Source organism: Streptomyces jeddahensis, assembly GCF_001642995.1.
Classification (GTDB): domain Bacteria; phylum Actinomycetota; class Actinomycetes; order Streptomycetales; family Streptomycetaceae; genus Streptomyces; species Streptomyces jeddahensis.
In genome coordinates, this window is sequence record NZ_LOHS01000092.1 from 56406 (window position 1) to 103817 (window position 47412).

42 protein-coding genes are annotated in these 47412 nt (G+C 70.8%); 19 read left to right on the plus strand and 23 right to left on the minus strand.

Translation table 11 applies throughout. The annotated features are described in order from the left end of the window. Position 1 precedes the first annotated feature (1 nt). Positions 2–364 (minus strand): winged helix-turn-helix transcriptional regulator, encoded by a 363-nt coding sequence (locus STSP_RS21320; protein WP_067280440.1) that lies wholly within the window; start codon positions 362–364, stop codon positions 2–4. 132 nt (positions 365–496) lie between these two features. Between STSP_RS21320 and STSP_RS21325 the strand changes: the two genes are divergently transcribed. Next, the gene (locus tag STSP_RS21325) at positions 497–1150 is read left to right on the plus strand and encodes an FMN-dependent NADH-azoreductase (RefSeq protein ID WP_067280441.1); all 654 of its coding nucleotides are present in this window, start codon (positions 497–499) and stop codon (positions 1148–1150) included. 185 nt (positions 1151–1335) lie between these two features. On the opposite strand, the gene STSP_RS21330 is transcribed toward STSP_RS21325, so the two are convergent. The 3 genes from STSP_RS21330 to STSP_RS21340 form a co-directional block, all read right to left on the minus strand. Beyond that, entirely contained in the window at positions 1336–2580 is a 1245-nt protein-coding gene (locus STSP_RS21330) for a PP2C family protein-serine/threonine phosphatase (RefSeq protein ID WP_067280443.1), read from the minus strand. 120 nt (positions 2581–2700) lie between these two features. Continuing rightward, positions 2701–2958, minus strand: coding sequence for a hypothetical protein (locus STSP_RS21335; RefSeq protein ID WP_067280444.1), 258 nt, complete (start codon positions 2956–2958; stop codon positions 2701–2703). Further along, complete coding sequence (locus tag STSP_RS21340; protein WP_198547400.1) at positions 2955–3773, minus strand: phytanoyl-CoA dioxygenase family protein; 819 nt, start codon at positions 3771–3773, stop codon at positions 2955–2957. The genes STSP_RS21335 and STSP_RS21340 overlap by 4 nt, the downstream gene beginning before the upstream one ends. A 73-nt stretch (positions 3774–3846) precedes the next feature. Here STSP_RS21340 and STSP_RS21345 point away from each other — a divergent pair, with 73 nt between their 5' ends. Then, complete coding sequence (locus STSP_RS21345; RefSeq protein WP_067280446.1) at positions 3847–4632, plus strand: AraC family transcriptional regulator; 786 nt, start codon at positions 3847–3849, stop codon at positions 4630–4632. 59 nt (positions 4633–4691) lie between these two features. Here STSP_RS21345 and STSP_RS21350 read toward each other — a convergent pair whose 3' ends face one another. The 10 genes from STSP_RS21350 to STSP_RS21395 all read right to left on the minus strand — a co-directional run bounded on the left by STSP_RS21350 (position 4692) and on the right by STSP_RS21395 (position 17133). Then, a complete protein-coding gene (locus STSP_RS21350) occupies positions 4692–6737 on the minus strand; it encodes a hypothetical protein (RefSeq protein ID WP_198547401.1) in 2046 nt (681 codons plus the stop codon). 100 nt (positions 6738–6837) lie between these two features. Then, positions 6838–7500: a hypothetical protein gene (locus tag STSP_RS21355; protein WP_157902877.1), complete on the minus strand. Its 663-nt coding sequence runs from the start codon at positions 7498–7500 to the stop codon at positions 6838–6840. Positions 7501–7506: 6 nt separating this feature from the next. Beyond that, the gene (locus STSP_RS21360) at positions 7507–8652 is read right to left on the minus strand and encodes an ABC transporter ATP-binding protein (protein ID WP_067280450.1); all 1146 of its coding nucleotides are present in this window, start codon (positions 8650–8652) and stop codon (positions 7507–7509) included. Between the two features lie 62 nt (positions 8653–8714). Beyond that, positions 8715–9821, minus strand: coding sequence for an ABC transporter ATP-binding protein (locus tag STSP_RS21365; RefSeq protein WP_067280452.1), 1107 nt, complete (start codon positions 9819–9821; stop codon positions 8715–8717). A 16-nt stretch (positions 9822–9837) separates the two neighbouring features. Beyond that, the gene (locus STSP_RS21370) at positions 9838–10851 is read right to left on the minus strand and encodes a carbohydrate ABC transporter permease (RefSeq protein WP_067280454.1); all 1014 of its coding nucleotides are present in this window, start codon (positions 10849–10851) and stop codon (positions 9838–9840) included. Positions 10852–10871: 20 nt separating this feature from the next. Further along, the gene (locus STSP_RS21375; protein WP_067280457.1) at positions 10872–11864 is read right to left on the minus strand and encodes a carbohydrate ABC transporter permease; all 993 of its coding nucleotides are present in this window, start codon (positions 11862–11864) and stop codon (positions 10872–10874) included. Between the two features lie 45 nt (positions 11865–11909). Next, positions 11910–13541 carry an ABC transporter substrate-binding protein gene (locus tag STSP_RS21380; protein WP_067280460.1) on the minus strand — a complete coding sequence of 544 codons (1632 nt, stop codon included), beginning with the start codon at positions 13539–13541 and terminating at the stop codon, positions 11910–11912. Beyond that, positions 13538–14497, minus strand: coding sequence for a WD40/YVTN/BNR-like repeat-containing protein (locus STSP_RS39240; protein ID WP_067280463.1), 960 nt, complete (start codon positions 14495–14497; stop codon positions 13538–13540). The genes STSP_RS21380 and STSP_RS39240 overlap by 4 nt, the downstream gene beginning before the upstream one ends. Continuing rightward, positions 14490–16043 (minus strand): TCP-1/cpn60 chaperonin family protein, encoded by a 1554-nt coding sequence (locus tag STSP_RS21390; RefSeq protein WP_078067373.1) that lies wholly within the window; start codon positions 16041–16043, stop codon positions 14490–14492. The genes STSP_RS39240 and STSP_RS21390 overlap by 8 nt, the downstream gene beginning before the upstream one ends. Continuing rightward, on the minus strand, positions 16036–17133 hold the full coding sequence (locus tag STSP_RS21395; protein WP_067280467.1) for an ABC transporter ATP-binding protein: 1098 nt from the start codon (positions 17131–17133) through the stop codon (positions 16036–16038). The genes STSP_RS21390 and STSP_RS21395 overlap by 8 nt, the downstream gene beginning before the upstream one ends. A 448-nt stretch (positions 17134–17581) precedes the next feature. Between STSP_RS21395 and STSP_RS21400 the strand changes: the two genes are divergently transcribed. From STSP_RS21400 to STSP_RS21410, 3 genes are all read left to right on the plus strand, one after another. After that, positions 17582–18631 (plus strand): LacI family DNA-binding transcriptional regulator, encoded by a 1050-nt coding sequence (locus STSP_RS21400; protein WP_067280470.1) that lies wholly within the window; start codon positions 17582–17584, stop codon positions 18629–18631. A gap of 92 nt (positions 18632–18723) precedes the next feature. Further along, positions 18724–19242, plus strand: coding sequence for a TOBE domain-containing protein (locus tag STSP_RS21405; protein ID WP_232789740.1), 519 nt, complete (start codon positions 18724–18726; stop codon positions 19240–19242). Positions 19243–19503: 261 nt separating this feature from the next. After that, complete coding sequence (locus STSP_RS21410; RefSeq protein WP_157902878.1) at positions 19504–19842, plus strand: hypothetical protein; 339 nt, start codon at positions 19504–19506, stop codon at positions 19840–19842. A gap of 171 nt (positions 19843–20013) precedes the next feature. On the opposite strand, the gene STSP_RS21415 is transcribed toward STSP_RS21410, so the two are convergent. Beyond that, the gene (locus STSP_RS21415; RefSeq protein WP_067280476.1) at positions 20014–20520 is read right to left on the minus strand and encodes a universal stress protein; all 507 of its coding nucleotides are present in this window, start codon (positions 20518–20520) and stop codon (positions 20014–20016) included. Between the two features lie 4 nt (positions 20521–20524). Further along, positions 20525–21784 carry an SLC13 family permease gene (locus STSP_RS21420; RefSeq protein ID WP_067280479.1) on the minus strand — a complete coding sequence of 420 codons (1260 nt, stop codon included), beginning with the start codon at positions 21782–21784 and terminating at the stop codon, positions 20525–20527. Between the two features lie 308 nt (positions 21785–22092). On the opposite strand from STSP_RS21420, the gene STSP_RS21425 reads away from it, so the two are divergent. The 3 genes from STSP_RS21425 to STSP_RS21435 are packed head-to-tail and all read left to right on the plus strand — an operon-like array spanning position 22093 to position 27159. Next, complete coding sequence (locus tag STSP_RS21425) at positions 22093–23034, plus strand: ABC transporter ATP-binding protein (protein ID WP_067280481.1); 942 nt, start codon at positions 22093–22095, stop codon at positions 23032–23034. Further along, positions 23031–24398, plus strand: coding sequence for an ABC transporter permease (locus tag STSP_RS21430; RefSeq protein WP_067280484.1), 1368 nt, complete (start codon positions 23031–23033; stop codon positions 24396–24398). Before STSP_RS21425 ends, STSP_RS21430 begins: the two co-directional genes overlap by 4 nt. Before the next feature lie 4 nt (positions 24399–24402). Next, positions 24403–27159, plus strand: a complete 2757-nt coding sequence (locus tag STSP_RS21435) for a bifunctional YncE family protein/alkaline phosphatase family protein (RefSeq protein ID WP_067280487.1) — start codon at positions 24403–24405, stop codon at positions 27157–27159. 84 nt (positions 27160–27243) lie between these two features. Here the strand turns inward: STSP_RS21435 and STSP_RS21440 are convergent, their stop codons facing one another. Next, positions 27244–28368, minus strand: a complete 1125-nt coding sequence (locus STSP_RS21440) for a DUF2278 family protein (RefSeq protein ID WP_067280489.1) — start codon at positions 28366–28368, stop codon at positions 27244–27246. Positions 28369–28563: 195 nt separating this feature from the next. Continuing rightward, positions 28564–29529 (minus strand): pirin family protein, encoded by a 966-nt coding sequence (locus STSP_RS21445; RefSeq protein ID WP_067280492.1) that lies wholly within the window; start codon positions 29527–29529, stop codon positions 28564–28566. Positions 29530–29781: 252 nt separating this feature from the next. On the opposite strand from STSP_RS21445, the gene STSP_RS21450 reads away from it, so the two are divergent. Further along, the gene (locus STSP_RS21450; protein WP_067280544.1) at positions 29782–30078 is read left to right on the plus strand and encodes a tetratricopeptide repeat protein; all 297 of its coding nucleotides are present in this window, start codon (positions 29782–29784) and stop codon (positions 30076–30078) included. A gap of 73 nt (positions 30079–30151) precedes the next feature. On the opposite strand, the gene STSP_RS21455 is transcribed toward STSP_RS21450, so the two are convergent. After that, positions 30152–31579: a dihydrolipoyl dehydrogenase family protein gene (locus STSP_RS21455; protein WP_067280495.1), complete on the minus strand. Its 1428-nt coding sequence runs from the start codon at positions 31577–31579 to the stop codon at positions 30152–30154. Between the two features lie 131 nt (positions 31580–31710). Here STSP_RS21455 and trxA point away from each other — a divergent pair, with 131 nt between their 5' ends. Then, the gene (trxA, locus tag STSP_RS21460) at positions 31711–32097 is read left to right on the plus strand and encodes a thioredoxin (RefSeq protein ID WP_067280497.1); all 387 of its coding nucleotides are present in this window, start codon (positions 31711–31713) and stop codon (positions 32095–32097) included. Between the two features lie 48 nt (positions 32098–32145). On the opposite strand, the gene STSP_RS21465 is transcribed toward trxA, so the two are convergent. Together STSP_RS21465 and STSP_RS21470 are read right to left on the minus strand one after the other, a co-directional pair. Beyond that, a complete protein-coding gene (locus tag STSP_RS21465; RefSeq protein ID WP_067280500.1) occupies positions 32146–33582 on the minus strand; it encodes a benzaldehyde dehydrogenase in 1437 nt (478 codons plus the stop codon). A gap of 326 nt (positions 33583–33908) precedes the next feature. Continuing rightward, positions 33909–34952: a LacI family DNA-binding transcriptional regulator gene (locus STSP_RS21470; protein WP_408646340.1), complete on the minus strand. Its 1044-nt coding sequence runs from the start codon at positions 34950–34952 to the stop codon at positions 33909–33911. A 378-nt stretch (positions 34953–35330) separates the two neighbouring features. Here STSP_RS21470 and STSP_RS21475 point away from each other — a divergent pair, with 378 nt between their 5' ends. The 8 genes from STSP_RS21475 to STSP_RS21515 all read left to right on the plus strand — a co-directional run bounded on the left by STSP_RS21475 (position 35331) and on the right by STSP_RS21515 (position 43289). Next, the gene (locus tag STSP_RS21475; protein WP_078067383.1) at positions 35331–35534 is read left to right on the plus strand and encodes a hypothetical protein; all 204 of its coding nucleotides are present in this window, start codon (positions 35331–35333) and stop codon (positions 35532–35534) included. A gap of 180 nt (positions 35535–35714) precedes the next feature. After that, positions 35715–37274 carry an SPFH domain-containing protein gene (locus STSP_RS21480; RefSeq protein WP_107441365.1) on the plus strand — a complete coding sequence of 520 codons (1560 nt, stop codon included), beginning with the start codon at positions 35715–35717 and terminating at the stop codon, positions 37272–37274. 123 nt (positions 37275–37397) lie between these two features. Then, complete coding sequence (locus STSP_RS21485) at positions 37398–37865, plus strand: type II toxin-antitoxin system PemK/MazF family toxin (RefSeq protein WP_408646341.1); 468 nt, start codon at positions 37398–37400, stop codon at positions 37863–37865. A 485-nt stretch (positions 37866–38350) separates the two neighbouring features. Further along, positions 38351–39736, plus strand: a complete 1386-nt coding sequence (gene egtA / locus STSP_RS21495) for an ergothioneine biosynthesis glutamate--cysteine ligase EgtA (protein ID WP_078067374.1) — start codon at positions 38351–38353, stop codon at positions 39734–39736. Next, positions 39733–41151, plus strand: coding sequence for an ergothioneine biosynthesis protein EgtB (gene egtB, locus STSP_RS21500; protein ID WP_078067375.1), 1419 nt, complete (start codon positions 39733–39735; stop codon positions 41149–41151). The genes egtA and egtB overlap by 4 nt, the downstream gene beginning before the upstream one ends. After that, positions 41151–41996, plus strand: a complete 846-nt coding sequence (gene egtC / locus STSP_RS21505) for an ergothioneine biosynthesis protein EgtC (RefSeq protein ID WP_078067376.1) — start codon at positions 41151–41153, stop codon at positions 41994–41996. Before egtB ends, egtC begins: the two co-directional genes overlap by 1 nt. Continuing rightward, on the plus strand, positions 41993–42955 hold the full coding sequence (egtD, locus tag STSP_RS21510; protein WP_067280509.1) for an L-histidine N(alpha)-methyltransferase: 963 nt from the start codon (positions 41993–41995) through the stop codon (positions 42953–42955). Before egtC ends, egtD begins: the two co-directional genes overlap by 4 nt. Positions 42956–43073: 118 nt before the next feature. Continuing rightward, a complete protein-coding gene (locus STSP_RS21515) occupies positions 43074–43289 on the plus strand; it encodes a dodecin (RefSeq protein ID WP_067280512.1) in 216 nt (71 codons plus the stop codon). 49 nt (positions 43290–43338) lie between these two features. Here STSP_RS21515 and STSP_RS21520 read toward each other — a convergent pair whose 3' ends face one another. Together STSP_RS21520 and STSP_RS21525 are read right to left on the minus strand one after the other, a co-directional pair. Continuing rightward, positions 43339–43827, minus strand: coding sequence for a phosphatase domain-containing protein (locus STSP_RS21520; protein ID WP_067280514.1), 489 nt, complete (start codon positions 43825–43827; stop codon positions 43339–43341). A 96-nt stretch (positions 43828–43923) separates the two neighbouring features. After that, on the minus strand, positions 43924–46740 hold the full coding sequence (locus STSP_RS21525; RefSeq protein ID WP_078067377.1) for a glycoside hydrolase family 3 protein: 2817 nt from the start codon (positions 46738–46740) through the stop codon (positions 43924–43926). A gap of 334 nt (positions 46741–47074) precedes the next feature. Between STSP_RS21525 and STSP_RS41280 the strand changes: the two genes are divergently transcribed. Next, complete coding sequence (locus STSP_RS41280; RefSeq protein ID WP_078067378.1) at positions 47075–47317, plus strand: LacI family DNA-binding transcriptional regulator; 243 nt, start codon at positions 47075–47077, stop codon at positions 47315–47317. The last annotated feature ends 95 nt before the right edge of the window (positions 47318–47412 follow it).

Sequence of the window (47412 nt, forward strand, 5' to 3'; positions counted from 1 at the left end):
CTCAGCGGGGGCACGCCCCTGTGCCGCCCTCAGCCTCTGGCAGGTGCTTCTCAGCCCAGACGGCCAGTTCCTTCAGCGCCGGCTCGAGTGCCGTGCCGGCCTCGGTCAACCGGTACGCGACCCGCAGGGGCGGCCCCTCGTCCACCTCGCGCACGACGAGTCCCGCTGCGCCCAGTTCGGTCAGCCGGTCCGAGAGCATGCGCTCGCTGATGCCCGGGATGGCGCGGCGCAGGTCGGCGAAGTGCACCGGGCGCTCCATCAGTACGGCCACGATGAGGCCGGTCCAGCGCTTTCCGAGCAGCGCGAAGACGCGCGTCATGCCGCTGTCGACGGTCTTGCAGGGGTCTGTGACCGGTTCCCTCATGCACGTCAGTGTACTGCGACCGCCATCGTAGGTGAAAAAAAGTAAGCCCCTGTGTTATGAATAGTTCCGAACGGAATGGCAGCCCTGCCCGTGCTGCCGCTCATTTCGCATACGCATCTTTGGAGACCTCTCATGGCAACGCTGCTGCACCTGGACTCATCCCTCTGGCCCGAGTCCGCTTCCGCCTCCCGTTCCGTCACGGCCGCCTTCCGCAAGGCATGGGAGGACCAGCACCCCGACGGCACCGTGATCTACCGCGATCTCAACGCCGACCCGGTGCCACACCTGGACACCCTCACCGCGTCCGCCGGTTTCACGGATCCCGCCGACCGCAGCCCGGAGCAGGCCGCTGCCTTCGCCGCGCGCCTCAAGCTGATCGAGGAGCTGGAGAACGCGGACGCCGTGCTCATCGGCGCCCCGATGTACAACTTCACGATCCCGTCCACGCTGAAGGCATGGCTCGACCAGGTGGTGCTCATGGGCCGCACCGCTGGCGTCGAGGAGTCCCCGGTCAAGGGCACCCCGGCGTACATCGTGGCCAGCCGCGGCGGTTCCTACGCCCCCGGCACCCCGCGTGAGGGCTACGAGTACGTCCAGAACTTCCTGAAGGCGATCTTGGCCGACATGCTGGGCATGGAGGTCGACTTCATCGTTCCCGAGCTCACCATGGCGCACTCGAACCCCGCCATGGCCGAGCTGATCCCGCTTGCGGAGGCCTCCAAGGCCAAGGCCCACGAGGACGCCGTCACCAAGGGCAAGGCGGCTGCCCTGAGCGCTGCCGCCTGACAGGCGGTGCGCCCGGTCCCGGCGGACCCCGGGACCGGGCGAACGGCGCGAGGCGCGCGGAAGGGCCGCCTCTCAGATGTCCACGGGCAGCCTGCGTTCGGGCGGCGAGCGGCGGCAGCCGGGCTGGTCCATCCGGGAGGCCGGACAGGACGAAGCCGCGTCTGCCTATGCGACGAGCCTGCTCGTCACAGCCGGACGATGATCAAGGCGGTGTCGTCGCGGCCGCCGCCCGCCAGTCCGAGTCGGGTCAGCAGGGAGTCGGCCAGGTGCCCCGGGTCCAGTCGGCTGCCCTCGCCGAGGACGCCGGCCAGCCGCGCCAGGCCGGCGTCGATGTCTTCGCCACGGCGTTCGACCAGGCCGTCGGTGTAGAGGACGAGGGTGTCGCCGGGGCCGTAGGTCGCGGTGGCCTGGGGGCTCGGGACATGCTGGGGCCGGACCGCCAGGGGCGGATCGGTGGCCCGGTCCAGCAGCTCGCAGCCGCCGTCGGCGTGCACCAGGACCGGGGGCAGGTGGCCCGCGTTGCTGTAGATGATCAGACGGCTCTCGGGGTCCACCAGCGCCTGGACAGCGGTGGTGTTCAGCGCGCCCTCGACGGAGCGTGCGTACAGGCCCAGGACGTCGAGGGCCTGCGCGGGCCGCTCCAGGGCGCGGATGGCGGCGCTCAGCGCACTGCGGAGCATCCCCATGACGGCGGCGGCCTCCAGGCCGTGGCCGACGACGTCCCCGACGGCCACGGCGAAGCGGCCGCCGGGCAGATCGACCATGTCGTACCAGTCGCCGCAGACGTTCAGCGATCCGGTGGCGGGCAGGTAGCGCACGGCGACGTCCTGGTGCCGGGCCAGGTCGGGGGCCTGCAGCATGGCCTCCTGCAGGGTGACGGCCACCTCGCGCTCGCGGGTGTGGGCCTGCCGCAGTTCCTCGTTCAGCAGCTGCAGTTCCCGGGCCCGTGCGTACAGCTCGGCTTCCAGGGCCTCCCGCTCGGCGCGCAATGCGATCGGCGTCTGGGCGCGGGTGGCGCGGGCCTTGACGAACGCGGTCACGTCCTCCACCCGGTGGATGATCCACGCCACCGATCCGTCCGGTCCGAAGACCGGGGTGTTGATGGGCGACCACCACCGCTCCTCGAACGCGTCCGGCCGTCCCATGACGGGGATGTCGTATTTCTGCAGCGCCATCGTGTCGGGCACACGCGAGGCCAGAACCCGTTGCAGAGAGGTGTTCAGGTTCCGCACCCCGTCGGCCTCGGGGTCGGCCGGATTGTCGGGGAAGGCGTCGAAGATGTGCTGCCCGATCAGGTCTTCCCTGGTCCGCATGGTCGCGTCCAGGTACGCCTGGTTGACCTCCACGATCACCAGGTCCGGGCCCAGGACCAGATAGGGGCTCGGTGTGGCGGCGAACAGCGCCGCGTAGTCGATCCCCGACACGGCCACCGTCCTCCCCCTCCCTTCCGTCTCGCCCCCTTCGCGGGCCCGCCCCTCCTCTCACGCTAGAGTCCGCCCAGCTCACCCGCCCGTTACGGATGGAGCTTCTCGACCACAGCTTCTTCTCGACTACAGCTTCTCGAAGAAGAACTCGTGCTTGAGGAAGGAGGTGTCGTACTCGTGCCCAGGGTGGGGCGGGATCAGCTGAGAGGCCTGGAACAGGCGCCAGCCGTCCTGCAGCGCGGCGAGGCCCGTCTTGTACGGCGGCTCGTCGGCGTCCCCGGTCGTCGGGTGCGTACGGCCTGTGCCGTCGTAGCGGGACCAGCCCACCACGTCGGAGTCGAGTGCGGACGTGGCGAGGTAGAGCACCAGGACCTGCTGCTTCATGCGTGGCTCCTCAGGGCGGGTCGGTTGGTGACGCGGGTGACCCAGTAGTCGATGTCGAACGTGTCGTCTCCGGTGAGCGCGCGCCACAGCAGCACCCGGTTGTGGATCTCCAGCCGGGCGGTGGCCTGCTCGTACCACGGGAAGTACGTGTTGAGCTCCGCTGTGACGGCGGGGTCGTGCAGGTCGGAGGTGTCCCAGAGACGGACCTGGGGCACGGTCGGGTTGAGGCGGATCTTGTACATGTAGCGCCGTCGTCCGGTGTCGTTGCGGCGCCCGCCGTGCCAGATTCCGTGGTGCACCAGGACGACGGTGCCGGCCGGGCAGGTCAGCCGGGTCTGCCCGCGCAGGTTCTGCACGCGCCCGATGTCGGTCTCGTTGATCCGGCGCAGATGGCTGCCCGGAACGCTGAGGGTGCCGCCCATGTCGGCGGTCACTTCGTGGGGGTAGTACATGAGCTGGACGTCGAAGGCGTCCGGCCGTACGTCGATGATCGCGTCTCCGTGGAGATCCTGGGCGCTGCCCTCGTGCGGCTCGCGTACGTGCACCGCGTGGTGGTCGACCGTCGGCTCCGGGCCGACCAGGCTCTCCAGGGCCCCGGCGACGACAGGGAGGGCGAGCAGGCGGTGGATGAAGGTGTCCTCCTGGAACGCCTTGGCCAGCGGCGTGCCGTACGACACCGCGGGTATCCCCGCGGACAGGGCCGCGATGGCGTCTTCGTTCAGCTCCTGCGGCACGACCCCGTCCAGACGCAGGAAGCCCTGCGCCACGAAGCGCGCCACCTGGACCGATGTGAGCAGCTGTTTGGTGGTTGACATACGGCAAACGTAGAGCGCCGGCCCCTTGCGGTCGTGGGTTGCATTCGCCGACTACTGGTAAATTTCCGCTGTCATGGAGAGTGTGTCCCTGCGGCTGGACGAACCGCCCGAGGTGGTGAACGCCGGTGTCGGCGTCCACGGCGTCTCCACCGCGTACGAGGTCTTTCGGTTGCCCGACCTGTGGCAACTCCATCTGTACGGCTATGTGGGCGAACTGTCCGTGGGGGACGCCGTCCACGCCATCCGGCCGGGTCATGTCAGCCTGGTCCCGCCGGACACCGAGGTGGGTTTCCACTACCGCGGCAGGTCCGAGCACCTGTACGCCCATCTGCGCCTGCCCGGCGCCGGCGCGCCGCACACCGTCCCGCTGATGCAGGATGCCGCGACCGAGGGCGCGTTGCTGGCCGGCCTGCTCAAGCACGCGGTCGCCGCCATGCCGGTGTCCCCGACGCGCGCCTCCGCCGAGGTGTGGGCGGTGCTCTGGCACATCACCCAGCTGACCGTGACCGAACAACCTGGACGGCAGCACCCCGTCGTGGCCGCGGCGCAGGCGTACATCGAGGAGCATCTGGCCGAACCACTGTCCGTGCCCTGCATCGCTCGCGCCGCCCGGGTCTCGCATACGCATCTGACCCGCCTGTTCCGCGCCGAGACCGGCCTCACGGTCGTCGCCTATGTCCGCCGTCGGCGGCTGGAGCGCGCCCGCCATCTCCTGCAGGCCTCCACCCTCCCCATCCCCGCCGTCGCGGCCGCGGTGGGCATCGCCGATCTGCAGGCGTTCAACAAGGCCTGCCGGCGCGAGCTGGGCGCGGGACCGCGCGCCGTCCGCGCCGCCGGTGTCCCGGTGGCGCACGGATGAACGAACCGCCTGACCTACCCAGCGGTTTGCATGGGCACCCGCCGCCGGTCGGCGCGGGTCTATTCGGCTTGCTCCTGTGCCTGCAACCACAGCAGCAGGTGCCAGTCCTGGTCGTTGGCGAGCGGGTCGGCGGTGTGCGCGGCCCTGCCGTCGACCGTCGAGGGCATGACGAACGCGCAGGTCGCGGAGCCGTCCTCGCGGTAGTTGGCCATGTTGGCGCGCAGGATCGCCTCGGCGAGGCGGTCCGTGTGCGCGGTGCGCAGCGTGTCCGGCAGGCGCAGGAGGGTGGCGGCGGTCAGGGTGCTCCAGTAGTGGGGGAAGACGTCCCCCCACAGCCGGTCGGCGCCGAACCAGAAGCCGTCCCAGTGCCGTATGGCGACGCCGTGCAGCCGGGCGTGGGGCTGGGGACCGCCGAAGGCCAGCAGCCAGGGCAGCCGTTCGGCGATGGCGTCGTGGAAGACGGGATCGCCGGTGAGGGTATGGGCGTCGCAGAGGAGGTCCACCAGGGGGGCGACGATGGACTGCTCGTAGTTGACCTCGTGTGCGGGCAGCTGCTTGCCCATCCGCACGAACTGCCGGGCGCTGTCGACCAGTTGGACCCGTAGGGCTTGGGCGCGGTCGGACTGTCCGGTGGCGTCCAGGCTGCCGCAGATGGCCAGCGTCGTCGGGGAGAGGTGGATGGACAAGTGCATGGCGCCACCGAGTTCGAAGCTGCGCTCGATGATGCGGGCGGCGCGGTCCAGGTCCTCTGACCTGCCATGAGCCCGGTACCGGTCGTGGAAGAACTGGGCCAGCCAGGGAGTGTCGTACAGCCGGACGTGGTCGTCCTGCGAGCCGCGTCGCGGGGCGTTGCTCTCGTCGAGCAGATGGCGGCAGGCGAACCGGGACCAGCCGTCCAGCAGTGGGTCCATCTCGTCGGGGTCCGCGAGGCCGCGGGCGGCGGCGGCCTGGAGCAGCAGCGGCATGGCGATCCGCTCGGCTCCGTCCGTCCAGTCTGGCCAGCCGTTGGTCGACTGGGTCAGGCCGGTACGGGTATCCACCGGCACGAAGGCGTGCGCGAGCAGACCAGGACGCTCCCGGGCCCGCTGGTACTGCGTGATGTACGCGACCCGGCGCCGCACCATCTCCTGAAGCGGCAGATGGAACAACACCTCGGTACGGGCGCCGTCCCCGATGTCCAGCGGATAGCTGCCGTGACGGGAGGCCTGGACCCGGTACCGGCCATCGGCCTCACGTTCCACCTTCACGCCCGAGTCCGGGCTGCTCACCGAGGACGCCTCGACGACGATCGGCTCCCCGACCTCGGCGGCGTAGGAGGAGAAGACGGCCGGCGGCGTGGTCGCGGTGGTGAAGTCCTCGACCGACGCGTACCAGCCCAGCTCCCACGCCACCGTGGCCGACTCGCCCGGCCCCAGGCGGAGCACCGGCTGGCCGCCGAACGCCTGCGGATTCCGCGCCTGGTCGGTGACCAGCAGGACCAGGTGACCGCGGACATGGGAATTCGACCTCAGGTTGCGCGACTCCACCGAGTACGCCCGCACGGCCCCCTCCCGCACGATCAGTCCCAGGCACCGGCCGTCCCCGGACATCGGCTGCGCCAGCGCCCACGCCCACGTGCCCCCGGTGAACAGGTGCGCGTGCACCGCCTGGTCCAGGGACGTCTCGGCCGTGTCGTACAGGTCGGCGAAAGGTGTCTGCACGCCCAGGCCCGTGATCGTGAGCGGCTCCTGTGCGCTGTTCACGACCGTGTACCGCTCGCGCAGCAGGTCCCCCTGCACGGAGCGACGCACCTCCACGCGGACCCCCGGAAGCGGCGTGTGCACCGCCTCCATCACCCCGTCCGCCGCCACACGCAGCTCGGCGGGCGTGTGCCAGCGGGCGCCACCCCGGTCCGTGACCAGATGACCGGAACCCCACTGGTGCTCCACCGAATGCCACACGGTCACATCGGTGTCGAGCAGAAACCGGCGCGCCCGGTCCTGCTCGTCCACGAACTGCACAGGGGCGCCCGTGGCCGGGTCGAGCACCGCATGGCCGGAGCCGAAGGCGAGGACATCAGGAATCTGAACGGGGTCATCAGGAATCCGAACATCGACAGGAGGCAAGGGAGGAACCTTTCCATACGGCTTTTCCATACGGCTTTTCCAGGGGTTGGGTCGTACGTCGAGGGCGAACCCCCGGATGGACACGCGGTCGGTGCGTTGATCAGCGGTGCGTGTCCACGAGGTCGCGGTGGCGGTGTATGTGGAGCAGTGCGATCAGTACGGGCACGGCCAGTGCGATCCCTGCCAGCGAGATCACGCCGATGAGTGCGACGGCCCCGCATGCGAGCCAGGTCCGCAGGGTCGGTTCCGGGCGACTCAGGGCGAGGCGTGACGATTGGCGGGCCAGCACAAGGCAGTTCTGGCGAGGGTCGGCGAGAAACAGCGGGCCCCAGTACGTGGCCGACACCGACAGCAGCAGGGTGACGCTCAGCAGCAGCGGTGTGAGGAGCAGCGTCGCTGCGATCAGGGCGGTGAAGAGCAGGGACAGTGGGCTGAGGGTACGCAGGGCGGGCCGGGCCAGTTCCTGCGCCAGGTCCCGGGCCAGCGCCACGTCGATCTGCCTGCCCCGGCTCGCTTCGTCTGCGAGGCCGTAGAGGACGGCCGTGGCCGGGGCCAGGGCAACAGCGGTCGCCAGGATCAGCAATGCCCGTACCGCCGCCGGGAGTTCGGGAACAGCGAGGGCGACAAGAGCGGGCACGAGCACCACCGCACAGGCGACATTGGCCAGGACCAGGCGCTCGACCTGGGTGCCCAGCGTGGCGAACGCGGCCCACACCGGCGGTCGTTCCTCCGCGCGAGGCTCTGTGTCCCACAGGAACGGCACGCCTTCTCACCCCTTTCCCTGCGGACCGTGCAGCAGCGAGTCGCCGGTCTCCGCGTCGAAGAGGTGCACCTTCTCCAGGTCGATGCCGAGCGGAACCTCCTGGTCGAGATAGCTCGCGGGCATACGGACCTTGAAGGTGGCCGTGAAGTCCTGCGGCTCGGCTCCTGCTTCCTCGGGTGTCGACAGGTACACCGTGGAGCCGGTCGCACTGGGCTCGATGACGGTCACCACGCCATGGATGGTGTTGTCCTCGGTGACGTCGAAGGGTGCCATGCGCGGTACGTGCAGATGCTCCGGCCGCACGCCCAGCTCGATCTTCCGGCCCGCGTATGCGCGTATCCGGTGTGCGATGCTCTCGGGCAGCCGCAGGTCGAGTCCGCAGCCGGAGGCGACCATGTCCCCGTCGACGTTCTTGAGCTCCATGGTGAAGAGGTTGATGCTGGGTGTGCCGATGAAGAAGGCCACGAAGCGGTTCACCGGGCGTTCGTAGAGTTCCTCGCCCGTCCCGATCTGCTGGATGCGGCCTGCGTTCATCACCGCGATCCGGTCTCCGAGGGCCATCGCCTCCGACTGGTCGTGCGTGACGTAGATCGTCGGGCGCTTCTTGCGGCGGTGCAGGGTGAGGATGTCCTCGCGTGCGCTGTACCGCAGCTGGGCGTCGAGATTGGAGAGCGGCTCGTCGTAGAGGTAGAGGTCGGCGTCGCGCACCATGGACCGGGACAGTGCGACCCGTTGCCGCTCACCGCCCGACAGCTGGCGCGGCTTGCGGTCGAGGAGATGGTCGATACGGAAGGTGCGGGCCGCCTCCGGCACCTTGTCCTTCACCACGGCGCGTGGAGTGCGGCGGGAGCGCAGCCCGTAGGCGATGTTCTCGAAGACGGTGAGATGCGGAAGGATCGCGTAGTCCTGGAAGACCATGGCGATCGACCTGTCCCGGGGGCGTACGTCGGTCACCTCCCGGTCGCCGAAGCGGATGGTGCCGGAGGAGACCGGTTCCAGGCCCGCGAGCATCCGCAACGTCGTGGTCTTGCCGCAGCCGGACGGGCCCACCAGGACGAGGAGTTCCGACTCCCCGGTGGTGAAGCCGACTCCGTCCACGGCACGCTTGTCGCCGAACTCCTTCACCAGGTTGTCGACGGCTATCGCAGTCATCAGTGGGGCTCCGTCGTATGTCAGAAGTCGTGTAGGGGCAGCGGTGTGTCAGGAGTCGAACGTCAGAAGAGATCGAGTGGGCCGGGCGTGTGCAGGCACTGCTCGCCGTCGGCGGCGAAGACGTACACCCGCCCCATGTCCGGCATGATGCGCAGCTCGGCCGTGTCGGGCTGGTTGAGGGGGGCGGCGACCACGACCGGGACGCCGTCCACCTGACCGTGTACGAACGCGGCCCGCTCGGTGGGGATCCGCTCGATGTGGCTGACGGTCATCAGGGCCCCGTCGCCGCGGCCGGTGAACCAGCTCTCCGGGCGTATGCCGATCCGGACCGGGCCGTCCGGCACCGGGACCGGGGCCGGCCACTCGGCGCCCGCGACGGTCAGCAGGCCGCCGGAAGCGATCGCGGGCAGCACGGTCATGGGGGGCGAGCCGATGAACGTCGCGACGAAGAGGTTCGCCGGTGAGTAGTACAGCTCGTCGAAGGTGCCGATCTGCTCGATCCGTCCGCCGCGCATCACCGCGATGCGGTCACCCATGAAGACCGCTTCCTGCTGGTCATGGGTGACGTACAGGGTGGAGATCCCGAACTTCCGCAGCAGCTTGCGGATTTCGACGCGTGTCGACTCGCGCAGTTTGGCGTCGAGATTGCAGATGGGTTCGTCCATCAGGAACAGCCGCGGCTCGCGGACGATGCAGCGGGCGATGGCGACACGCTGCTGCTGCCCGCCGGAGAGCGTGTCGGTGGACTGGTCGAGGAGCTGCTCGAAACCGATCCCCATGCGGTCGGCGGTCTCCTGGGCGCGGGCCCTCGCCTCCTCCTCCGTGCGGCCGTGCACCTGGAAGTAGTACGCGAGATTGCCCTTACCCTTCATGGACGGGTACAGGGCGTAGTCCTGGAAGACCATGCCGACGCCCCGCGCCTGCGGCCGTACGGCGGTGACGTCCTCGCCGTCGAAGCGGACCACGCCCTCGTCGGGCTGCTCCAGACCGGCGACGATCTTCAGCAGGGTGGACTTGCCGCAGCCTGAGGAGCCGACGATGGCGATGGTCTCGCCGTCGGCGATGTCGAGGCTCACGGTGTCCAGGGCGGGGCGAGCGGAACGCGCCCCGCCCACCCCTTCCACGTCGGAATAGCGTTTGACGATCTTCTCGACCTCGATACGGGCCATGGGTGTGCCCCCTCCCCTACTTGAGACCGCGCAGCTTGATGCCGCGCAGCAGGTACTCGCGGCAGACGATGAAGGCGACGAAGACCGGGATGGACTGGAGGATGCCCAGCACCATCAGGCCGTTCCAGGACATGCCGGCGCCGAGGATCTCCTGCAGTTGCTGTGACTGGACGGCGGCCTCCGCGTCGCTCGCCGAACCCGCCTGGATGAACTTCTCCTGCAACTGGTAGATCATCACCGAGGCGGGCATCTTCGCATCGTCCTGCATCACCACCAGCGGCCACAGGAACTGGTCCCAGGCCCCGCTGAACGAGGTCCAGATGGTCACCGCGAACACCGGCACGCTCATCGGGAGCACGATCCGGCGGAAGATGTTGAACTCGCTGCCGCCGTCCACCCGTGCCGCCTGGATCACGGAGTCCGGGATGGTGTCGAAGAACCCCTTGAAGAGCAGGTAGTTGAAGGCGTTGAAGACCATCGGGAGCACCACGGCCCAGTGCGTGTTCCAGATCCCGAAGGTCGGCAGTTCGGTGCCGCCCACACTGGGCGCTTGAGGCAGCGCGAACGGCCAGTTGCGGGTCAGCAGATACGACGGGATCAGCGTGAGCGCCGCCGGCATCATCAGGGTGCCGATGAAGAACAGGAACGAATAGCGGGCCATCCGACCGCGCTGCAGCTTGCTGTTGGCGTACGCGGCGAAGGCGGTGATGGGAATGCCCAGGAGCAGGGTCCAGAAGGTGATCTGCACCGAGTTCCACATGTAGACCCACAGCGGCTCGGACATCAGCTGCCCGGCCGCGCTGTTGCCTTCGACGATGTCGAAGACCAGCTTCCAGCCGGCGACCGTCGGGTCGTGCGGCCACCAGGTCGGAGTCTGGCTCAGCACCTCGTTTCCGCTCTTGAACGAGGTGATCAGCATGAAGTAGAAGGGGAAGAGGTGGAGGGTGATGCCGAGGACCAGGAAGGCCACCGTCGCCCACCACGCGATGCGCAGCGCTGGGTGTGTGCGTCCCACCCGTGGGAACAGCATGGTTGTTCTCTCTTCCTCTCTCAGGTGTCCGGGTCTTCGCGGAAGAACCGCCGCTGGATGACGACGAGCGTCATCGTGATGACGAAGAGATAGACCCCGAGCGCTGTGGCGTCGGCGTACCGCAGCTGCTGGAGCAGCTGGAAGAGGTACATCACGACGGTGCGGGCGGCGCCACCTGGTGAGCCCTCGGCGCCGGTCATGATCGTCGGGAATTCGAAGGCCTGGGTGGAACCGATGATCGCGAAGATCAGCAGCATGGAGATGATGGGCCGCAGCCGGGGCAGCGAGATCGTCCACATCTTCCGCCAGAAGCCGGCGCCCTCGATCTCGGCGGCCTCGAAGTAGGAGGCGGGGATCGACTGCAGGGTCGCCATGTAGATCAGCCCCGGACCGAAGAACAGAATGCCGGGGACGACCAGCCAGAACAGCACCTGGTCGGCGGAGTTGAGAAAGGGTTGCGGTGGCAGCCCGAGGACCTTGGTGGCGACCCACTGGAACAGCCCGTACTGGGCGTTGAACATGTAGCGGAACAGCACGGTGGACGCCACACCGCTCAGCGGCAGGAACCACAGCAGCATCATCCAGCGGATGTGCCTGCGACTCATCTCCATCAGCAGGATCGCGACGAAGATGGGGATGAAGAAGGTCAGCGTGATGCTGAGCACGGTGTAGACGGCCGTGACCCGGAAGGACTGCGCGACCAGCGGGTCGTCCCAGATCCGCTGGTAGCTCTCCAGACCGGTGAACTGCACCGGGCGCCGCAGTGCGGCGTCGGTGAAGCTCAGCACGAAGGCCATGATCATCGGGTACCAGCCCCAGGAGAGCTGGAAGAGGAAGGCGGGCAGGGTGAACAGCGTGGTCTCCACGCGCCTGCGGCGACCGGGCTTCTGGGTGCCCGGCTTCGTCGAGGCGGGCGGGCCGCCCGCGGGCCCGGGGGCGGTCTCCCGCTCCCCGGGCCGCGCGGCCGCCGGTGCCTCCTCCTCGACGGGGGTGTGCTGCTGCGAGGCAGCCATGAGTAGTCTCCCTATGCTTGCGCTCGGCGTACGGCGCTCGGCGTTCTACGCTTCCAGCGACGGCTTGACGACGTCGGCCAGCCACGGCTCCAGGACCTCGGAGACGAAGTCGGGAGCCTTCTCCTGCCAGAACTCCGTGACGGCCGCGTAGTACTTCTCCGCGCCCGCGGCGAAGTCCGCCTTGTCGACGGAGGAGGTGAAGCCCTTCGCCTGCTGGTTGTGGGTGTCGGTGAGCTTCTTCAGATCAGCGCGGATGTCGACCTTGCCCTTCTCGAAGGCCCAGTGCGAATGCATGTCCTCGACCGGGGTGTTGGGCGGGCCGGCGTCCTTCTCGGCGGGGATGTACGCGCCTTCGTCCGGCAGGGTGGACAGCCCCGCGGATATCTCCGCCGCCTTGACGATCTCCGGGCCCCAGGCCTCCGCCATGTCTCCCTTGATGCCCTCGATCTGCGTCATGCCGTTGATCGGGGTGGGGTCCGTGTAGACCTTCTGCAGGTTCTTCGTCTCGTTCCAGAGGGCCTGCTTGCGGATCACATAGCCCTTGCCGTACGTCAGGAAGTTCTGGAGGCTGACCGCCTTGTCCAGAGCCTCTTCGGACAGGTCGGGGGAGAAGGAGGTCACGCCCATGAACGGCGAGGACGCACCGTAGTAGCCCGTCTTGCCGACCGGGTGCGGCACGAAGCCGACGAGTTCGCCGATCGGCTTGTCCATGCGCTTGGCCATGTTCGGCAGGGTGTTGTCGGTGTCCGGGTCGCCGAAGAAGAAACCGATGTTGTTGCCGAAGAGCGCCGCCCGGCCCTGGGTGAAGGCCGCCGTCACCTCCCCGTCCATCAGGGTCGAGTCCGAGAAGGCCGACTTGTCCTTGTAGATCATGCCGCGGTACAGCTCGATGAACTCGGTCCACAGAGCGGCGTGCGTGGTGTAGTCGTACTTCCAGTGCCACTTCTGCGACGGGGCGGGGACCCTGGTCAGCAGCCCCCAGCCCTGAGCGACGAGCGGCCAGTTCATGCCCCACTTCTGGAAGGCCGCACCCTTCATACGGTCCGTGGTCAGCCCGGCGACCAGGGTGCGCAGATCGTCCCAGGTCCAGCCGAGTCCGGGCTCCTTCAGGCCCTTCTTGGCAACCAGGTCGCGACGGTAGTAGATGCCGTTGCCCGCGTTGAACGAGTCCGGCATGCAGTACAGCTTGCCGTTGACGGGCCAGCCCTCCCACTGGGGCTTGGCGAAGTCCGCGATCTTGTCGTCGAACTTGTACTTCTTGACCAGATCGGTGATGTCGGCGGCCAGGCCCTGCTGGAAGGCGACCTTGGTGGCACCACCGTTCCAGTTGCCGACGACCAGCCCCGGGAACATGGCCGGTCCCGAGCCGCCGCTGATGGCGGTCACCAGATGCTTCTGCTCCCAGATCTTGACGGTGATCTTCTTGAGGCGGACGCCGGGATTGTCGTCCTGCCAGGCTCCCAGGGCTTCGGAGAGCGCCTTCACGTTGGGGTCGGCCTTGGCCTGCTTGGCGGTCGGGACCGCGAACGGCCAGTCACCCCCGATGTTCAGCACGATGTCGCTGCCGGAGCCGCTGTCCTCGTCGTCATTCGCGAAGGAGGAGTAGATGGTCCCGCCGGCGATCGCGGCGCCGCCTGCCCCGGCGAGGCCCAGCAGCACCTTTCTTCTGGTGGTCATGCATGCTCCCTTGACGTGATGTAGGGGGTGGCCGGTACGAGGGCTTGCCAGGGCAGTCCGGGGCCGGAGCTCACGGCAACGCCGCGGTCGGTGCCGACATGGACGGCCTGGGTGGTGACGGCGAGGCAGTGCACGGTGCGCAGGGCCCGATGAGGTGGGGTGGGCGCCCATGTGGCACCGGCGTCGCGAGAGTGGTGCACGCCCTCGCCCTCGGTCGCGAGCACCAGCCCGCCGTGCATCGCCAGCAGTGCGGTGGCCCCTTCGGGGACGTCGCCGCTTCTGGTCCAGTGGGTGCCGCCGTCGCGGGAGCGGAGGAGGCAGCCGTCCTCCGTCACGGCCACCAGTCCTTTCCCGTCCGGGAGGTGTGTGAGGGCCGCGACGGGAGCACCGTCGCTTCCGGGGCACAGTTGCCAGGCCCGGCCGCCGGCGCGCGCCCGGTGCAGGCCCTTTGCCGTACCGGCCAGAACCGCCCCGTCGGCCGTCACGAACAGGCAGTTGACCTCGTGCGAGGCCAGACCGAACCCGGAACGCTGCCAGCTGCGGCCTCCGTCGCTGCTCCGCACCACCCCGTCGCCGAGGGTGCCCGCGAGCAGCGTCCTGTCCGGCAGGGCCGCGAACGTGGACACGGGTCCGATGGCGGCGGGTACGCGGGCCGGTTCTGGCGTGGCGGGGGTGCCTGAGGGATCAGGCAGTCGAGGCGCTGGGACGCCTGCGTGACTCCACCGAGCGATCGTGTCTGCACCGCCGATGAGCAGGCATCCGTCCTCGGTGAGGCACAACGCGGATACCGCGGACGTCCAGCCGGTCGCTGTGGACGTCCAGCCGGTCGCTACCGGAGCACCGTCGTGCGCGTCGCCTGCACCGTACGCGATGTCGTACGGGAGGAAGGCGAGGCCGCCCGTCCCGCCCACCCAGAGCCCGGTCGCCGCGGCGGCCAGCGCGAGAACCTCAGCCATGGCCCACCGCCAGCTGCGCCGAGACCAGGAGCCCCGCCGTCTCGCCCGCGGCCACCAGTGCCCCGGCCGCAACAGCGGTGGTGTCCTGGATGCCCGCGCGGCGCATGTCGGTGAGCTCGCCGGTGGTGGCGTCCACACCGTGGCCGGGGCCCGTGGCGATGGCGTCGAGCAAGGCGAGTTCGGGGGCGGGTACGCGGGCGTTGGCAAGGATGCGCAGAAACGGTGCCTTCAGTGCCGCTGCCACGGCGTTCAGGCCGGCTGCCTCGTCCCGGTCGTCCGGGGCGACGGCCTGTACTGCGGTCAGGCAGTCCACATAGGCCACGCCGCCGCCCGGCACCACGCCTTCGCGCAGCGCATCACGCAGCTGCCGTGCCGTACGCCGGGCCACCCGGGCACGGTCCTCCGCCTCCTGCTCGCTGCGGGCACCCACGGTGAGCGTGGCCGTACGGCCGGCCAGCCGGGCCTGCCGTCGCCACAGACGGTCCGCCGCCTCCCGCTCGACCGGCCCGCTCGCCAGCTCCCAGGCCCGCGAGCGCAGCGCGGCGGCCCGCTGCAGCACCGCCGACCGGTCGCCATGGCCGCCCACCACCGTCAGATCGCCGCGCCGCACCAGCACCCGGCGGACCCCGCCAAGGTGCGCGGCGCGGACCGACGCCGCAGGCAGGCCCAGGACGGGCGAGATCACCGAGGCGCCGGTGAGCAGGCCCAGGTCGGCGAAATCCTCGCTGTGGCGGGTGCGATCGGTGGTCAGAACAACCGCAAGCGCCCGCTCCCGATGGACGCTCAGCAGGGTGCGCGCTGCGCCCGTGATGTCCGGGGCGACCAGGAGCAGTGTCCGCCGTCCGGCCGCCTCCAGCAGCGGGCGTACCTCGTCGGCGCTGCTCAGCTCGTGCTCGACGAGAGCGATCAGCGGTTCGATCAGGGTGAGTTCGGTGGCACGGTGCGCGAGGACGGCGGCCTCGGCAGGGCGGGCCCGCCAGCGGTGACCGTCGATGTAGTGGCGCGCGGTCTCATCGCCGTTCGCCTCCCTCACCCAGATCGCTCCGTCGGGCCCCAGGACGTCCGTCAACTCACCGAGAACCGTGGCCAGTTCGGGATCGGCGGTGGCCGCCAAGGCCAGACCTGTGATGTCGCGCTCACCGGCGACCGGCTCGGACATCGCCTTGAGGGCATCGCAGGCCGCAGCCACACCCCGGCCGATGCCGTCGCGCACCCGCACCGGGTGGGCCCCGGCCGCCACCGCCCGCCGGGCGCAGCGCGCCAGCGCCTGGGCGAGCACAGCCGTGGTGGCGCAGCCGTCACCGTGCCGGGCATCCACCCGCAGCACCGTCTCGCGCAGCAGGGCCGCGCCCGTGTTGCGGCGGTGCCCCGGCACCTGCGTGATACGGCGGGCCAGGACGGCCGAGGACGACACGACTTCGGCACCGTCCTCACCCCACGCGCACAACACCGTTCCCGAGCCGGGGCCCAGGGTTTCGCCCAGGGTCCGCGCCAAGTGGTCGAAGCCCGAAAGAAGCTGACTGTTCGTGTGCAGGCTGTCAGTCACGGGTCAGAGCCCGTTCTGTCGCCGGATCGAAAAGCCGGGCATCGTTCGACACTGCGGACACACTGAGGGTCTCTCCGACCCTGAGCTGCCCCTCCTCACCGTCACGGAACACCACCGACAGCTCTGCCCCACCAGGTGTCCGCAGCCGCACCACGGTCTCACCGATCAGCGCCTCGACATCGGCGATCTCGCCCTTGAGGCCGTTGCCGGCGCTGATCCGGAACGATCCCGGCGGCAGTCCGACCACCACCTGGCCACCCGCCAGCCCGGCGAGCGAGCCCCGCCAGTGTTCCGGCAACTCCATGAGGGTGTCCTCGACCTCCACCGACAAGGCCGAGCCGTTGTCGCGTATCCGCCCCGGCAGCAGGTTCATGGGAGGCGAGCCGATGAACGAGGCCACGAACATGTTCGCCGGATTCTCGGCGAGTTCGGTCGCGGGCCCGATCTGCTGCACCTTCCCGCGGGCGACGACCGCGACCCGGTCGCCCATCGCGAACGCCTCTGTCTGGTCATGCGTGACGTAGACGGTGGGTTTCCCCTTGTCCCGGTGCATCGCGAGGATGTCCCGGCGCACCCGGTGGCGCATCTTGGGGTCGAGGTTCGACAGCGGCTCGTCGTACAGATAGGCATCCGCGTCCTTCACCATCGCCCGGCCCAGCGCCACCCGCTGCTGCTCGCCACCGGACAAGTCCGTGACAGGCGAGGCCAGATGAGGGGTCAGGCCCAGCCGCTCGGCGGCCTCCTCGACCCGGCGCCTGATCTCGTCCTCGCTCAGCCCTCCCTGCGCCTGAAGGCCGTATGCCATGTTCCCGAAGACATCCATCGACGGATACAGGCCGTACTCCTGGAACACCATGCCCAGGTTGCGCTCCCGCGGCGGAAGGGCCGTCACATCGCGGCCCGCCACCACCACCCGGCCCGCGTCCGGCTGCTCCAGACCACACACGATCCGCAAGGTCGTCGACTTGCCGCAGCCCGACGGGCCCAGCAGCACGAAGAACTCGCCTTCCTCGACCTGGAAGCCGAGCCCGTCGACGGCTGTGTGGTCACCCAGCCGCTTGACCAGATCACGCACCTCAAGACCAGGCATCCGAAACCTCCGTCGTACCGGAACGGTGAGCTCTGGAGCGGCAAGTTACGCAGCGCCCGCCCATACCGGGAAGAGGCATGGCAAAAGCGAAACTTTCGATCGCTGTCCGGGTGTCCGGGTGGCAGCGGTGCCCGTGCACGCGGATTGCCGGTACGCCGTCGGCCGGGCGCGCGGTCGCCCACAGGGGCAAGTGGCGACAAGTGGACTCGGTGCCCCTGGTGGGGCTGCAGCGCTGAACAGAGTTGCTCTCGCTCCTGGGGTCGTCAATCCCTCGCGCGTGATTTTCTGTGCGAATGTGTGCGAGTCTCAGCCGCACGGGTTTGGATTTGACGTTTTCCGGGCGCTGCCCCGTCCGGCGAAGCGCGTGGTATCCCGCCCCATAGACTGATCGGCGACCGATCGGGACGGGCGTACCGATCGGGGCGGGCAGGGCGAGGGGGTTGCGCACATGAGGGAGATACCGTCGGCGCGCCCGCGAGCCGGAGGGAAACGCCCGACGATCCACGAGGTCGCCCGACTTGCCGGGGTGTCACACCAGACGGTGTCCCGCTTTTTGCGCAACGACCCGACGATGCGGCCGGACACCGCCCGCAAGGTCGCCAAAGCCGTCGCTGAACTCGGCTACCGGCCCAACCTCGCGGCCAGAACGATGCGGACCCGCCGCTCGAACCGGATCGCCGTCATCATCCCCACCTCCGCGGAACGCTTTCCGCTGGGTGTCCTCAGCGGCGCCGCGGCGGCGGCACACGAGGCGGGTTACCTGCTCGACATCGTCGGCCTAGAAGGCGACGCCGCCGCCCGCGCCGCCCGGCTGGAGGCGCTGCTGCAGCTGGAGAGCACCGACGGCATCCTGTCCTTCACGACGCTGGGAGAGAGCACCGACGGTCCGGCACTGGCGGACTTCCCCGTGCCGATCGTCGTCGACGGGGTGTACGACGACCACCTGCGCTCGCTCGGTGCGTTCGCCGACGCGTCGGTGGCCGCCGACCTCCTGCGGCATCTGGCCGACCGCGGCCACCGCCGCTTCGTGCACGTCGCCGGGCACCCCGAGTGGGCATCGGCGCGGGCCCGGCGGGCGGTGTACGAGGCGACGATCGCCGACCTCCGTCTCGAGTCCTGTGCGGTCGTCGAGGGCGACTGGACCCCACACTCCGGCTGGGAGGCGGCCACCGAGGTCATCGCGGGCTCCGGGGCGACGGCCGTGTTCGCAGCCTCCGACCAGGTGGCGTTCGGCGTCATCCTGGGGCTGCAGAGCCTGGGCATCGACGTACCGCGCGACATCAGCGTCTTCGGCTGGGACGACGATCAGCTGGGTCGCTGCTTCCGGCCGACCCTCACCACCGTCGCGGTGGACCGCGAACGCCAGGGGCGCGAGGCCGTGCGCCGGCTGCTGGCCCTGCTGCGCGGCGAGCCCCCCATCCGGCCGCCGGAGGCGGCCGAGCTGAACCGCATCATCCTGCGCGACTCCACGGGCCCGGCTCCCAGGCGCATCGCCTGACGACGGTGTGCGCATCGCCTGACCACGGCGTACCGAACCGGCGTGACGCATCACCGTCCTGGACCGCGAACGGCTCGAAAACGCGTCGGGACGTGCGCCAGGCCCTGCGCGCCGACGGCGCCACGGCTCTCCTCGTCACCCACGACCAGGCCGAGGCCCTGTCGATCGCGGACGAGGTCGCCGTCATGCACGACGGCCGGATCGTGCAGAGCGGACCACCGGATGTCGTTTACAGCGCCCCTGCCGACCCCTGGGTGGCCGGCTTCGTCGGCGAAGCCGTGTGGCTGCCCGCCGAGATGACCGGCGACCGGGCCCGTACGCCGCTGGGCCCCGTGCCGGTCGTCACCACGGGCAGCCGTCCACCGGCCACCGCAGCGCGGGTACTGCTGCGGCCCGAGCAGATCGAGGTCGTCTCGCCCACCGCCCCGGCGGCGGTCACAGCGACCGTCGTACGCCGCGACTTCCAGGGGCACGACGCCCTGCTGGCGCTGCGGCTGACGGACGGGACCCCGGTGGTCGCCCGGATCTTCGACCCGGCCTCGGTCCCCCACGCCGTCGGCGGCGAAGTCGGCCTGCGCGTGCGCGGAACCGCCCGGGCCTTCCCCGCCTGACCGAGGGCCGGAGAAGTGGCGCGGGTGGCGCCCACGAGCCGACAACCCCGGACCCGGAGGCAACGCTCACGGCCGCACCGGGTGCAGCACCGCGGACCCACGAGCCGACAACCCCGGACGCCAACACAACACGCAATGCGAAAGAGCCCCCAGCGTCGCGGCCGCCTCCTGAGGCACCACTGGCCGAAGAAGGCCCTCCGCCCGCGGGGGCTCCGCCGCGACCGCGGCACCGCTGGAGGGCCAGGATCCCTTCGGCATGGGTTGGCAGCCATCGCCGCTGTGCTGGTGCTTGTCGGCGGTGGCATATGGGCGGGGGCCACGCTGCTCAATCGTCCGGACGACAAGACCCCGAAGACGGGCGCGGTCCGGCCGTACGGGGACGAGGTCGGGCTGACCCGCGATGGGGACTCCTGCGCCACGATGAGCAAGATGGTCGATGTCCAGTCCTTCGCGCTGATACCCAGCGAGGCCGGCTGGGACACCAGCGTGCGGAACACCGCCTGCATCATTTTCGGCAACACCGTCGGCCTCTACGGCCCGGTGGGCGACTACCGGAAGTCTGCAACCCACCACACGAGCTGCAGGGCCTGGGCTACGTGAAGGCGCCCGGAGACCGCAAGTTCGGATCTGCTCGCGATGCCCGAAGAGGGCCAGAAACTCCCGCCCGGATCAGCCGTACCCACGTCGGACCGTTGACTGAGTCGGCTCCGAATCGCGCCCCGCCGGTGCAGCTCACGATCGTGCCCGGTCACGCCGGATGGAGCCCCCACCTCACGTGTCGTGCGGGGGATGGAGCGGCGGTGGCGGTGGCGGCATGGTGGACAGGCCGGGGGCTGGCTCAGGCCAGACCAGCAGGGCGGGGCAGGGGGCGTGGTCGACGACGAAGCGGGTGGTGGGGCCGAGGCTGTGCGGGCCGAGGTGGGTGCGGTCGCCGTCGCGGGCCAGGATGAGAAGGTCGGCGCCCTCCGTCGCGGCGACGACCTCGCGTTCGACGCGGCCGGTGCGCTCGGAGCGGGTGCAGGGGCGGTTCAGGCGGTCGGCGGCGGCTTGAAGGAGCTGTTCGGCGGAGGTGGCGGCGAGGTGTTCCAGGCGGGTGCCGGGGTCGCGTTCGGGGTGGCCGCGGCCGAGCAGGCCGGCGAACGCGCCGTGCGCGGCGCCCGGGATGTCGGCCGGGGTGACATGCAGCAGGACGATCTCGGCGTCCGCCGGGGCGTGGGCGCGGGCGGCGTCCACACACGCGGGCCAGGTGCCCTCGACGATCCAGACGACCACGGCCATGGGGTCAGCCTCCTCCGATGACGGTCAGTGAGGCCCACAGTGCCAGCACCGCGGCACCCAGACTGGCGGGAACGGCGTACAGGCCGAGCCTGGTGAACTCCGACAGTTCCACCTCGGCGTCGTGAGCGTGCACGATGCGCCGCCACAGCAGGGTGGCCAGCGAGCCGGCGTAGGTGAGGTTGGGGCCGATGTTCACCCCGAGGAGTACGGCGAGGACGGCGCCGGGCCCGGAGGGAGCGGTCAGCGGCAGCAGCACCAGCACCGCGGGCAGATTGTTGATCACGTTGGCCAGGACGGCGGCCAGGGCGGCGATGCCGAGCAGGGCGGGCAGGCCGGTGCCATCGGGGATCAGATGTCCAAGCGCCGAGTCGAGCCCGTTGTCCACCACCGCGCGCACCACGATCCCCAGGGCCAGCACGAAGGCGAGGAACGGCACCGAGGCGGAGCGCCACAGCGCCTTCGGGGTGGTACGGCGCTGGACCAGGGCCCGCGTGGCGAGGGCCAGGGCGCCCGCCAGGGCCGCCCAGGCCGGATCGATCCCGACGGCCGATGTCACGACGAACCCGGCCAGCGTGCAGGCCACGGTCGCCAGGGCGAACAGCGGCAGTTCGGGCAGGTCGGAGGTGGGCGGGGCCTGCGCCCCGGCGTCCAGGTCGGTGGCGAAGAAGCGCCGGAAGACCGCGTACTCGACGGCGATCGCGGCCAGCCAGGGCAGGGCCATCAGCGCGGCGAACCGGGTGAAGCTCAGCCCGCTGGCCGCGAACGCCAGCAGGTTCGTCAGGTTGGACACCGGCAGCAGCAGGGAGGCCGTGTTCGACAGGTGGGTGCAGGCGTAGACGTGCGGCTTGGGGCGGGCGCCGAGCCGGGCGGCGGTGGCGAACACCACCGGGGTGAGCAACACGACCGTGGCGTCCAGACTGAGTACGGCCGTGATCGCCGACGCGGCCAGGAACACCTGGGCCAGCAGACGCCGTGGCCTGCCCGCCGCCGTGCGCGCCATCCAGGCTCCGCACGCATGGAACAGCCCCTCGTCGTCGCAGAGTTGGGCGAGCACCAGCACCGCCGCCAAGAAGCCGATCACCGGGCCCAGCCGTTCGGCCTCGGCCAGTGCGTCGTCCAGGGAGATGGCCCCGGTGACGATCGCCAGCGCGGCAGCCGGAACGGCGACCACCGCCTCCGGCCAGCCGAAGGGGCGGACGATCGCGCAGGCCAGCACCAGTACGAGCAGGGCCGCCGACAGTGTCTCTGCGAGCGGGGTGTTCAGGGTCGGTTCCTTCCGGGCAGCGGCGGACGAGCCGCCGGTGGATCACGCGAAAGGTACCTCGCTGACGTAAGACGTCTCATACGTCCCTGACCTGACCGGGGGGCGCGGTCATCGCGGATTACGGGTCACGGTGTTCCGTGCGGACTCGGTGCCGCCAGGCGTCGTCCAAGTCCGGCTCGATGCCGGCTTTCTGTGCACGCGGACTTGCCCATGCCTTGACGATCCCTTCCATGGGCGTTCAACCAGCCGTCTCTGCCTGGGTTGTTCGCCGTCCCTAGGGTCCTTGAGCGTTGCGAAAGAAGGGACTCATGGACACACTCCTCGCAGTCCGGGCTCGCGGGATCACCAAGTGTTTCGGCGATGTCGTCGCACTCGACGGCATCGATCTGGATGTGGCGCAGGGGCAGATCCACGGCTTGGTCGGACCGAACGGCGCCGGAAAGACGACCTTGCTCGGCCTGCTGCTGGGCCTGGCCGTCGCCGACAGCGGCCGCCTCGAGATCCTGGGTACGCCGGTCGGGCGGGCGCTCGCCGCTCCCGACGGTGTCGCGGGCTTCGTGGACGGGCCTGGTCTCTACCCCTCGCTCACCGCACGGCAGAACCTCGCCGCGCTGGCCGCTCTGCGCGGCCACGACGCGCAGGCGGCGGGGGTCGACGACGTGCTCGGCCAGGTCGGGCTCACCGAGGTCGCCGACGACCGGGCCCGCGGCTTCTCCCTCGGCATGCGTCAGCGGCTCGGGCTTGCCGCCGCCCTGCTCACCAAGCCCCGGCTGCTCGTGCTCGACGAGCCTTCCAACGGCCTCGACCCGGCCGGCAAGAAGCACGTGCACGGTGTCCTCACCCGGCTCGCCGCGGACGGAACCAGCGTGGTGCTCTCAAGCCACCGCATGGACGACCTCGAGGCTCTGTGCTCCGAGGTCACCATCATCGCCACCGGACGGGTCGTCTTCTCCGGCCCGCTGACCAAGCTGGCCGCGGAGAACCGCGAACTCGACTACCGGCTGCGCACCTCCGACCCGGGGGCCGCCCGCCGGCTGGCTGCCGGCACGGCCGGAATCCAGGTCGTCGACCACGCCGGGGCGCGGCACGACGCGGACGTGCTGGTCGTGCGCGCGCTGGTGCCCGCCTGCGACGAACTGGTGGTGCGGCTCGTCCACGCGGGCATCGCGGTGCGCGAGCTCACCCCCGTGGTGTCACCGCTCGAGGCCGCGTTCCTCGCCCTCACCGAGCAGCAGGAGACCGACAGATGACCGCGACCATCGCCGCCGGACCTGCCGTCGGCCCCGCCGCCGCTGCCCGCCGCGTCTCGGTGACGCGCGGCTACCGCTTCGAGCTCGTCAAGCTGGTCTCGCAGTGGCGGATCCGCTTGCTGGTCCTCGCCTGCTGGATCGCGCCGGCGCTCTTCGTCGCCGCGGTGAGCCGGCAGAGTACGCTCCCCGTCGATACCCTGTTCGGCCGCTGGATGCACGCCACGGGGTGGGCCGGCCCGCTGGTGATGCTGGGTTTCGCGGGCACCTGGGCGCTCCCGCTGCTGACATCCCTGGTCGCCGGTGACGTGTTCGCCTCCGAGGACCGGCTCGGCACCTGGCGCCATCTGCTCGTGGCGGTCCGGTCGCCTCGGCGGATCTTCGCGGCGAAAGCACTGGGCAGCCTCACCGTCATTCTGCTGCTGGTGGCCGGGCTGGTCTGTTCCAGCGCGGTCGGCGGGGTTGTGGCGGTCGGCGACCAGCCGCTGGTCGGCCTCGACGGCCACCTGCTGACGCCCGGTGACGCCGCCGGCAAGGTCCTTCTCGCCTGGGCCTGCGCCCTCGCCCCGACACTGGCCCTCGCCGGGATCGGCCTGCTCGGGTCCGTCCTGCTGGGGCGGTCCCCGATGGGACTGCTGTTGCCCGCGCTCGTCGCGCTCGGGATGCAGGTCGCCCAGATGATGCCGCTCCCCGTGGCCGTGCGCCTCGCCCTGCCCGGCTACGCCTTCATCTCCTGGAACGGTCTGTTCACCGGCCCGGCACAGCTCGGCCCACTCCTGATCGGCATCGTGGGCAGCCTGGTGTGGGCCGTGACCGCGACAGCGCTGGCGTACGTGCTCTTCCTGCGGCGCGACTTCACCGACCTGAGCTACGAGGGATCGGCGCGCCGCGCGGTCACCGCCGGAGTCCTGCCGCTCATCGGGCTGATGGCCGCGGGCGTCGCGGTCGTCGCCGCGGCGACCGGGGCCACGGGCTCCGGGATCGAGCAGGACAAGGTACAGCGTTCACTCGCCACGGAGTTCGCGCACCTCTACCGCATGCAGACCGAGCAGCTGAACCGCCCCGCCGTCACCGAAGCGCAGCTGAAGTCCACGGCGACGTGCACGAAGGGCAGCGTCAGGGTCGCCGCCGAAGGGCCGGGCAACGACTGGCGCTGCGTCGTCTCCTGGCATCTCCCCGGCGTCGAGGCCGCAGGGACGGCCATCTACCAGCTCGACGTCACCGCGGACGGACGGTTCGTCGCCGATGGCGACGGACCGAAGGAAGTGAACGGCTACTTCCTGGTGCGGACCCCGGCCGGGGACGCACCGAACCCGCTCTGGCAGTTCGACGGCAACGTCGAACTGCTCCCCACCCCGAAGGGATGACTCCATGCAGGTAACACGCCGCCGTAGGCGTGTCGAGAAGGGCCACTTCCGCCTTCTCGGCAGACGCTTCGGCCGCCGGATACCCCTGGTGACGGCAGGCACCACCGCTTTCGCCGTCGTCGCCGCCGGTGTCGCTTTCGCCCAGACGCACCAATTCGGCACCGACCAGGTCGGCCAGACGACAGATCAGGGCCAGGTCATCTCCAGCGACCAGTACATCGCCCCGTACGGCGACCGCCTCGTCGTCAACAACGGCAAGATCATGTCGTCGTCGGTCAGCCCGGACGGCACCCACCTCGCGGCCTCGGTCACCGACGGTGGGATGGCGCTGTCCATCGTCGACTTGAAGAACTGGAAGGTGCAGCAGCTCGTCGGCAACTCCGCGTCGGCGGACCTGCGTGTCAGCGGCAACTCCGTGGGCCAGGAAGGCCCCACGTACTCGCCCGACGGTACGCAGCTGTGGCTGGGCCAGACCGACGGCTACACCAAGTTCACCGTGAACCCGGACGGCAGCGTCGCCAACCCGACGTTCATCAGGATCCCGGCGGACGGGGCCAAGCACGCGCTGGTCGGCGAGGCGGTGTTCTCGCCCGACGGCTCCACCGTCTACTCCGCGGTCAACGGCCAGAACCGGGTGGTCACCATCGACGCGGCGACCGGGGCCATCCAGCAGAGCTGGGCCGTGGGCAACGCGCCGCGTGACATGGTCGAGGTCGGCGACAAGCTCTACGTCAGCAACGAGGGCGGGCGTCCGGCGAAGCCCGGCGACACCACCATCAACTCGTACGGCACCCAGGTGCCGGCCGACCCGGTGACCGCTGCCACCACCACCGGCACGGTCAGCGTCATCGACCTGGCGCACCCGGATGCGGCCGTGTCGAGCATCGACGTCGGCCTGCACCCGACCGCCCTGTACGCCAAGAAGGGCGCGCTGTTCGTCACCAACACCGCCACCAACGACGTCTCGGTCATCGACACCGCCAGCGACAAGGTCGTACAGACCATCGCCACCCAGCCGTGGCCGGAGGCGTCGGTGGGCTACGAGCCCGACGCGGTGACGCTCACCGACGACGGTCACCTGCTGGTGACGCTCGGCCGCGCCAACGCGGTCGCCGTCTACCGGTACACGAGCGCGCAGGAGCCGGTCAGCTACGTCGGCCTGCTCCCGACGGACTACTTCCCCGCGGAGATCGCCACCGTCGGCAACCAGGTCGTCGTCTCCAACACCCGTGGTATCGACGCCCGCCGCGCCACCAACAGCGCCGGGCACGGCACCCACGACACGACGTCGAGCCTGACGCACTTCACCCTGCCGGACGACAGCGTCATCAGGTCCGAGACGGCCAAGGTCTTCCAGCAGAACGGCTGGAACGGCGGCTCCGTCTCGCTGACCGAGGGCAAGACCGACGCGAAGCCGGTGCCCGTCCCGGAGCGGCTCGGCGACCCCTCGACGATCAAGCACGTCTTCCTGATCGTCAAGGAGAACCGGACCTACGACCAGGTCCTCGGTGACGTCCCGCGGGGCAACGGCGACCCGTCGCTGGCGGAGTTCGGCGAGAACGTGACGCCGAACCAGCACGCGCTGGCCGAGCAGTTCGGGCTGTACGACAACACGTACGACATCGGCACGAACTCCGCCGAGGGTCACAACTGGCTGATGCAGGCCGATGACCCGGAGTACACCGAGTCCTCGGCCGGCGAGTACGCGCGCAGCTACGACACCGAGGACGACGCTCTCGGCCACCAGCGGACCGGTTTCCTCTGGACCGGTGCGCAGGCGGCGGGGAAGTCCGTACGGGACTTCGGCGAGTTCCAGCAGTTCCTGACCAAGCCGTCGGGCGCGAGCTGGCAGAACCTTTACTGCGACGCCAGGAACATGGCGGCGACCGGGCAGGACACCGCCTACACCCTGGACTCCTCCTCGCCGATCCCGTCGCTCAACGACGTGTCGGTGCACGGCTTCCCGAAGTTCGACACCAGCGTCCCGGACATCTACCGGGAGGAGATCTGGAAGCGTGACTTCGAGAAGAACGGGCCGGCGAACCTGAACATGTTCTGGCTCTCCAGCGACCACACCGGTGGCCCGGCGAACGCCGCCGCTCAAGTCGCCGACAACGACCTCGCCACCGGCAGGATCGTCGACGAGATCTCGCACAGCAGGTACTGGAAGGACTCCGCGATCTTCGTCGTCGAGGACGACTCCCAGGCCGGCCTCGACCATGTCGACGGCCACCGTGCCCCGATCCAGATCATCAGCCCCTGGGCGCAGCACGGCACCGTCGACAGCCACTACTACTCGCAGATCACGGTGATCCGGACCATCGAGCAGATCCTCGGGATCCACCCGATGAACCAGAAGGACAGCGCGGCCAGCCCGATGCGTCGGGCGTTCACCCAGCACGCGGACTACACGCCGTTCAAGGCGCTGCCCAACCGGACCTCGCTGACCGCGGGTCTGAAGACCCCGCCTGCCTGCGGCGAGGACACCCCGGCGCCGCAGGACCCCAGTGCGGCTGCCGTGCCGTCGGCGAAGGTGCCGGCGGACAAGCAGGACATCGCGGCGACGTGGGAGACCTGGAAGTCGAAGCAGCGGCTGACCGGGCCGGGGGCCGTGCCCGACTTCGCGAACCCCGCGCAGATGAACCACTTCACGTGGTATCAGACGCATGGCTGGACGAAGCCGTACCCCGGCGAGGACAAGATCTTCGCGCCGGAGGACGTGCCGGGCGCCTACATCCCGTCGTCGGAGTCCGACGGCTGACGGAGGCGGATCGCATCAAGGGCCCCTGGTCGGCGTCACCGCCGGCCAGGGGCCCCGCTGAACCCAGCGCGTAGGCCGCTCGCTCTACGCGTCGAAGACGACCGGGCTGCCTTCCCGGCGGGCCTGGCCCGCGGAGTAGGTCACGGTGTGGACCCTCTCCCCCGCGTCGTCGACGAGGGTGATGGTGCCACCGCGGTTGCCGAGCTGGAAGCCGTCGGCGGCGGTGACCGTGACGGTGGCGCCCGGTTCGAGGCGCTGCGCGGGCAGCGCCACGCGGTGCCCGTTGCGGTCGGCGAGGTACCAGCCACCGAGGTCGACCACGGACGGCGAGTCGTTGACCAGCGTGACGGTCTCGGTCTCGGGCGCCGGGCCCTCGGGGTTGACCATGGCCGAGCGGATGCGCACGGCGGGGGCGGGGCCTTCGCCCGAGTCGCCGGGCTGCCCCGGGTCGGCGGGCTGTCCCGGGTCGGCGGGCTGTCCCGGGTCGGCGGGCTGTCCCGGGTCGGCGGGGCCGCTGGGGTCCGCCGGGTCGCTCGGCTGGTCGCCCGGCTCCTCGGCGTGTCCCGTGGAGTCGTCGGTGGTCCAGGACTGCGACTGGAAGGCGAGGAAGACGGCGATCCACTGGTCGTCGCCGGGCAGGTGGATCAGCAGGCCGCCGTCCTGCCAGACCCCGTCCTGGTCCTCGAAGCGCTTGCTGTTGCCCTGGTTCATGTGGACGTCGTGGACGCCGTTGCCGGGCTCGAAGCCGAAGATCTTGTCCGGCGTGTCCTCCTCGGGGCCCCAGCGCTCGCCGAACACGTAGACGGCGGCGGAGTCGTCCTCGATGGCGCGCCTGACATGCTCCTCGAGCACATCGGCCAGATCGTTGTCCGCGCCGGGCCTGTCCGCCGGAAGCTTCCTCATGTGCTCGCGGTCGAGCAGTTCACCGCGTACGTAGTCGAGGGCGGCCCCGCCCTCACGCGAGGGCAGGTCCGTCCAGCCGCTGCCGGCGGCCGGGAGCTTCCCGGTCACGGCGTGGCTGAAGCTCTCGTCGACGAGATACAGCAGCTCCGAAGGGGCCTGTTGCGACTTGACGTTGACAGCGGCGCGGTAGTGGGTGCCCGCGTCGTCGACGAGGTGTATCTGGAAATGGGGGGTGTCGTCGGCGACGCCCTCGCGACGTCGGTCGACGGCACGGGCGGCGAGCACGCCGTAGCTCTTCAGCGGCATGTGGTGTTCTTCCTCCAGCGTTGGGGCAAAAGTTGCCCGTCTGGAGTACATCGGTGAGCGTGCCGCGCACCCCAGTTGACACGCTGTCGATCCGGTGAACACCACATGCACCTTTTGAGGACGGCCTGTCAGTGCGCGGCGGGGTGGCCTTCGGCTCGAACTACCCGTCCCCGTACGGCATCAGGACCGCCCAGGTCAGCGCACCCTTCCGCGCGGTTTCAGCGGCACCGTCGGCAGCGCGGGAGCGGGCAGCCGACCCCCGTCGTACCCCTTCACCTCGCCGAAGCGCATGCCGCTCATCCAGTCCTCGCGGGCCTGCTCGATCTCCTCCTGCGTGCGCCCGATGAAGTTCCACCACATGATGAGTTCTTCCTCGAACGGCTCGCCGCCCAGCAGCATCAGGCCCGCGTCCGACTCGGCGCGCAGCGGCAGTTCGGAGCGGCCGCAGCCGAGGTACAGCATCGAGCCGGGCAGGACGGGCACGCCGTCGACATGGGCCTCGCCGGACATGGACAGCACGGCGTACTCGAAGTCGGGCTCCAAGGGGAGGCGTACGTCGGTGCCGCTCGTGAGAGCGAGGTCGGCGCCGACGATCGGGGTGTAGGTGGAGCCCGGTGAGGTGGCGCCGTCGAGGGAGCCGAGGATGAGCGTGGCGGTGAGGCCGGGGGCCGTGACGGCGGGCAACTCCGGGTGGTACTCGAACCGCGGGGCGATGTGCCGGTGGGTGTCGGGGAGGGCCACCCACAGCTGGGCTCCATGCAGGAACCGCGGGTGCTGCCGGGGGCTCTCCTCGGAGTGGCTGATGGCCTGGCCGGAGGTCATCAGGCCCAGCTCGCGCGGGCGGATCGTCTGGAGGCTGCCGGTCGAGTCGCGGTGCAGGACCTCGCCCTCGTGCAGCCAGCTGACCGTCTGCAGGCCCATGTGCGGGTGCGGCGGGACCTGCATGCCCGGCTCGTCGGCGATGTCGTCGGGACCGTAGTGGTCGACGAAGGCCCAGGCGCCGACCATACGGCGGCCGAGGTTGGGCAGCAGGCGGCGGACCTCGGTGGATTCACCCAGCGTGACCCGCCGGGGGCTGAGGAGTTCGCGCACCGGCTCGGCGACGACGAACCCTCGGCCACCGCACAGGGCGGGAACTGCCTCGCGGTCGAGATTGCTCATGGGGCCCAACCTAGACCTGCAAGGCGTCCGCGTCAGCGCGTATCGGTCGGTATCAGTCCGCACCGGTAGTGGAATTTTTAACCATCAGGGGTGGTTACGGGCGGTCGAGGAGGTCAAGTCGACATGGAGTACATGCGCGGCACGGAGTACGTGGGCGGCATCGAGAGCGAGTACGTGGGCGGTATCGAGAGCGTGGGCCACAGGGAGTACTACGGGCACGGGACGGCTGCGGAGCGCTGGGAGCGCGCGCAGATGTTCTTCGACGCCAAGGAGTACGCGGCGGCCGCGCGGATTCTCGACGGCCTGGTCGCCGAGGTCCCGGAGCAGGTCGCGCCGCGACTGCTGCTGGCACGCGCGTACTACCACTCGGCCCAGCTGCGCCGCGCCGAGACGGAACTGCGCGCGGTCCTGGAGCGCGACCCGGTCGAGACCTACGCCCGGCTGATGCTCGGCCGCACCCTCCAGCGCCAGGGTCGCGACGCGGATGCGGCGCCGCACCTGCGGATGGCGGCGGCGCTGTCGGGGGACTTCGGGGCCGGCGAAGCGTAGCCACGGCCGGCAAAGGCGGTTGCCGACAACCGCCTTTGCCGGCAGCGCAGAGCCGCAGCCGTTGCAGCTACGGCTACGCGTCCCGGTACGCCTCCAGCAGCCGCAGCCATACCTCGCTGATCGTCGGATACGAGGGGACAGCGTGCCACAGACGGTCGATCGGGACCTCGCCGGCGACCGCGATGGTCGCCGAGTGGATGAGTTCGCCGACGCCCGGACCCACGAACGTGGCGCCGAGCAGCACCTCCCGCTCCAGGTCGACGACCATGCGGGCGCGGCCGCGGTAGCCGTCGACGTAGAGACCGGCGCCCGCCACGGCGGACAGGTCCTGGTCGACCGCGCGTACGCGGTGGCCCGCGCGTTCGGCCTCGGCGAGGCTGAGGCCGACCGCGGCGGCCTCCGGGTCGGTGAAGACGACCTGCGGTACGGCGGCGTGGTCGGCGGTGGCCGCGTGGGCGCCCCAGCGGTCCGTCTCGAGCAGCGGCACGCGCTGCGCCCGGGCGGCGATCGCTGCGCCCGCGATGCGCGCCTGGTACTTGCCCTGGTGGGTGAGCAGGGCACGGTGGTTGACGTCCCCGACCCCGTACAGCCAGGAGCTGTCCTCGACGCGGCAGCTGTCGTCGACGGTCAGCCACGATCCGGGCTCCAGGCCGACGGTCTCAAGGCCCAGGTCGTCGGTGCGCGGGGCACGGCCGGTGGCGAAGAGGATCTCGTCGGCCTCGATGCGGTCGCCGCCGGACACCTCGACGGTGAGCGTGGTCCCGTCACGGGACACCGAGGTCACGGATGTGCCGGTCCGTACGTCGGCGCCGGCTTCCTTGAGCGCCTCCGCGACGAGCTCACCGGCGAAGGGCTCCATGCGCGGCAGCAGTCCCCCGCCGCGTACGAGCACCGTGACCTGGGAGCCGAGCGCCTGCCAGGCCGTGGCCATCTCGGCGCCGACGACTCCGCCGCCGACCACGACGAGGCGGCCCGGCACATGGTCCGCGCTGGTGGCCTCGCGGCTCGTCCAGGGGCGGACCGTGTCGAGACCGGGCAGGTCGGGGAAGACCGCGCGGCTGCCGGTGCAGACCGCCACGGCATGCCGGGCGGTAAGCAGGTGCTCCGTGCCGTCGGGTGCGGTGACGGCGACGCGCCGGGGGCCGTCGAGGCGGCCTCGGCCGCGGTAGAGCCGGGCTCCGATGGAGTCCAGCCAGGCGACCTGTCCGTCGTCCTTCCAGTGGGAGGTGTAGTAGTCGCGGTGCGCGAGCACGGCGGGCGCGTCGAGGGGACCCTGCACGGCACCTCGCAGTCCCGGCGTGCGCCGGGCGTCCGCGCGGGCGATGACCGGCCGCAGCAGCGCCTTGCTGGGCATGCACGCCCAGTACGAGCACTCGCCGCCGACCAGCTCGCTCTCCACGACCGCGGTGCTGAGCCCCGCCGCGCGCGTTCTGTCCGCGACGTTCTCCCCCGTCGGTCCCGCGCCCAGCACGATGACGTCGTACGCGATGGCTTCGGTCATACGGGCCAGTCTGGTGCCAGGTGTGCCGTGGGGCCACACGGGTACGTGCGCGGAATACGCCCGGAATAGGCCGTGCACGCCTCCGGTTGTGCACAGCGGCTTCGCCACCGACCAGGAAGAGGGAACATCCCATGAGCAGCACCGTGGAGCTGACGAAGGACAACTTCGACCAGATGGTCACGGACAACGAGTTCGTCCTGATCGACTTCTGGGCGGAGTGGTGCGGGCCGTGCCGGCAGTTCGCGCCGGTCTACGAGAAGGCCGCGGAGACCAACCCCGACCTGGTGTTCGGCAAGGTCGACACGGAGGCGCAGCCCGAGCTGGCCGCCGCCTTCGGCATCCAGTCCATCCCGACGCTCATGATCGTCCGGGATCAGGTCGCGGTGTTCGCCCAGCCCGGGGCGCTGCCCGAGGCCGCCCTGGACGACGTCATCGGGCAGGCCCGCCGCCTTGACATGGATGCGGTCCGCAAGTCGATCACCGAGGCGGAGCAGCAGGCGGAAGGGCAGCAGGGCTGAGCGACCGCGCCCAGCCCCGCGCCTCCGTACGCCCCGCAGCGCCGGCCGTCAGAACGGGTAGCCCGCCACGTCCCCGCGCACCGTCGTCCAGCGCACCTCGGTGAAGGCCTCCAGGTTGGCCTCGCCGCCGAAGCGGGCACCGGTGCCGGAGGCCGCGATGCCGCCGAAGGGCGCCACCGCCTCGTCGTTGACGGTCTGGTCGTTGATGTGGGCGATACCGGTCGGGATGCGCTCGGCGAGGTCGAGGCCGCGCGCGGTGTCGCGGGTGACGATGCCGAGCGACAGGCCGTACGGGCCGGCGGAGGCGAGCGCCGCCGCCTCGTCGGCCGTGGTGAAGGACCGCACGGGCGCGACCGGGCCGAAGACCTCCTCCGCGTAGGCGGGCGTGTCGTCGTCGACTCCGGCGAGGACCGTGGGCCGGTAGAAGAGCTCCTGGTGCGTGCCGCCCGCGGCGACCTTGGCGCCGCGCGCGGCGCTGGCCTCCACCAGGCCGTGGATCTTGGCGAGCTGGTTCTGGTCGATGATCGGGCCGAGGTGGACCTGCTCGCGGTGGGGGTCGCCGACGGCGAGTGAGTCGGCCTTGGCGGCGAGCCGCTCCACGTACTCCTCGTACAGCGAGGCGTGCACGAGGTGGCGGCCCGTCGTCATGCAGATCTGGCCCTGGTGGAAGAAGGAGCCCCAGGCGGCGGTGGAGATCACCGCGTCGATGTCGGCGTCCTCGAGGACGACGAGCGCCGAGTTGCCGCCCAGCTCCAGGTGGACGCGCTTGAGGTGGCGTCCCGCGGCCTCGCCGACCGCGCGGCCGGCGGCGGTGGAGCCGGTGAAGGAGATGACGGGCACGTTCGGGTCGGCGACGAGCGCCTGACCCGCCTCGGGACCGCCGGGCAGGACGTGCAGCAGGTCCTCGGGCAGCCCGGCCTCGGCGAAGACCGCGGCGAGGGCGAGGCCGCCGCAGACGGCGGTGCGCGGGTCCGGCTTGAGCACGACGGCGTTGCCGAGCGCGAGAGCCGGGGCGACCGAGCGGATGGAGAGGATCAGCGGGGCGTTGAACGGCGAGATGACGCCGACGACGCCCGCCGGGACGCGGCGCGTGTACGACAGCCGGGGCGCCTCGGTGGGCAGCACCTGACCGGTCGGGCGCGAGGCCAGCGCGGCGGCCTCGTAGCACTCCTGGGCCGCGACGTGCAGTTCGAACTCGGCCTTGCCGGGGATCGAGCCGGACTCGCGCACGATCCACTCGCGCAGCTCGGCGGCGTGTGCGGCGAACAGGTCACCGGCGCGGCGCAGCACCGCGGCGCGTTCGAAGTGCGGGGTGCGGGCCCACGCGGTCTGGGCGGCACGCGCGTTCACCGCGGCCGCCGTGACGTCCTCGGCGGTGGCGAGCGTGACGGAGGCCAGGGTGTCGCCCGTCGCGGGCTCGGTGACGGCGTACTCACCTCCCGACAGTGCCCGGGACTGCCAGGTCTTCGGGTCGAGCAGGGGCATGACGGCTCTCCGATCGGTCAGTTCGTCGAGGGAGGTCCCGTTCGCACATCGAGGGGAAGTCCCGTGTGGCCAGGGGCCGGTTCGGCGGTTGCGGGGCGGGATGCCGCGATGCGCCGCAGGCGCGCACGGTACGCGGTGCTCTCAGGCATCCCCCCTGGTTGAGCACTCAACATGTTAGTCATCCCGTTCGAAAATGGTGTCGCCGGCGGCACTCTCCGCCGGCATAAGTTGCGGTGATGCTCGATGAGTTCCGGCGAACCGGACGATCATGCTCATACGTGCGGCGCACCACGGCCTCCGGCCGCATCATGGCGCCCGGTGCGCGCTCACGTCGATTCGCGAGGGACGGGGGTCACGCCGAGCACCTTGTGGACCTCGGGCGGCGCGCCGGGGTCGCGGACGGCGCGGTCGACGATCTCCGCCAGCTCTCGTCCGGAGGGCAGCTCGATCCGTACGGTGCTCAGCCGGGGCCGCAGCAGCCTGCCGAGCATGAGGTCGTCGGCGCCCATCACGGCGGTCTCGTCCGGTACGCCGATCCCCTCGTCCTGCAGGGCACGCATCAGCAGCATCGCGTACTCGTCGTTGTACGCGAACACGCCATCGAGGGCGAGCCGCCGCCAGCGCCCGGCGAGCCGGGCGGCCGATCCCTCGTCGTAGGCGAGCGGCACCTCGGTGATCTCGGCGCCCGTGCCCTGTGCGGCACGGCGTACGCCTTCCAGACGGGGCAGCGAGTAGGCCTCCAGGCCCGGTTCCTCGGGGACGACGACGCCGATGCGGCGACGGCCGCGTGCGAGGAGGTGGTCGCCCGCGCAGCGGCCCACCGCGCGCTGGTCCATGAGGACCGCGTGGGCACCCTCGGTGCGCTCCTGGCCCAGGGTGATGACGGCTCGCACACCGGAGCGCTTCAGGACGTCGACGCCCCGCGCGCCGAGGCGCGCGCTGAACGTGCTGTACGTCAGGACGGCGGCCGGCCGCAGCTCCGCCCAGGCCCGGGCGGCCTGGTCGCCGCTCTGACCGGCGCTGCCGAACTGCACGACGGTGTAGTCGAGACGGCTGAGCGCCCAGTGGAGTTCGTTGAACAACCCGCTGTACAGCGGGCTGGCGACCACCTCCGGGGCCGGCATCAGCACCATGCGGGTGTGCCCGGCCCGCAGACTGCGGGCCGCCGCGTGCGGCACGTAGCCGAGCTCCCTGGCCGCCTCGCGGACCCGGCGCCGGGTGGGTTCACTGATCCGCACCGAGCTGGTGTTGTTCAGTACGTAGGAGACGGTGGCCCGCGAGACTCCGGCGAGCCGCGCCACGTCGGCACTCGTGGGGACGGACCGCTCCACGGCCTTACGGGGAGTGGTTCGCCGCGGGGGCTGTGGCACTTCGGGGCCGTGTGGTGCTTCCTCGGGCTTCCGGCGCCCCACCGGGTACGGTGTCGCCTCCTCCGTCGGGCGCCGCCGCGCGGGCCTCCGTACGGAATCGGGTGATGCCGCGTGGTCATCCGGCGTCGCGCCGAATGACTGCTGTGGCATGGACTGCTGCTTCGGTATCTGCACGTTCCCGCCCGGAGTTCTCGGTCCAGGTCTGCCGATGACGGATGGCATCTTTGCATGCCGGAAGCCGGGTGGCGCGCCGAAGCCAGGCTCCGTCCGGGAAGCAACCGGGAACCGCTGTACTCCACGCCACCTCGCGGGAGTTCACGCCGCCCTGGGCACCTTAGGGCCCGGTCACCGTACGCTGTGACCGTGGACGAGGCGTCGATGGTCGGGCTGATGGGGCGGGTCACCGGCACGGTAGGGCCCGGGCTGGTCGGCGAGGTGATCGTCCGTGTCCGTGGTGGCGCCGAGCACTTCCTCGCCTATCCTGCCTCGGCCGAGGACCGGATCGAGACGGGCACGGTGGTGATGATCGTGGAGTACCTGCCTCCGCGCACCGTGTACGTGACGGCCGCCTACGACGGTTGACGACGGCCGGGTTCCTCGCGACGACCGCTCGTACCAAGGAGACCGCCCTTTGTGCCAAGGGCGTTGACGGCCTTCGTCAAGATTGCGACAAGGATCCGTCAGCGTCTTCTCCGCGGCTCTGAGCAGGAGCACACTCCCGTTCGTCCGGTACCGACCGGGTACTGGAGGCAAAGGGGGCGTATGCCGGTGTTCGTCGGCGTCGTTGCGGGGGCCGCAGTCGCTGCTCTCGCCGTTCTGATCGGTCTGTTCAAGCTCATGTGGCGGGTGGCGGAACCGAACGAGGCACTGATCATCTCGGGCTCCACGCACCGCACCGAGGGGCTCGGTGAGGGCATGGGGTTCCGCATCGTCACGGGTCGCGGCACGCTCGTCCTGCCGGGCGTGCAGGCAGTGCGCAAACTGTCCCTCGATCTCAACGAGACCGAGCTGTCCGTGGACTGCGTCACCCACCAGGGCATTCCGCTCAAGGTGCGGGGCGTGGTCATCTTCAAGGTGGGCGACGACTTCGTGTCGATCGCCAACGCGAGCCGCCGCTTCCTCGACCAGCAGAAGCTGATGGCGGAGCGGGTGCACAACGTGTTCGCGGGTCATCTGCGGTCCATCGTGGGCGGCTTGACGGTCGAGGACATGATCCGCGACCGCGAGAAGCTGACCGGCCAGACCCGTGCCGCATGCGGCACGGAGATGGAGAAACTCGGGCTCATCGTCGACTCGCTGCAGATCCACGAGATCGAGGACCCGACCGGATACATCCAGAACCTGGCCATGCCGCATGCCGCCGCCGTGCAGCGCGACGCGCGGATCGCGCAGGCCGAGGCCAACCGCCTCGCCACCGAGGCCGAGCAGCAGGCCGCCGCGCGGATGGCGGAGGCGACCCGGGACAGCGAGATCCTGCAGGCCGGATACCAGGCCGAGCGCGACAAGGCCGCCGCCAAGGCCCGGCAGGCCGGTCCGCTCGCCGATGCCGGGGCCCGCCAGGAGGTCGTCGTCCAGGAGACGCGGGTCGCCGAACTCGAGGCGCACCGGCGCGAGCAGCAGCTGCAGGCCGACGTACGCAAGCCCGCGGACGCCAAGGCGTACGAGAAGCGGACGCTGGCCGAGGCCGAGCGCGACGCCCGTATTTCCGCCGCGCAGGCGAAGGCCAAGGAGACGGAGCTGGCGGCGAGCGCTGAGGCGACCCGGGTCAAGACGGCTGCCGCGGCCGAGGCCGAGGCGACCAAGGCGCGGGGCGCCGCGGCGGCCACGGCGACCCGTGCGACCGGTGAGGCGGAGGCCGCTGCGGCACAGGCCAAGGGCCTGGCGGCGGCTGAGGCAACGCGCGCCAAGGGACTCGCAGAGGCCGAGGCGATCAAGGCCCGGGCGGCCGCGCTCGCCGAGAACCAGGAGGCGGTCGTCGCCCAGCAACTCGCCGAGAACTGGCCCGAGATCGTGGCGGCGGGCGCCGGCGCCTTCAACAGCGTCGACCACATGGTCCTGCTGAACGGTGCCGACGGTATGTCGGACATGTTCGCCAAGGCGCTCACCATGGGCGGCACGGGTCTCGGCCTCGCCCGTCAGCTGCTGTCGACCATGAACCAGAACGGCGGCGCGGCGAACGGAGCCGCCGCGCTCAACGGGCTCGACGGCGTCACGCCCGCGCCCCGATCCGCATCCGCATCCGCACCCGCACCCGCACCCGCACCCGCTGCACGTAAGGAGAAGGTTCCTGTGACGGACGACGAACCGTCCGACGGGAAGTAGGGACCTGGTGGGCCAGAGGAGTTGACGCAAGGCGGCGGGGTCGGCGTGCCAAGGGCGCCGGCCCCGTGCCACGTGTGCCGTCGGGAGGACCCGCCCTCCGGGCGCGGGGGCGCAGGTTCTACCGTGACCCGCGTGACTGACTCCACCGCAGACGCGCGCATCGACGACACCCCGGGCCGCTTCGGCCCGACCGCGACGACCGAGGCCGAGCCGCGCCGGGTGGGCCGGGTGCGCACCGAGTACGCGCCCGCCCACGACGGCGATCCCGATCCCGGTGAGATCGTCTGGACCTGGGTGCCGTTCGAGGAGAACGACGGGCGCGGCAAGGACCGCCCGGTGCTGGTCGTCGCCCGCGAGGCGGCCGGCACGCTGCTCGCCGTACAGCTGTCGAGCAAGCGCCACGACCACGACCGGGAGTGGGTGCCGATCGGCCAGGGGCCGTGGGACCGCGAGGGACGCGACTCGTGGGTGAACATCGACCGGGTGCTGCGCGTGCACGAGCGCGGGATGCGGCGGGAGGCGTGCGCGCTGGACCGGATGCGTTTCAACCTGGTGGTGCACCGCCTGCGGGAGCGCTACGGCTGGCGCTGACCCGGGGGCGGACGGTCCATCTTCTGGCCCGTCTTCTGGGCCATCTTGGGCCCGACTTCTGGCCCGACTTCGGGCCCGTCTCCGCAGGTCACGGGCCTCCGCCCCGCCTCCAGGCTGCTCGCCCCGGCCACCTCGATTACCGTGGTGGGAGCGGTGACCGTCGACATCTGCCGGGTCCACCCGTACCGGACCCGGTGCCCATACCGGTGGTGTGCTGCGCGCTGCCACGCAGCCGGGAACTCGTGCGCGTCGCCCGTCTCCCCCGTCTGGCCCGTCTCCCTCGTGAACGCCCCGTGAGCGCCTCATGACCTGTCGTGCAACAGACCTTCTCCGTACGAATCCGACCCTCGGGGCACTCTTGTGCGATCCGCTCACAGGGGTTTGGGTGGGACGAGCGCTGCCGTTCCGGTCCACCCACGGCCGGGGCGGCTGCATGGTTCCCGACCGGAGAACCAGGCCGACCTGAAGATCAGGAGGATCCCGGCATGTCCGAGGGAGACTGTACGGATCTCGCCCCGAAGGTCACCGAGGCCGACGTGGAGGCGCTGGTCCACGGCATCTGCTTCAAGACCGGCCCGCCCCGCTCGGTCGGTGTCGAACTGGAATGGCTCGTCCACGACGTCCACGGCTTCGACCATGCCGGTGACCGCCTGCCACGGCACCCCGTACCGCCCGTACCGCCCGCCCGCCTCGAAGCGGCGTACGCCGCAGTGCGGGCCCTGCCCCTGCACTCCGCACTCACCGTCGAACCCGGCGGCCAGCTGGAGCTCAGCTCGCTGCCCGCCGCATCGCTGATGGAGTGCGTCACGACCGTGTCGGCCGATCTGTCGGCGGTACGGACGGCGCTCGGCCCCCTCGGCCTCACCCTCACCGGGCTCGGCACCGACCCGTGGTGCCCGCCGTCCCGGCTGCTGCACCAGCCCCGCTACGACGCGATGGAGACGTATCTCGACCGGGCGGGGACCGCCGGCCGCCACATGATGTGCTCCTCGGCGTCCGTACAGGTGTGTCTGGACGCCGGGTACGAGGAGCCGGGGCCGCTCGGCCACGGCCGCCGCTGGCGGCTGGCGCATCTGCTGGGGCCCGTGCTGGTCGCGGCCTTCGCCAACTCGCCGCTGAGTGCGGGGCGTCTGACCGGGTGGCGGTCGACGCGGCAGGTGCTGTGGGCCGACATCGAGCCCGGCCGGTCGTCGGCGCCACCGCTGGACGGGGACCCGCGGACCACATGGACCAGACACGTGCTGGACGCGCCCGTGATGTGCATCCGGGCGGAGGACGGCCCGTGGGCCGTGCCGGAGGGGCTGAGCCTGCGCGCGTGGGCCCGCTCGGGCGAGCCACGTCCGCCGACCCGCGAGGACGTCGACTACCACCTGACGACGCTGTTCCCGCCCGTACGGCCGCGCGGCCATCTGGAGCTGCGCATGATCGACGCCCAGCCCGGCGAGAACGGCTGGATCGTTCCGCTCGCCGTGACGACCGCGCTGTTCGACGATCCCGAGGCGGCCGAGACCGCGTATCGCACCGTCAAACCCCTGTCCGAACGCGCGGGCCCGCTGCCCGCACCGCGTAACGAGCTGTGGCTCAGCGCCGCGCGACAGGCCCTGCACGATCCCGAACTGCACGAGGCCGCCGTCATCTGCTTCGCCGCCGCACAGGAGGCGCTGCCCCGCCTCGGTGCCGACGAGGCCGTGCGGGACGCGGTCGCGGCCTTCACCGACCGCTACGTCGCACGGGCACGCTGCCCCGCCGACGACCTGCTGGACCGGCTCGATCTGCCCGACCAGCCCGAACGGCTCGGTCAGCCCGCACTGCTCGACCGGCCCGAACTGCTCGACCGAGATCACGTGCACGGGAAGGACGCCCGCCCATGACCGAGACCGTCGCGACCGACGACCAGGATCCCGAGACCCTGCGGCAACGCGCCTTGTCGGCGCTGCTCACCGCGCGCGACCGCACCGCCCTGCTCACCGGCTGCGTCGAGGACCCCGATCTGACCGCCCAGCACTCGCCGCTGATGTCCCCGCTGGTGTGGGACCTCGCCCACATCGGCAACCAGGAGGAGCAATGGCTGCTGCGGGCCGTCGCGGGGCAGGAGGCGATACGGCCGGAGATCGACCCGCTGTACGACGCGTTCGAGCACCCTCGCGCCGAGCGCCCCTCGCTTCCACTGCTGCCGCCCTCCGAAGCCCGTCGGTACGCGGCTGAGGTGCGCGGCCGGGCGCTGGACGTCCTCGAGCGCACCCCCTTCGAGGGTTCGGCGCTGACCCAGGCGGGCTTCGCTTTCGGGATGATCGCCCAGCACGAGCAGCAGCACGACGAGACGATGCTGATCACGCATCAGCTGCGCAAGGGACCGGCCGCCCTGTCGGCGCCCGACCCGGAGCCCCTGTCATCGCCGTACACCGGACCGGCCGAAGTCCTCGTCCCTGGTGGCCCCTTCACCATGGGCACGTCCACCGAGCCCTGGGCGCTGGACAACGAGCGGCCCGCCCATGTCCGGCTCGTCCCGCCGTTCTTCATCGACACGACTCCCGTGACGAACGCCGCGTACCAGGCGTTCATCGAAGACGGCGGCTACGACGACCCGCGCTGGTGGGCGCCGGAGGGCTTCACGCACATCAAGGCCCACTCCATCACCGCTCCGCTGTTCTGGCGCCGCGAGGGCGGGCAGTGGCTGCGGCGCCGCTTCGGGGTGACCGAGGCCGTGCCGCCGGACGAGCCGGTGCTGCACGTCGGCTGGTACGAGGCGGATGCGTACGCGCGATGGGCGGGCCGGCGGCTGCCCACCGAGGCCGAATGGGAGAAGGCCGCCCGTCACGACCCCGGCTCGGGGCGTTCGATGCGCTACCCGTGGGGTGACGCCGATCCGACGCCGGAACGGGCCAACCTCGGCCAGCGCCATCTGCGTCCGGCGCCCGCGGGCAGCTATGCGCTCGGCGAGTCGCCGCTCGGCGTGCGGCAGTTGATCGGCGACGTGTGGGAGTGGACGGCGAGCGACTTCCTGCCGTATCCGGGGTTCGCGGTGTTCCCGTACCGGGAGTACTCGGAGGTGTTCTTCGGCTCCGAGTACAAGGTGCTGCGCGGCGGTTCGTTCGCCGTCGACGCGGTGGCCTGCCGCGGCACGTTCCGCAACTGGGACTATCCGATCCGGCGGCAGATCTTCTCGGGCTTCCGCACCGCCCGGGACGTCACGCCCGGGGACGGGGTCGCGGACGGCCTGGTGGACGGCGTCGCCGGCAGCAGGAGGACGGAGGGCGACGCGAACGGCCGGACGGGGGGCGCCTGATGTGCCGGCATCTGGCCTACCTGGGGCCGCCCGTGCCGTTCGGCGATCTCGTCGTGGCACCACCGCACGGCCTGTACCGCCAGTCGTGGGCGCCGCGGCACCAGCGGCACGGCACCGTCAACGCCGACGGATTCGGCGTCGGCTGGTACGCGGAAGGGGACCCGGTGCCCGCCCGGTACCGCCGGGCGGGGCCGGTCTGGGGCGACCAGCCGTTCGCGGACCTGGCGCGGGTCGTACGCACCGGGGCGCTGCTCGCCGCGGTACGGGACGCGACCGTGGCGAGCGCCGACGCAGAGGCCGCGGCGGCGCCGTTCGCTGCCGGTCCCTGGCTGTTCAGCCACAACGGCGCAGTGACCGGCTGGCCGCGCTCTCTCGCCGTACTCGCCGGGGAGCTGCCGCCCGCAGAGCTGCTCGCGCTGGAGGCACGCAACGACTCCGCGCTGGTGTGGGCGCTGGTCCTGCACAAGCTGCGTAACGGCGACGAGGAGGGGCAGGCGCTGGCGGACACGGTCCTGGAGGTGGCGGCCGCCGCCCCCGGCTCCCGCCTCAACCTCCTGCTGACCAACGGCGAGACCATCGCCGCGACCGCCTGGGGCGACACCCTCTGGTATCTCGCCGGGCCCGGCGGCCGCACCGTCGTGGCCTCCGAGCCGTACGACGACGATCCGCAGTGGCGCGAGGTGCCCGACCGGACGCTGCTCGCCGCAAGCCGCACCGACGTCCTGCTGACGCCGCTGAAGGACCCGGAGGAGCCGGAGGAGCCGGAATACCCACAGGTACATCCCCAAGGAGCCCCGGGGACCGATCTTCATCAACCCCTGAAGACCGAGGAGCCGACTGCGTGAGCCCGTTCCATCTGACCCGCACCCTGCCCGAGGACGCCACGGACGCGGCCCTCCGCGCCGACGTCCTGCACGGCCTCACCCGTAACCCCAAGACGCTGCCGCCCAAGTGGTTCTACGACGCGCGCGGCAGCGCACTGTTCGAGCAGATCACCGAGCTCCCGGAGTACTACCCGACACGCGCCGAGCGGCAGATCCTGATCGCCCGGGCCGCGGAGATCGCCGAGGTCACCGGTGCCCGGACGCTCGTCGAGCTCGGCTCCGGCTCGTCCGACAAGACGCGCCATCTGCTCGACGAGCTGCCGGACCTGCACACATACGTCCCGGTGGACGTGAGCGAGAGCGCTCTCACGCAGGCCGGGCAGGCGCTCCTCGCCGAACGCCCGGGGCTGAACGTGCACGCTCTGATCGCCGACTTCACGAACGGCCTCGCACTCCCCGACACGCCCGGACCGCGGCTCGTCGCGTTCCTCGGCGGCACCATCGGCAATCTGCTGCCCGCCGAACGCGCCGGGTTCCTCGCCTCCGTACGCTCGCTGCTGGCACCGGGCGACGCGCTGTTGCTGGGCACTGACCTGGTCAAGGACGAGTCCGTCCTCGTGGCCGCGTACGACGACGCGGCCGGGGTGACGGCCGAGTTCAACAAGAACGTGCTCGCCGTCGTCAACCGGGAGCTGGGCGCCGACTTCGACCCGGCCGACTTCGCCCACGTCGCCCTGTGGGACCGCGGCAGCGAGTGGATCGAGATGCGCCTGCGCGCCCTGCAGCCGCTCACCGTGAAGATCCCCGCGCTGGACCTGGCGGTCGATTTCGAACGGGGCGAGGAGATGCGCACGGAGGTCTCGGCGAAGTTCCGCAAGGACGGCGTGTCGGCCGAACTGGCCGCCGCTCGGCTGGAGCTGACCCGCTGGTGGACGGATACGGCGGGCCGGTTCGCGTTGTCGCTGAGTGTGGCGCGGTGAGCGTCCCTGCCCACCAGCCCGTCCCCCGGCGGGTCCCGGTGCCCGCCTCGCGCGCCGGGGCCTGGTGGGGCACGGTGGAGTAAACCGGCCCGGGAGCCGGTCGAGAGGAGCAAGCCAGATGACGAACCACACCTATCGGGTCACCGAGATCGTCGGCACCTCCCCGGAGGGTGTCGACCAGGCCATCCGCAACGGCATCGCCCGGGCCAACGAGACGCTGCGCCACCTCGACTGGTTCGAGGTGACGCAGGTCCGCGGTCAGATCGAGAACGGCGAGATCCAGCACTACCAGGTGGGGCTCAAGGTGGGGTTCCGCCTGGAGGACGGCGACTGAACCGAGACGCCGGGCAGGCTCTTTCAGTGCGTCACGTACACGTAGTACGTCACGTCCGTCCCTCCCGCTCCTGCGCGTCCTTCAGGTCCGCCGATGGTGTGGCCCAGCGCGCATGTACGACGGTGAAGCCCGCGCGCCGGGCCTCTTCGCAGACCAGTTCGTCGTCGTCCACGAGCACGCGGACCTCCCGGTCGCGGGCGATGCGCCGGAGGATCGCCATCTTGGTGAAGCGGGCGGGGCGGCGGTCGTCGTTGCGGCGCATCCAGATGCGGCCCTCGGGCAGTCCGTGTGCGGCCAGCCAGGCGACGGTGTCGCGACGGCACCGTTCCGGGCGGCCGGTCAGGTAGACGATCTCGCACTCCTCGGCGCTCGTCAGAGCCAGCGCCACGCCCTCCGCCAGCGGCGGGTCGTGCGGGGCCGCCGCGAAGAAGGCGTCCCAGTCCCGCGGCCTGCGCTCCAGGAACCGCTGGCGGTGCGCGGTGTCCGCGAGGGTGTTGTCCAGGTCGAACACGGCGAGTGGTCTGCTGTTGTCCGTCACGGGGTCAGCGTAGGGACTGCGGCGCGGGACATGTGGCTCGGCCCCGGCTGCGGGGTCTTGCAGCAAGGCACCGGCTGCAGGGTCCTGCCGGGGTGCTCATTCGGCACCCTCCTTGCTCCGCGGGGCGTGCGCGGTGAAACGGAAGGAGGCCAGCCGGAAGTCGCCGTGCAGGGTGAGGCACAGGTCGTGGTGGCCGTCGCCCACAGTCGCCGTCGCGGCGGTCACGGTCGTCCAGGTGTGGTGGTCGCCGGTGACCGGTACGGCGATCTCCGTGAGGAGGTGGTCTCCCGCCCGTATCTCCAGTCGTGCCTCGCCCTGGCCGGTGGCCGCGCGCGCGACGTCGGCCTCGAAGTGGGACGCACCGGACAGGTCAACGGAGCGGAAGAGCAGGGTGGCGGGGTGAGCGGGATCCGCAGGGGCGACGGCATCGCCCTTGACGCGGGTGGCGTCGACCAGGGTGATGTCGGTGTAGTCGTCGAAGTCGACGGCGAGGGTGTGCCGGCCCACCAGTGCGCGCGGTGGGGGTGAGACACCGGTCACGGTGAGCGGTGTGCTGAGGACGATGTCCTCGGCCGAGCGGGCGACGAGCACCTCGTAGCGGCCCGGATCGACGGTGAAGGCGCCTGTGGTGACGTCCCAGTGCGCCAGTCGTTCGGCGGGCAGACGGAAGGTCACCTCCCGGCTCTGCCCCGGGTCGAGCCGTACCTTGTGGAAGTCCGCGAGCCGGAGCCGGGGCGCCTCGTAGCGGGCGTCGACCGCCCGGACGTAGAGCTGGACCACCTCGCTCCCGGACCGCGTGCCCGTGTCGGCCAGGGTCACCGAGACGTCCACCACCCCGTCCTGAGCCATGACCGCCGAGGACAGCCGCAGGTCACGGTAGGCGAAGCCGGTGTAGGACAGGCCGTGTCCGAAGGGGTAGAGGGGTGCGGCCCGGTGGTACTGGTACGTCCAGCCCGCCTTGATGATGTCGTAGTCGAGCGGGTGCGGCAGTGCCTCGTCGCCCCGGTACCAGGTCTGCGGCAGCCTGCCGGCGGGGTCGGCCGCGCCGAGCAGAACGGCTGCCAAGGCTCGGCCCGTCTCCTGTCCGCCGTGGGCCGTCCACAGCACGGCCGGCAGGTGGGCGTCGGCCCAGTCGACGGCGTAGGGGTAACTGCTCATGACGACGAGTGCGGTCTCCGGGCGGACCGCGGCGACCGTGCGCAGCAGCGCTTCCTGGGTCTCGGGCAGGGCGATTCCGGTACGGTCCTCGGTCTCGCGGCCGTTGATCATCGGGTGGTTGCCGAGGACGACGATCGCCACGTCGGCCTGCTCGGCGGCGGCACGTGCCTCGGCCGCGCCGTCGCGCAGCAGTTCGCGATGCCAGCGCTCGGCCGTCTCGGGGGTGGCGGCGTTGACGCGCACCCGGCCGTCGGCGGGATCGAGGGCGGCGTAGCGGCCGGTGCGCACGTTGCGGAGCAGAAAGGTGTCGCCCTCGCCGTCCGGGGCGGGCTCCAGACGGAAAGTCTCGTTGACGAACCAGTTCTTGAGATGCGTCCGGTCGGCGGCGAGCGAGGCGTCGTCCTGGAGGCCGAGGTAGCGGCCGGTGCCGGCCTCGCACAGGGTGAGGACGCCGTCGCCCCACTCCTGGACGTCGAACGCGGTTCCGCCCAGCGGCTCGCCGGTGCTGCGGGAGAGCAGCTTGATGCGGTCGGCGCCCGGCACGCAGAGCACCTCGCCGCTGCCTTCGAGCGCGCCTTGCAGGCCGGCCGCGATGCCGACCTGGTACGGCAGGGTGCCGCTGTACCAGTCCTCGTACAGCGTGTCGGCGTGCGGCCCGATGACGGCGATCCGCGGTGCTCGCTCAGGGTTCAGGGGCAGCAGGCCGTCGTTCTTGAGCAGTACGACCGACTCCGTCGCGGCGCGCAGGGCCAGGGCGCGGTGTTCGGGGCAGTCGATCACCTCCGGGCCGATGCCGACGTACGGGTCGAGGTCGGGGTCGAACTCGCCGAGACGGAACCGGAGTTGCAGCTGGCGGCGCACCGCCCGGTTCACGTCCTCCTCCTCGATCAGCCCGCGCTCCAACGCCTCCCGCAATCGGCCGATCACGGTCGCGCTGTCCTCCCGGTGTTCGGTGAAACTGTCGATACCGGCCTTCAGCGCGGCGGCATGGGACGTGGCGTGGTCCTCGAAGTAGTGCTCCAGTTCCACCAGGTTCCAGGGCGCTTCCTCATCGCTGACCACGAACAGTTCATGGCCGGTCCGCCGGGCCCAGCGCCGCAGTTCGTCCTCGATGAGCGGACTCACATGGCAGGGGCGGCCGTTGACGAGGTTGTAGGCGGCCATCGCGCCGGTGGCCGCGCCGGAGGCGATGATCGGGCGGAAGGCGGCCAGGTCGTACTCGTGCAGTACGCGGGGGCGCAGGCCGGAGGAGGTGACGCAGCGGTCGTTCTCGTTGTTGTAGGCGAGGAAGTGCTTGAGCACCGGCGCGGCGCGCAGGTATTCCGGATGGTCGCCGGCCAGGCCCCGGCAGTAGGCGGTTCCGAGGCGCGCGGTGTGCAGCGGGTCCTCGGAGTAGCCCTCCTCGTTGCGGCCCCACCTCGGGTCGCGCAGCAGGTTCACCACGGGCGACCAGATCTGCAGGCCGTTGGTGCCGGACCCGGTCGGGGTCGGCCGGTGCCGGTGGAAAGCGCGCGCTTCGACCGAGACGGCCTCGGCGACGGCGCGCACCAGATCCTCGTCCCATGCGGCGCCCAGCCCCACGGCCTGGGGAAAGACGGTCGCCACCCCCAGCCCGGCCACGCCGTGCAGCGCCTCTGTTCCGGTGCGGAACGAGGCGATGCCGAGGCGCGGGACGGCCGGGACGTACTGGTGGAGCATGGCGAGCCGCTCCTCCAGGGTGAGCCGGTCCAGCAGGTCGTCGACGCGCTTGCTCATCGGAAGCGCGGGGTCGCGGAAGGGCGACGGGGCGGCGGATGGGGACAGAGAAGCCACGAAACGGATCCCTCGGCAAGCGGGTGCGGATGTCGGGTTGAGAGTGATTGTCGAAGCGCATCGACGCTGTCATTGCCGCTGCAAGGCTGTCAATGGACCATGGCTGAGAAACTTTCCTCGTATCCCGCCCCTTGTTTCGCATGAAAGATGTCCGTTACCTTCCCCATCGAGGTGAAGCGCTTCGACACTCCGGGGGAAGGGCCGCTACCATGACGCACGCGTTGAACCGCCAAAGCTTCGTAGGCGCAGCGGCGCAGAAGGACGTCGGCGCACCATCATGGTGACCATCGCCGACGCGGCGAGACGCGCGGGCATCTCGCCCAGCACGGTCAGCCACGTTCTCAACCACATGCGTTCCGTGACGGAACTCGGCCACCCCGATGCCGACACCAACGCGCCAGCCCGCCGCCTCTTCCGCAACATCACACCGGCATCAACCGCAGGCCCGCGGGATACGTCGAGCGCACCCTCACCGGCTTCCGCGAGCGCGCCACATCTCGCGCAGCGGTCGACCACATGATCGGCCGACTGACCGCCACCCTGCGCGGTGAGCGGCCGAAGGACGAACAGGCCCTGTTCACACATTTACTGACGATACGTCAGAGCACGGGACGA

Excerpts from the sequence above, each read along its gene's own strand:
- STSP_RS21320 (WP_067280440.1), bottom strand. The coding sequence starts at position 364 with ATGAGGGAACCGGTCACAGACCCCTGCAAGACCGTCGACAGCGGCATG.
- STSP_RS21325 (WP_067280441.1), top strand. The coding sequence starts at position 497 with ATGGCAACGCTGCTGCACCTGGACTCATCCCTCTGGCCCGAGTCCGCT.
- STSP_RS21335 (WP_067280444.1), bottom strand. The coding sequence starts at position 2,958 with ATGAAGCAGCAGGTCCTGGTGCTCTACCTCGCCACGTCCGCACTCGAC.
- STSP_RS21340 (WP_198547400.1), bottom strand. The coding sequence starts at position 3,773 with ATGTCAACCACCAAACAGCTGCTCACATCGGTCCAGGTGGCGCGCTTC.
- STSP_RS21345 (WP_067280446.1), top strand. The coding sequence starts at position 3,847 with ATGGAGAGTGTGTCCCTGCGGCTGGACGAACCGCCCGAGGTGGTGAAC.
- STSP_RS21360 (WP_067280450.1), bottom strand. The coding sequence starts at position 8,652 with ATGACTGCGATAGCCGTCGACAACCTGGTGAAGGAGTTCGGCGACAAG.
- STSP_RS21365 (WP_067280452.1), bottom strand. The coding sequence starts at position 9,821 with ATGGCCCGTATCGAGGTCGAGAAGATCGTCAAACGCTATTCCGACGTG.
- STSP_RS21370 (WP_067280454.1), bottom strand. The coding sequence starts at position 10,851 with ATGCTGTTCCCACGGGTGGGACGCACACACCCAGCGCTGCGCATCGCG.
- STSP_RS21375 (WP_067280457.1), bottom strand. The coding sequence starts at position 11,864 with ATGGCTGCCTCGCAGCAGCACACCCCCGTCGAGGAGGAGGCACCGGCG.
- STSP_RS21380 (WP_067280460.1), bottom strand. The coding sequence starts at position 13,541 with ATGACCACCAGAAGAAAGGTGCTGCTGGGCCTCGCCGGGGCAGGCGGC.
- STSP_RS39240 (WP_067280463.1), bottom strand. The coding sequence starts at position 14,497 with ATGGCTGAGGTTCTCGCGCTGGCCGCCGCGGCGACCGGGCTCTGGGTG.
- STSP_RS21395 (WP_067280467.1), bottom strand. The coding sequence starts at position 17,133 with ATGCCTGGTCTTGAGGTGCGTGATCTGGTCAAGCGGCTGGGTGACCAC.
- STSP_RS21400 (WP_067280470.1), top strand. The coding sequence starts at position 17,582 with ATGAGGGAGATACCGTCGGCGCGCCCGCGAGCCGGAGGGAAACGCCCG.
- STSP_RS21415 (WP_067280476.1), bottom strand. The coding sequence starts at position 20,520 with ATGGCCGTGGTCGTCTGGATCGTCGAGGGCACCTGGCCCGCGTGTGTG.
- STSP_RS21425 (WP_067280481.1), top strand. The coding sequence starts at position 22,093 with ATGGACACACTCCTCGCAGTCCGGGCTCGCGGGATCACCAAGTGTTTC.
- STSP_RS21430 (WP_067280484.1), top strand. The coding sequence starts at position 23,031 with ATGACCGCGACCATCGCCGCCGGACCTGCCGTCGGCCCCGCCGCCGCT.
- STSP_RS21435 (WP_067280487.1), top strand. The coding sequence starts at position 24,403 with ATGCAGGTAACACGCCGCCGTAGGCGTGTCGAGAAGGGCCACTTCCGC.
- STSP_RS21440 (WP_067280489.1), bottom strand. The coding sequence starts at position 28,368 with ATGCCGCTGAAGAGCTACGGCGTGCTCGCCGCCCGTGCCGTCGACCGA.
- STSP_RS21445 (WP_067280492.1), bottom strand. The coding sequence starts at position 29,529 with ATGAGCAATCTCGACCGCGAGGCAGTTCCCGCCCTGTGCGGTGGCCGA.
- STSP_RS21450 (WP_067280544.1), top strand. The coding sequence starts at position 29,782 with ATGTTCTTCGACGCCAAGGAGTACGCGGCGGCCGCGCGGATTCTCGAC.
- STSP_RS21455 (WP_067280495.1), bottom strand. The coding sequence starts at position 31,579 with ATGACCGAAGCCATCGCGTACGACGTCATCGTGCTGGGCGCGGGACCG.
- trxA (WP_067280497.1), top strand. The coding sequence starts at position 31,711 with ATGAGCAGCACCGTGGAGCTGACGAAGGACAACTTCGACCAGATGGTC.
- STSP_RS21465 (WP_067280500.1), bottom strand. The coding sequence starts at position 33,582 with ATGCCCCTGCTCGACCCGAAGACCTGGCAGTCCCGGGCACTGTCGGGA.
- STSP_RS21475 (WP_078067383.1), top strand. The coding sequence starts at position 35,331 with ATGGTCGGGCTGATGGGGCGGGTCACCGGCACGGTAGGGCCCGGGCTG.
- STSP_RS21480 (WP_107441365.1), top strand. The coding sequence starts at position 35,715 with ATGCCGGTGTTCGTCGGCGTCGTTGCGGGGGCCGCAGTCGCTGCTCTC.
- egtA (WP_078067374.1), top strand. The coding sequence starts at position 38,351 with ATGTCCGAGGGAGACTGTACGGATCTCGCCCCGAAGGTCACCGAGGCC.
- egtB (WP_078067375.1), top strand. The coding sequence starts at position 39,733 with ATGACCGAGACCGTCGCGACCGACGACCAGGATCCCGAGACCCTGCGG.
- egtC (WP_078067376.1), top strand. The coding sequence starts at position 41,151 with ATGTGCCGGCATCTGGCCTACCTGGGGCCGCCCGTGCCGTTCGGCGAT.
- STSP_RS21515 (WP_067280512.1), top strand. The coding sequence starts at position 43,074 with ATGACGAACCACACCTATCGGGTCACCGAGATCGTCGGCACCTCCCCG.
- STSP_RS21525 (WP_078067377.1), bottom strand. The coding sequence starts at position 46,740 with ATGAGCAAGCGCGTCGACGACCTGCTGGACCGGCTCACCCTGGAGGAG.
- STSP_RS41280 (WP_078067378.1), top strand. The coding sequence starts at position 47,075 with ATGGTGACCATCGCCGACGCGGCGAGACGCGCGGGCATCTCGCCCAGC.